51 protein-coding genes and 1 pseudogene (1 of these 52 running past the window's edge) are annotated in these 57,100 nt (G+C 64.1%); 20 read left to right on the top strand and 32 right to left on the bottom strand.

All coding sequences use genetic code 11. From position 1 onward, the window contains the following. The 3 genes in view from FJW10_RS11380 to FJW10_RS11370 are tightly spaced (at most 23 nt apart) and all read right to left on the bottom strand, a layout consistent with a single transcriptional unit that may run on beyond the window. Nucleotides 1-774 carry the 5' portion of a glycosyltransferase gene (locus FJW10_RS11380; protein WP_140900157.1) on the bottom strand. 165 nt of this gene lie to the left of the window's left edge, so only the first 774 of its 939 coding nucleotides appear in the window; it begins with the start codon at nt 772-774; its stop codon lies beyond the left edge, outside the window. Next, nucleotides 774-1,763 carry a glycosyltransferase family 2 protein gene (locus FJW10_RS11375; protein ID WP_140900238.1) on the bottom strand — a complete coding sequence of 330 codons (990 nt, stop codon included), beginning with the start codon at nt 1,761-1,763 and terminating at the stop codon, nt 774-776. Before FJW10_RS11375 ends, FJW10_RS11380 begins: the two co-directional genes overlap by 1 nt. Nucleotides 1,764-1,786: 23 nt before the next feature. Then, nucleotides 1,787-2,962 (bottom strand): glycosyltransferase family 4 protein, encoded by a 1,176-nt coding sequence (locus FJW10_RS11370; protein ID WP_140900156.1) that lies wholly within the window; start codon nt 2,960-2,962, stop codon nt 1,787-1,789. 196 nt (nt 2,963-3,158) lie between these two features. Between FJW10_RS11370 and FJW10_RS11365 the strand changes: the two genes are divergently transcribed. Together FJW10_RS11365 and FJW10_RS11360 are read left to right on the top strand one after the other, a co-directional pair. Then, the gene (locus FJW10_RS11365) at nt 3,159-4,655 is read left to right on the top strand and encodes a lipopolysaccharide biosynthesis protein (protein WP_140832222.1); all 1,497 of its coding nucleotides are present in this window, start codon (nt 3,159-3,161) and stop codon (nt 4,653-4,655) included. 46 nt (nt 4,656-4,701) lie between these two features. After that, nucleotides 4,702-5,724, top strand: coding sequence for a phosphoribosyltransferase (locus tag FJW10_RS11360; RefSeq protein ID WP_140832220.1), 1,023 nt, complete (start codon nt 4,702-4,704; stop codon nt 5,722-5,724). Nucleotides 5,725-5,728: 4 nt separating this feature from the next. Here the strand turns inward: FJW10_RS11360 and FJW10_RS11355 are convergent, their stop codons facing one another. From FJW10_RS11355 to FJW10_RS11315, 9 genes are all read right to left on the bottom strand, one after another. Then, a complete protein-coding gene (locus FJW10_RS11355) occupies nt 5,729-6,808 on the bottom strand; it encodes a glycosyltransferase (RefSeq protein WP_140900155.1) in 1,080 nt (359 codons plus the stop codon). A 44-nt stretch (nt 6,809-6,852) separates the two neighbouring features. Beyond that, entirely contained in the window at nt 6,853-8,073 is a 1,221-nt protein-coding gene (locus FJW10_RS11350) for a glycosyltransferase family A protein (protein ID WP_181177493.1), read from the bottom strand. 34 nt (nt 8,074-8,107) lie between these two features. Next, entirely contained in the window at nt 8,108-8,551 is a 444-nt protein-coding gene (locus tag FJW10_RS11345) for a hypothetical protein (protein ID WP_140900153.1), read from the bottom strand. An 11-nt stretch (nt 8,552-8,562) separates the two neighbouring features. After that, nucleotides 8,563-10,011, bottom strand: coding sequence for a GMC family oxidoreductase (locus FJW10_RS11340; protein ID WP_140900152.1), 1,449 nt, complete (start codon nt 10,009-10,011; stop codon nt 8,563-8,565). Nucleotides 10,012-10,101: 90 nt separating this feature from the next. After that, a complete protein-coding gene (locus FJW10_RS11335) occupies nt 10,102-11,433 on the bottom strand; it encodes a UDP-glucose/GDP-mannose dehydrogenase family protein (protein ID WP_140644808.1) in 1,332 nt (443 codons plus the stop codon). 133 nt (nt 11,434-11,566) lie between these two features. Beyond that, nucleotides 11,567-12,451 (bottom strand): glycoside hydrolase family 16 protein, encoded by an 885-nt coding sequence (locus FJW10_RS11330; RefSeq protein ID WP_140900151.1) that lies wholly within the window; start codon nt 12,449-12,451, stop codon nt 11,567-11,569. A gap of 130 nt (nt 12,452-12,581) precedes the next feature. Beyond that, on the bottom strand, nt 12,582-12,959 hold the full coding sequence (locus FJW10_RS11325; RefSeq protein ID WP_140832208.1) for a hypothetical protein: 378 nt from the start codon (nt 12,957-12,959) through the stop codon (nt 12,582-12,584). 124 nt (nt 12,960-13,083) lie between these two features. Further along, nucleotides 13,084-14,124 carry a glycosyltransferase family 2 protein gene (locus FJW10_RS11320; RefSeq protein WP_246674214.1) on the bottom strand — a complete coding sequence of 347 codons (1,041 nt, stop codon included), beginning with the start codon at nt 14,122-14,124 and terminating at the stop codon, nt 13,084-13,086. 4 nt (nt 14,125-14,128) lie between these two features. Beyond that, nucleotides 14,129-15,403, bottom strand: a complete 1,275-nt coding sequence (locus tag FJW10_RS11315) for a nucleotidyltransferase family protein (RefSeq protein WP_181177492.1) — start codon at nt 15,401-15,403, stop codon at nt 14,129-14,131. 500 nt (nt 15,404-15,903) lie between these two features. Here FJW10_RS11315 and FJW10_RS11310 point away from each other — a divergent pair, with 500 nt between their 5' ends. The 6 genes from FJW10_RS11310 (at nt 15,904) to FJW10_RS11285 (ending at nt 21,705) form a co-directional block, all read left to right on the top strand. Next, entirely contained in the window at nt 15,904-16,056 is a 153-nt protein-coding gene (locus FJW10_RS11310) for a lasso RiPP family leader peptide-containing protein (protein ID WP_095769314.1), read from the top strand. Nucleotides 16,057-16,210: 154 nt separating this feature from the next. Then, nucleotides 16,211-16,510, top strand: a complete 300-nt coding sequence (locus tag FJW10_RS11305) for a PqqD family protein (protein ID WP_140900150.1) — start codon at nt 16,211-16,213, stop codon at nt 16,508-16,510. A 25-nt stretch (nt 16,511-16,535) separates the two neighbouring features. After that, the gene (locus tag FJW10_RS11300) at nt 16,536-16,910 is read left to right on the top strand and encodes a lasso peptide biosynthesis B2 protein (RefSeq protein ID WP_140900149.1); all 375 of its coding nucleotides are present in this window, start codon (nt 16,536-16,538) and stop codon (nt 16,908-16,910) included. Between the two features lie 3 nt (nt 16,911-16,913). Then, a complete protein-coding gene (locus FJW10_RS11295) occupies nt 16,914-18,824 on the top strand; it encodes a lasso peptide isopeptide bond-forming cyclase (RefSeq protein WP_140900148.1) in 1,911 nt (636 codons plus the stop codon). Continuing rightward, nucleotides 18,821-19,801, top strand: coding sequence for a serine kinase (locus FJW10_RS11290; RefSeq protein ID WP_140900147.1), 981 nt, complete (start codon nt 18,821-18,823; stop codon nt 19,799-19,801). The genes FJW10_RS11295 and FJW10_RS11290 overlap by 4 nt, the downstream gene beginning before the upstream one ends. Nucleotides 19,802-19,809: 8 nt before the next feature. Further along, the gene (locus tag FJW10_RS11285; protein ID WP_140900146.1) at nt 19,810-21,705 is read left to right on the top strand and encodes an ABC transporter ATP-binding protein; all 1,896 of its coding nucleotides are present in this window, start codon (nt 19,810-19,812) and stop codon (nt 21,703-21,705) included. Here the strand turns inward: FJW10_RS11285 and FJW10_RS11280 are convergent. Beyond that, on the bottom strand, nt 21,679-21,951 hold the full coding sequence (locus FJW10_RS11280) for an exopolysaccharide production repressor exox (protein ID WP_140832196.1): 273 nt from the start codon (nt 21,949-21,951) through the stop codon (nt 21,679-21,681). The two genes, FJW10_RS11285 and FJW10_RS11280, sit on opposite strands and share 27 nt — an antisense overlap. A 607-nt stretch (nt 21,952-22,558) precedes the next feature. Here FJW10_RS11280 and FJW10_RS11275 point away from each other — a divergent pair. The 4 genes from FJW10_RS11275 to FJW10_RS11260 all read left to right on the top strand — a co-directional run bounded on the left by FJW10_RS11275 (nt 22,559) and on the right by FJW10_RS11260 (nt 27,124). Continuing rightward, nucleotides 22,559-23,236 (top strand): sugar transferase, encoded by a 678-nt coding sequence (locus FJW10_RS11275; RefSeq protein ID WP_140900145.1) that lies wholly within the window; start codon nt 22,559-22,561, stop codon nt 23,234-23,236. A gap of 129 nt (nt 23,237-23,365) precedes the next feature. Continuing rightward, a complete protein-coding gene (locus tag FJW10_RS11270) occupies nt 23,366-24,604 on the top strand; it encodes a polysaccharide biosynthesis/export family protein (RefSeq protein WP_140900144.1) in 1,239 nt (412 codons plus the stop codon). 120 nt (nt 24,605-24,724) lie between these two features. Continuing rightward, nucleotides 24,725-25,816 (top strand): acyltransferase, encoded by a 1,092-nt coding sequence (locus FJW10_RS11265; RefSeq protein WP_140900143.1) that lies wholly within the window; start codon nt 24,725-24,727, stop codon nt 25,814-25,816. A 24-nt stretch (nt 25,817-25,840) separates the two neighbouring features. Next, nucleotides 25,841-27,124, top strand: a complete 1,284-nt coding sequence (locus FJW10_RS11260; RefSeq protein WP_140900142.1) for an O-antigen ligase — start codon at nt 25,841-25,843, stop codon at nt 27,122-27,124. Here FJW10_RS11260 and FJW10_RS11255 read toward each other — a convergent pair whose 3' ends face one another. The 3 genes from FJW10_RS11255 to FJW10_RS11245 all read right to left on the bottom strand — a co-directional run bounded on the left by FJW10_RS11255 (nt 27,125) and on the right by FJW10_RS11245 (nt 31,293). Continuing rightward, on the bottom strand, nt 27,125-29,221 hold the full coding sequence (locus tag FJW10_RS11255) for an ABC transporter permease subunit (protein ID WP_140900141.1): 2,097 nt from the start codon (nt 29,219-29,221) through the stop codon (nt 27,125-27,127). After that, nucleotides 29,218-30,279 carry a betaine/proline/choline family ABC transporter ATP-binding protein gene (locus FJW10_RS11250; RefSeq protein WP_140900140.1) on the bottom strand — a complete coding sequence of 354 codons (1,062 nt, stop codon included), beginning with the start codon at nt 30,277-30,279 and terminating at the stop codon, nt 29,218-29,220. Before FJW10_RS11250 ends, FJW10_RS11255 begins: the two co-directional genes overlap by 4 nt. 93 nt (nt 30,280-30,372) lie before the next feature. Next, a complete protein-coding gene (locus FJW10_RS11245; protein ID WP_246674212.1) occupies nt 30,373-31,293 on the bottom strand; it encodes an ABC transporter substrate-binding protein in 921 nt (306 codons plus the stop codon). 130 nt (nt 31,294-31,423) lie between these two features. On the opposite strand from FJW10_RS11245, the gene FJW10_RS11240 reads away from it, so the two are divergent. The 7 genes and pseudogenes from FJW10_RS11240 to FJW10_RS11210 all read left to right on the top strand — a co-directional run bounded on the left by FJW10_RS11240 (nt 31,424) and on the right by FJW10_RS11210 (nt 38,448). Continuing rightward, on the top strand, nt 31,424-32,467 hold the full coding sequence (locus FJW10_RS11240) for a GlxA family transcriptional regulator (RefSeq protein WP_246674211.1): 1,044 nt from the start codon (nt 31,424-31,426) through the stop codon (nt 32,465-32,467). A gap of 93 nt (nt 32,468-32,560) precedes the next feature. Then, nucleotides 32,561-33,700, top strand: a complete 1,140-nt coding sequence (locus FJW10_RS11235) for a ring-hydroxylating oxygenase subunit alpha (protein ID WP_140900138.1) — start codon at nt 32,561-32,563, stop codon at nt 33,698-33,700. A gap of 50 nt (nt 33,701-33,750) precedes the next feature. Continuing rightward, on the top strand, nt 33,751-34,551 hold the full coding sequence (locus tag FJW10_RS11230) for an SDR family oxidoreductase (protein ID WP_246674210.1): 801 nt from the start codon (nt 33,751-33,753) through the stop codon (nt 34,549-34,551). A 2-nt stretch (nt 34,552-34,553) separates the two neighbouring features. Further along, nucleotides 34,554-35,483, top strand: coding sequence for a 3-keto-5-aminohexanoate cleavage protein (locus FJW10_RS11225; RefSeq protein WP_140900137.1), 930 nt, complete (start codon nt 34,554-34,556; stop codon nt 35,481-35,483). A 54-nt stretch (nt 35,484-35,537) separates the two neighbouring features. Beyond that, nucleotides 35,538-36,266 (top strand): SDR family oxidoreductase, encoded by a 729-nt coding sequence (locus tag FJW10_RS11220; protein WP_246674209.1) that lies wholly within the window; start codon nt 35,538-35,540, stop codon nt 36,264-36,266. Further along, nucleotides 36,267-37,202: a 3-hydroxyacyl-CoA dehydrogenase NAD-binding domain-containing protein gene (locus FJW10_RS11215; RefSeq protein WP_140900135.1), complete on the top strand. Its 936-nt coding sequence runs from the start codon at nt 36,267-36,269 to the stop codon at nt 37,200-37,202. Between the two features lie 15 nt (nt 37,203-37,217). After that, nucleotides 37,218-38,448 (top strand): annotated as a pseudogene (locus tag FJW10_RS11210) (FAD-dependent oxidoreductase). Between the two features lie 128 nt (nt 38,449-38,576). Here the strand turns inward: FJW10_RS11210 and FJW10_RS11205 are convergent. From FJW10_RS11205 to FJW10_RS11180, 6 genes are all read right to left on the bottom strand, one after another. Continuing rightward, nucleotides 38,577-39,515: an ABC transporter substrate-binding protein gene (locus tag FJW10_RS11205; protein WP_140900134.1), complete on the bottom strand. Its 939-nt coding sequence runs from the start codon at nt 39,513-39,515 to the stop codon at nt 38,577-38,579. A gap of 82 nt (nt 39,516-39,597) precedes the next feature. Further along, a complete protein-coding gene (locus tag FJW10_RS11200) occupies nt 39,598-40,425 on the bottom strand; it encodes an SDR family oxidoreductase (RefSeq protein WP_140832184.1) in 828 nt (275 codons plus the stop codon). Nucleotides 40,426-40,443: 18 nt separating this feature from the next. Further along, the gene (locus tag FJW10_RS11195; protein ID WP_140900133.1) at nt 40,444-41,214 is read right to left on the bottom strand and encodes a glucose 1-dehydrogenase; all 771 of its coding nucleotides are present in this window, start codon (nt 41,212-41,214) and stop codon (nt 40,444-40,446) included. 52 nt (nt 41,215-41,266) lie between these two features. Continuing rightward, a complete protein-coding gene (locus FJW10_RS11190) occupies nt 41,267-41,785 on the bottom strand; it encodes an acetone carboxylase subunit gamma (protein WP_140900132.1) in 519 nt (172 codons plus the stop codon). Nucleotides 41,786-41,790: 5 nt separating this feature from the next. After that, nucleotides 41,791-43,986, bottom strand: a complete 2,196-nt coding sequence (locus FJW10_RS11185; protein ID WP_140900131.1) for a hydantoinase B/oxoprolinase family protein — start codon at nt 43,984-43,986, stop codon at nt 41,791-41,793. A gap of 14 nt (nt 43,987-44,000) precedes the next feature. Continuing rightward, nucleotides 44,001-46,142: a hydantoinase/oxoprolinase family protein gene (locus FJW10_RS11180; RefSeq protein ID WP_140900130.1), complete on the bottom strand. Its 2,142-nt coding sequence runs from the start codon at nt 46,140-46,142 to the stop codon at nt 44,001-44,003. Nucleotides 46,143-46,252: 110 nt separating this feature from the next. Between FJW10_RS11180 and FJW10_RS11175 the strand changes: the two genes are divergently transcribed. Then, on the top strand, nt 46,253-47,032 hold the full coding sequence (locus tag FJW10_RS11175; RefSeq protein ID WP_140832176.1) for a helix-turn-helix transcriptional regulator: 780 nt from the start codon (nt 46,253-46,255) through the stop codon (nt 47,030-47,032). Nucleotides 47,033-47,039: 7 nt separating this feature from the next. On the opposite strand, the gene FJW10_RS11170 is transcribed toward FJW10_RS11175, so the two are convergent. From FJW10_RS11170 to FJW10_RS11125, 10 genes are all read right to left on the bottom strand, one after another. Further along, complete coding sequence (locus tag FJW10_RS11170) at nt 47,040-47,621, bottom strand: DUF1349 domain-containing protein (RefSeq protein WP_140900129.1); 582 nt, start codon at nt 47,619-47,621, stop codon at nt 47,040-47,042. Nucleotides 47,622-47,635: 14 nt separating this feature from the next. After that, nucleotides 47,636-49,075 (bottom strand): aldehyde dehydrogenase family protein, encoded by a 1,440-nt coding sequence (locus FJW10_RS11165; protein WP_140900128.1) that lies wholly within the window; start codon nt 49,073-49,075, stop codon nt 47,636-47,638. Between the two features lie 119 nt (nt 49,076-49,194). Continuing rightward, nucleotides 49,195-49,680 (bottom strand): hypothetical protein, encoded by a 486-nt coding sequence (locus tag FJW10_RS11160; protein ID WP_140900127.1) that lies wholly within the window; start codon nt 49,678-49,680, stop codon nt 49,195-49,197. A gap of 202 nt (nt 49,681-49,882) precedes the next feature. Continuing rightward, complete coding sequence (gene ugpC, locus FJW10_RS11155) at nt 49,883-50,950, bottom strand: sn-glycerol-3-phosphate ABC transporter ATP-binding protein UgpC (protein WP_140900126.1); 1,068 nt, start codon at nt 50,948-50,950, stop codon at nt 49,883-49,885. Between the two features lie 3 nt (nt 50,951-50,953). Next, nucleotides 50,954-51,802 carry a carbohydrate ABC transporter permease gene (locus FJW10_RS11150; RefSeq protein WP_140832168.1) on the bottom strand — a complete coding sequence of 283 codons (849 nt, stop codon included), beginning with the start codon at nt 51,800-51,802 and terminating at the stop codon, nt 50,954-50,956. Continuing rightward, the gene (locus FJW10_RS11145) at nt 51,802-52,725 is read right to left on the bottom strand and encodes a sugar ABC transporter permease (RefSeq protein ID WP_140832166.1); all 924 of its coding nucleotides are present in this window, start codon (nt 52,723-52,725) and stop codon (nt 51,802-51,804) included. The genes FJW10_RS11150 and FJW10_RS11145 overlap by 1 nt, the downstream gene beginning before the upstream one ends. 170 nt (nt 52,726-52,895) lie before the next feature. Continuing rightward, a complete protein-coding gene (locus FJW10_RS11140; RefSeq protein WP_140900125.1) occupies nt 52,896-54,173 on the bottom strand; it encodes a sugar ABC transporter substrate-binding protein in 1,278 nt (425 codons plus the stop codon). 28 nt (nt 54,174-54,201) lie between these two features. After that, nucleotides 54,202-55,404, bottom strand: coding sequence for a PLP-dependent transferase (locus tag FJW10_RS11135; protein ID WP_140832163.1), 1,203 nt, complete (start codon nt 55,402-55,404; stop codon nt 54,202-54,204). Then, nucleotides 55,401-56,177 (bottom strand): FadR/GntR family transcriptional regulator, encoded by a 777-nt coding sequence (locus tag FJW10_RS11130; RefSeq protein ID WP_140900124.1) that lies wholly within the window; start codon nt 56,175-56,177, stop codon nt 55,401-55,403. The genes FJW10_RS11135 and FJW10_RS11130 overlap by 4 nt, the downstream gene beginning before the upstream one ends. Nucleotides 56,178-56,336: 159 nt before the next feature. Next, entirely contained in the window at nt 56,337-56,996 is a 660-nt protein-coding gene (locus FJW10_RS11125) for a DUF2161 family putative PD-(D/E)XK-type phosphodiesterase (protein WP_140900123.1), read from the bottom strand. Between the last annotated feature and the right edge of the window lie 104 nt (nt 56,997-57,100).

Below are 57,100 nucleotides of genomic sequence, written 5' to 3'. Positions count from 1 at the left end.
GTAGACGGCCTTGGCCGAAGCCAGCCCGACCTGGCCGGCGCGGCGCACGCCGCCGGTGCCGCGCCCGATCAGGTGGCCATGCGTCTGGCCGAAGCGGAAGCGGCGGCGGCGCAGCCAGTCGAACGCGGCCCTGGCGCGCGGCACGACCTCGTCGACGAAAGCCTCGGGTGCAAAAGCGATGCGGCCGCCGGCCTTTACCATGGCATCGAAGAACTCGGTATCCTCGCCGCCGGTCTGGCCGCGCGCCATGCTGAAGCGCCGGCCACGCAGGCTCGCATCGGTCATTTTGAGCAGGACGTTGCAGGTGTAGCCGGTGCGGATCTCGCCGCGCACCCAGACCGGCAAGGTGGAATGGAAGTCGCCCTTTTGCATCCAGTCCGGCGCATCCTGGCGATAATGCGCCCGCACCGGTCCGAGCACCGCCGCGGCGCCCGTGGCGTCGGCCGCCGCCATCAATTCGGCCAGCCAGCCGGGCGACGCCGTCTCGTCGTCGTCGATAAAGGCGACGAAGTCCGACATGCTGGCGTCGAGGCAGGCGTTGCGGGCGATCGAGATGTTGCGCGCCGGCGCGTGGCGGTAGCGGACTGGCAATTTCAGTTCCTCGGCCAGTGCCTTCACCAGCTTCTGCGCGCTGGGCTCGTCGTCATTGTCGGCAATGACGACGCCGATCACCGCGCCCTCGGGCTTCTCCAGAGCGGCCACGGAGCGCAGCGTGTCGGCCAGCTCCGGCCGGCGGAAGGTGCAGATGCAGATGTCGATCGAGTGGCTGGCCATCACGCCACCTTGCGCTGCGAGCGCGACGCCAGAAGCTGCTGCCAGAAGCCGACGGACCAGCCGGAATGCATGACCATCGCCGAGACCCCGGCCAGTGCGATGCTGGCGTTGCGCTGGCGCAGCGCCGTCACCAGCCCGTAACCGAGGCACACGGTCATCCACAAAAGGAAAGGCACCGCCGCGATCCAGTGGACGAAGGAAAGCAGCGCGAGCAGCACCACGGGCGCAACCAGCAGCGGGATCATCTGACGAACCTTCGGCACCATGCGATGCTTCAGGACGTTCCTGGCGCGGCCGCGGCCATAGCCGAGATACTGGAAATAAAGGCTCTTCAGCGTCGAGCGCGGATAGTAGACCATCTGCGTCCGGCCGCTCATCCAGATGCGGTAGCCGGCTTGGCGCAGGCGGTAGTCGAGCTCGGCGTCCTCGTTGTGGCTGAAGCTCTCGTCGTAGCCGCCGACATGCCTGAAAGCGGCGATGCGCATCAGCGCGTGGTGGCCGTGGTCGACCCATTCGCCCTCGGACATGTGCCGGTGCTTCGAGCCGCCGGTGCCGAGCTTGGAGTTCTGCGCCGCCGCGACCGCCTTCTGCACGGCGCCGGTACCGGCGGTCAGCATCGAAACGACGACCGAATCGGCGCCGGTGGCAAGCGCTTCCTCGACCAGCCGCTCGCAGTAATCGTCCGGATAACCGCCATGCGCGTCGATGCGGATGAGGTAGTCGGCGCCTTCGCCGAGCGTCGCCACCGCGAGATTGATGGCGGCGCTCTGGAGGCGCTTCGGATTGGCGAGCAGGACGACCCGGGCATCCTTCGCCAGGATCTTTTCGACGATGGCTTGCGTGCCGTCGGTGCTGCCGCCGTCGACGACGACGATGCGGCCGCCGAGCCGCGCCGCAGCGGGCCGCAACTGGTCGAGCAGGCCGCCGATATGATCCGCCTCGTTGAGGCAGGGAATGACGATCAGGATCGATGTGGCGGCCTGCGTCATCGGTTCTTGTGCGTCTCCTGCCATCACGCCGCCGCCTCCGTCGCCGCAAAATTTGAAGGCATCGCGGCGAGGCCGCGCAGCTTGTCGACGAAAGCCGCGCAGTCGCTGCGGTCGTAGCTCCAGGTCCTGGGATTGCGCGCCAAGACCCGCGACTTCAGGCCGCGGTACCGGTCCTGATCCATCCGACTCAGCATCGCCTCGATGCCTTCGGGCGTCGCTTCGGGCAAAAGCACGCCGATATCCCGCTGCTTCAGAAACCTGCCGGTTTCGGTGTCCGCCATCGAGATCGGCACGGCGCCGAAGCGGCAGCCCTCGTAGAGGCGGTTGGGAAGCAGCCATTCGGAATTCTGGCCGGCTTCGAAGAAATCGATCGCCCAAGAGAAATGCACCTGCCCGTAGATTGCGGCCATGTCCTCCGGATTGCGGTAAGGCCCCTCGAACGAAAGCCACGGCTCGGCCTCGACGAAACCTTGAAAGTCCGGGAATTCGGACAGCGCCGGGCGGCCTCTCAGCACGACCTCGAAACGCCCGACCTGGCGGCGGGTGAAATCGGCCAGCAGTTCCAGCGAGCGACGGCAGCGCAGCACGCCGAACCAGCCGATGCGCCAAGGCGGCGTCGCCGGGCTGTCGTCCTCGAAAGAATGCGCGGCAACAACGGATGCCGCCTCGAAATATTTGTTCTCGATCAGCTCGACAGGTGCGACGATCTGCCCGAACGGCTCGAAATAATTGGCGATGAAGGCCGGCGAGCTCGTCACCAGAAGCTTCACGTCGCGAGCGAGATGACGTTCGGCGCCACGCAGCGTCCTGCCGACGAAATCGTCGCGCAGCACCAGACGGTGGATATCGAGGCATTCATAGACGATCGGCACGCTCGCTCCGAGCGCGCCATTGGCGCGGCGGGCCAGCGCCAGCATTTCGAGGTTGCGCGCGATAATGAGATCGGGCCTGGACACGGCGCCCAATTTCGCGCCGATCGACACGGCTGCCTTGGCGACCGCGCCGATGCGCTGCGCGAATCGGCCGTCGCGCGTCGCGCCAAGGTCGACCGGCTCGATACCCTCGATCTCGGTGACCGGGCTGGTGGTGCGGCGGAAGCCCGCCAGGGTGACCCTGGCGCCGCCTGCCTTGAGCATCTGAACCCTCCGGCGCACCGCCGGGTCGGATACGTCATGCACAAGGTACAAGACATGCAGCATGTAACTCGACCGCTGTTGGGCCCACCCATCGAGGATGCTAGTACAGCTTTTGCTGCATCGCAACAATTTTGGTGCGGCGTAGCAAATGCCCGCATATTTTTTGTTGCACTGCAAAAACGTATTGCGGTAGCTTATGCATGGCGGCGGGCGCCGGTCGCGACGATGTCGGACCGATGCAAGATCAGGGATCCTGAATTTGGAAACCAGCGCATTCGATCCGCCTGAGGGCTCTCTGCGCAAATCGGTCGGACGCGGCGCGGTCGTCACCGCGATGGCGCAAGGCGTGCGGGTGGCGACGCAGATCATCTCCGTCATCGTGCTGTCGCGCTTGTTGTCGCCGCAGGATTTCGGCGTCGTGGCGATGTGCGCGCCGGTGCTTGCCTTCATCGCGCTGTTCCAGGATTTCGGCCTGACCCAGGCGACGATCCAGAAGACCGGCATCCGCCACGAGGAAGTCAACTACCTGTTCTGGATCAACGTGGCGGTGAGCACGCTGCTTGCCTGCGTGCTTGCGGCTTCGGCGCCGCTGGTAGCCGCCTTCTATGGCGAGCCGCGCGTGACAGGCCTCGTCGCCGCCTTCGGCCTGCAGATCATAGCCTATGGCCTGGGAGCCCAGCATGTGGCGCTGCTTACGCGCCGCATGGAGTTCACGCGGCTGGCCATCATCGACATCGCCAGCGCCATCGTCGGTGTCGGCGTCTCGATCGCCTGGACCTTCATCGATCGCTCCTATTGGGCGCTTTTCGCCGGCACGCTGGCAAGCGCCGTGCTGCCGACGCTGTGCTACTGGTATTCCTCGCGCTGGCGCCCCGGCCTGCCGCGCAAGGTCGAAGGCATCGGCGCGCTGATCAATTTCGGCGCCGGCATCACCGGCTTCAACTTCGCCAATTTCTTTGCCCGCAACCTCGACAATGTGCTGATCGGCAAATACTGGGGCGAGGCGCAGCTCGGCCTCTACGACCGCGCCTACAAGCTCTTGCTCTTCCCGCTCAGCCAGATCACCAACCCGCTGTCGAAGGTGATGGTGCCGGCACTGTCGCGGCTGAAGGACGAGCCGGACCGCTACCGCAGTGCCTATCTGCGCGTCATGCCGCTTATCCTTCTGGTCGCGCTTCCGGGTGTCGCCTTCGCCACCGCCATGTCGGACACGCTCATCCCCTTCGTGCTCGGCGAGCAATGGCGGGGAAGCGCGCCGATCTTCCTGGCGCTGGGCTTTGCCGGATTGCTGCAGCCGCTCAACAACCCCGCGGGATGGCTGTTCGTAAGCCAGGGCCGCTCAGGCGACTTCATGCGCTGGGGCATCGTCACCGCCGTGACCTCGGTGCTGGCCTTCGTCATCGGCCTGCCTTACGGCGCGCTCGGCGTCGCAGTCGCCTACGCGATCAGCGAATATATGCGCACGCCCTTCCTATGGCTCTATGTCGGCAGGCGCGGACCGCTGAAGGCCAGCCATGTGCTTCATGCGGCATTGCCTTTCGTGCTTGGCGCGCATCTGGCGTTCGGCCTGGTCTGGCTCGCCAAACCGATGCTGCAGGCGCCGCCCGTCGTTGCGCTGGCCGCCGGCGCGGCGCTCTCCTATCTCACCACCATTCTTATCGCACTTGCCTTCAGCGCCGGCCGCGAAGCGCTTCGCGAGGCCTTGCGGCTGATCCCGGCACGAGGGGTCCTCGCAGCCCCGAGCGGGGCCAAATGAGCCCGGCCTGCTCGCGAAACGCTGACTTCAGGACAGGGATAACCGCATGAATTACCGATCGATTTCAGACATGAACGACGCGATCGTGCGCAACCTGCACCGGCTGCCGCGCGACATCGACCTGGTCGTCGGCGTGCCGAGGAGCGGCATCCTCGCCGGCACCATGGTCAGCCTGATCGCAAACATCCCAATGACCGATCTCGACAGTTTCCTGGCCGGCAGGATCTATACGTCCGGGATCACGAAACGCTGGGCGGGCCTAGACCGGCAGGCTTCCGAGATGCGCAAGATCCTGGTGATCGACGACAGCATCATCGGCGGCACCGCGATGCGCGATGCACGCGAAAAAGTCGCTGCCAGCGGCATCGAGGGCGATTTCATCTTCGCGGCCGTGTTCGGGCTGTCGCTGCGACACGAGGAGACCGACATGGTCTTCGAGGCCGTGCCGCATCCCAGGATGTTCCAGTGGAATTTCATGCACCATGTCTTCCTCGAGCAGTGCTGCGTCGACATTGACGGCGTGCTTTGCCTCGATCCGACCGAGGACGAAAACGACGACGGCCCGGCCTATGAGAAATTCCTGGCCGAGGCGCGGCCGCTGCTCGGGCCGACCCGCAAGATCGGCTGGCTGGTGACGAGCCGGCTGGAGAAATACCGCAAGCTGACCGAGGCATGGCTCGCCAGCCGCGACATCAAATACGATCATCTCATCATGCTCGACCTGCCCAACAAGGCCGAGCGGCAGCGGCTCGGCGCGCATGGCAGTTTCAAGGCCGAATTCTACCGCAAGTCGGACGCCATCCTGTTCATCGAGAGCGAGCACGAGCAGGCGCAGAGGATCGCGAAGCTCTCCGGCAAGCCGGTGCTGTGCGTCGAAACCAACATGGTGAGCTTGCCCGATCCGATGTCGCTGCCGGCGCTGCAGCAGGCGGCGCGCAACCTGCCGGCGCGGCTGAGACAAATCAATTCACTCGACGGGCGAAAGCAGGCCGTGAAGGCGACGGCGCGCGCGCTGCTCGGCGAGCGCGGCTACCAGGCGCTGAAGAACCGGGTGAAGCGCCCGGCATGAGAAACTAGGCGGCGCGGCGGACACCCTGCCGGGCCGCCCTTTCGAGAAGATCGAGAAACACGACCAATTGCCGCGCGGGGTCGAGCTCCGGGCGTTTGGAGAAGGCGATAGCCGCGGCCGAAAGCCGTTCGTATTCCGGGCGGTCGTTCCACAGGCGCCGGACCGCCGCGGCCCACTCGGCGACCGGAGCATCGTAGTCCAGCAACACGCCGCCGGGCCCGATGGCTTCGGGCAGACCGCCACGCTTCGATCCGACGACCGGGATGCCGCTGCAATGCGCCTCGGATGCGACGCGGCCCCAGGCTTCCTCCCATTTGCTCGGGGCAAGCAGGATCCTGGTGCGGCCATAGACCGTCTTCATGTCGTTGGTGCGGTTTTCGAGCGTAACGTTCGAGAGCGGCGCGATGGTCTTCTCGATGCGGGCGCGGTGGTCGTCGTCCAGCTTCCAGCTTTCCACGAACAGGAAGGGAATCTCCGGACAGGCGGCCGCAATCTTGACCGCCAGATCGAAACCCTTTTCCTCATAGGGGTTGATCATGGTGACGAATTCGCCGGTCGTGTGCGTGCAATAGAGCGCGTCGTTGATGGTCGGCGGAAGAACGATAGACTCGATGCCGAATTTTTCGTTGTAGGTGCGCGCCGTGAACTCCGAATTGGCAATGTATATAGCCGAACCGAGCTCGCGCGGATCGCCGGCGAGCTCGTGAAACTCGACATTGTGGAGGTAGACGACCAGCGGCACGCCTTCGGCCAGAAGCGCCTTTCCGAGCAGGACCGACTTGTGGCACTGCACGACGGCGACATCGGGTCTGGTTTTCCCGACGGCGAAGCCGGCCGCCTCCCAGGGGTACCAGGCGCGCATCACCGGATAGCCGGGGAAATTGTCGACAACCGCGGGCTGCCGCAACAGCTTCATCTTGGCGCGCGCCTTGAGGCCGAACATGCCGTCGCCGAACAGCGAGGCGAGGACCGATGCCTGGTGGCCGTGCTCGATCAGCTGTTCGACCAGATGGTGGGTGTTGGATTGCACGCCGCCGGTGAACTCGGGAATGTACCCGTTGCCGCTTGCAAAAAGCACTTTCATCATTCGACTCCTAATCCGGCCCGGCGGATGAGCATGCCCGCCGATCAGCCTGCGCTGCGCGCCAATGGAAGCTTCGAAGTCATTGCCTGACACAGGCGGCTGACCGAGGCGGAAAGCGACAGCGTCGAGTACTCCCGCAACAACTTCGATGCCGGGATTACCTTTCCCGCCTTCAAGTCCTGCGCCAGGTAGTGAGGAAACGAATGCATGTATTCCCTGACGATGTCGGCCTTCAGCGCTCCCGACTTCCATGCCTTCACCGCCGAGACGAATTCGTCGGCGGGGGCGGACGCCAGCCCCGTGTCATAGGCTTCGAAGGTGCGCCGCACGATGGCGCGTTCCTTGTCGCTGAGCGACGTCTTTCCGGCTCGCTCGGCAAGCTGGGCGTAGCGGCGGATGTCTTCGGCCGCGTGGTGCCATAGACCCTTCCTGGCCATGATGCTCGAACGCTGCAGCAATGCCTGCATCTCAAGATCGGCCGTCTTCGGCAAGGCCTGCTCCGAGCGGTCGAGATACTCGTGCAGATCGACCGACTTGTAGACCTCTTCCATGATCACCCGGTCGTACGAACCCCAGGCCTTGATCCGGTCGGTATAGGAAATCACCACCTTGGTGCTGCCGCGGACCATGTCGTGCTGGCGCTGGAAGAACATGAGGCCGTCGACCCTGACGCCCTTGAACCGGCGCGCAAGCCTCAGCATCATCTCGTAGTCCTGCGACCGGACAAGGGTTTCATTGAAGCCTCCAACCTCGTCGTAACATTTGCGGCGCACCAGCAGGCCCGGCTGGTGGACGTGGCAATATTCGAGGTGGGACGGAAAGAAATTGTCCTGGCTGACGTGGCCGAACGGGACGATCTCGTAATTCTGCTCTTGGATCTGAGCCGACTGCTGGAAACGCGCATATTCGCCGAAAGCGAAATCGGCCGCCGGCTCCTGCTCGAAGGCAGCGAGGAACCGCTCGAGCGCCGTCGGGTGCGCGACGTCGTCGTCGTCGAATATCCAGACGAAATCTCCCGTGCAGTGCTTCAGGGCGAAATTCAGCGCCGTGGACTTGCCGCCATTCTCCTTGCGGTAATACTCCACCGGGGCGGGGAAAGAGGCAGCCACCGCGCTGGTATTGTCGGTCGAGCCGTCGTCCACGATCAGAATCTGATCCGGAGCCACGGTCTGCTGGAGCAGGCTGTCGATGGCTTCGGGCAGGAACTTCTGCCGGTTGAAGGTGGGAACGATGACGGTGACCGTCGGTTTCCGCGATGCAGCCATTGGTGACCTCATACTGTCTTCTGTTCCGCCTGCCTTACACATTCTGCAGATCGAGATTAGCGAAGGGATTGGTGCATGGATGCCAGCCGGTGAAGCGGATCGGATCGTCGGGCGAGCTGCGCCAGGCATAATCGGTCAGCATGTGGAACTCGGCGATGACCCAGCGGTCGAAATGGCGGAGGTCGCGCCGCTTGTCCTGGGGCAGCAGCTCGCGCGCCTTGCCGAGTTTCACCGTTTCCGCCAGCGTCACCACATCGGCCACCTTGGCGCTCGGGAATACCCAGGGGTTGCGGTTCTGGAATTCGAGCACGAATTGCTGCAGGTGCTCGATGCGCATGTTGAGCGGCCCGAAATATCTTTCGAGCGTGACGCGAACCAGATCCTCGTCCGATAAGGACGAGATGGCAGCGGCCGCGATGCCGGTGGAGGCAATGCCACCGGCGACGATGGCCAGCGCGGTGCGGCGCGTGATCTTCATCGACCCCTCCCTCATGTCGCTAGCTTACCCGCCGCCCGCAAGGAGAGGGCAGCCGCGGTCAGGCTTGGATTGGCGCAGGAACAGCTCGGATAGGTGCTGGTGCCGACGACCACGAGGTTCCTGAGATGGTGGTGGATCATGTCGCGGTCGACCACGGAATCGGCCGGCCCCGTGCCCATGCGCAACGTGCCCTGCACATGCGATTCGGTCGGCCTTATGCCGCGATCGAAAATCTGTTCGACCGGCAGCGGCTTGAGCAGTTCCGGCAACCTTTCCAGCGCTTTCGCCATGCCCTTGGTGGCGTAGTCCGACGCGCCCTTGAAGGTCACGAAGGCGTTCTCGTCCTTGTCGAGCACGACGCGGTTTTCCGGGTCGAGCAGGTTCTCGGTGACGATGACCAGCGGCAGCACCTGCCGCAGCCTTCCCTTCTCGGCGCGCATGCCGTGCTGCCAGCGGTTCTCGAAATAGACGAGCGCCGCCGCATGCTCGGCCCGGTGCGGCCCGTCATAGAGGCCAAAATTCAGGCCGGTGGTGATGGTCGAGCCGTCGAAATTGTCGACGCCGCCGAGATAGGCTTCGTAATTCCAGCCATAGGATTCGTGCAGGCCCAAGCCGACGAACTCGCCGCCAAGACCGGAGCGCAGCATGATCGCGGGGCTCTGTATGGCATTGGCGCCGAGGATGAAGAGATCGCCGCCGATCGAATATTCCTTGCCCTTCTGAACGAAGGTGACGGAGCGGACAGCACCGCCGGCATGATCGAACCGGCGCACCTCGGCGCCAAGACAGACCGAGACGTCCGGATGCTGGAACACATGCATCAGTCCGTTGTTGACGGTGAACTTGGCGTCCGCCGGACACAGCCAGCATCTGAGATTGGCGCAGCACGAGGCGCGCTGCGAGGTCGCCACGCGCGCCCGGGCGGTCGGCATGACGAAGTGCTGATCCGGCTGCGCCGCCTTCATCATGCGGTCGGGCGTCGACATGCGATGCGGCGGCTGTGGGAACGGCCGCGAGCGCGGCAACATCCGCGCCATGTCGGGATCGCCGGAGATCGACATGACCTCCTCGGCATCGCCATAGAACGGTTCGAGGTCGTCATAGCTGATCGGCCAGTCATTGCCGACGCCGTAAGTGCTCTTCAGCTTGAAGTCGTTGGGATGGAAACGCGGCGTCTGCGCGAACCAGCAATTGGTGCCGCCGCCAAGACCGATCGTGTAGTTCCACGGCTTGTCGGGATTGTCGGTATCGTAGGTGGTTTCATCGTCTATGTCGGTGTTGGCGTTCCGGCTGAGCTGCCACTCATGCGTGTTGTGGCGGCCCCATTCCAGCACCAGGACGCGGGCTTTGCGCCGCTTCAGGAATTCGTGCAGGAAGAAGGACGAACCGAAGCCGGATCCGATGACGACGAGATCGAAATGCTCGCTGGCGATTTGTTCGGGCCGAACGTCGAGCACCATCAGATCGAACCCTCCTGCTTTGCGCGCATGGTCATTGTCGGCCCCGCTGTCGTTTCCGGCTGCAGTTCTTCTCGAGGCTTGCGACCATCGTCACGCCGCCATCCTGCCGATCGAGAAATATTCGATACCGTAGCGCGCGATCACCTTGGGATCATAGAGATTGCGGCCGTCGAAGATGACCGGCGTCGTCAGCGCATCCTTGAGCGCGTCGAATGACGGCGCGCGGAAGCTCTTCCATTCGGTGCAGATCAACAACGCGTCGGCGCCGCGCAGCGCGGCTTCCTTGGTGCCGCACAAGAGCAGGTCGTCGCGCAGGCCGTAGATTGCCTGGCACTCCTGCATCGCCTCGGGATCGTAGGCCTGGACCTTGGCGCCGGCCGCCCACAGCGCTTCCATCAGCGTGCGCGACGGCGCCTCGCGCATGTCGTCGGTGTTGGGCTTGAAGGCCAGCCCCCAGACGGCGAATGTCTTGCCCCTGAGCGCGCCCTTGAAATAGTGGTTGACCTTGTCGAACAGGACCGACTTTTGCGCATTGTTGCGCTCCTCGACGGCGCGCAGCAGCTTGGCGTCGAACTTGACGCCCTCGGCGGTCTTGATCAGCGCGCGCACGTCCTTCGGGAAGCACGAGCCGCCATAGCCCAAGCCGGGATAGATGAAGTGGTAGCCGATGCGCGGATCCGAGCCGATGCCCTTGCGCACCTCCTCGATGTCGGCGCCCAATTGCTCGGCCAGATTGGCCATCTCGTTCATGAAGCTGATCTTGGTCGCCAGCATGCAGTTGGCGGCGTATTTGGTGAATTCGGCGCTGCGCACGTCCATCACGATCATCTTCTCGTGGTTGCGGTTGAACGGCGCGTAGAGCTCGCGCATCACCATCTCGGTGTCTTCGCTGGAGGTGCCGACGATGATGCGGTCCGGCTTCATGCAGTCGGCGACCGCCGAGCCTTCCTTGAGGAATTCGGGGTTCGAGGCGACGTCGAAGCCGAGATCCTCGCGGCCGCGCTTCTTCAGCGTTTCGGCGATCCTGGCTTTCACCTTTTCGCAGGTGCCGACTGGCACGGTCGATTTGCCGACGACGATCTTGGCGCTGTCCATCTCACGACCGATGGTCTCGGCGACGGCGAGCACATATTTCAGATCGGCCGAGCCATCCTCGCCCGGCGGCGTGCCGACCGCGATCATCTGGATCTGGCCATGCCTGACCGCCGCTGCCGCGTCCGTGGTGAAGCGGATGCGGCCGGCCGCGTGGTTTTCCTTGACGAGGGCCTCCAGGCCCGGTTCGAAAATCGGGATCAGGCCCTGGTTGAGCCGCTCCACCTTCTTCTCGTCGATGTCGACGCACACCACCTCGTGACCGACCTCGGCAAGCACAGCGGCCTGGACGAGACCGACATAGCCAATCCCAAACACTGTCAAATTCATTTGGTTCTATTCCTGTCAAAGGCCGGGCCACAAAAGGTGGTCCGGCCGGTTCAGATGTCCCTCAGGCCCAACGGCCTAGTTGGTTCGGCATGATCTTAATCCGAAAACCAGTTCCCACTTTTCGGGATCATGCCTAGTTGGAATTGCTTATGCTGCATGCCAGCGATTCCGGAAACTGGCATGGCTGGCCCAAAGCGGTGAAAGCGACGCGCTTGACCTCCATGGTCATCTTGCTGCCGGGATCGACGAAGGCGCCCATCCAGTTGGTCAGCTTGTCGCTGCCCCAGAGGCTGAAGAAGATTTTCTGCGAATGCGTCGGCAACTCGTCGGGATTGGTCACTTCATGGACGAGCTTGCCGTTGACATACCAGCGCAGCCGGTCCTTCTCCCAGACGAAGCCGTAGTCGTTGAAGCCCTTGTCGGCGCCGCCTTCGACGTCGACCAGCTTGCCGTTCTTCGGCTTGCCCTGGATGTAGCTGTTGACCTGCACCTTCGACGGATCCTTGGTGAGGACCTCGAAGTCGATCTCGTCCCAGGGCTGCTTGTCCTGCGGGCCGATATAGGAGAAGAAGGCGGCGTTGAGGCCTGAGCCGGTGCCGGTCTTCATGCGCGCCTCGTAGACACCGTAGCCGTAGCGCTGCTTGGTCTGGATCTCGGCGCAAGCGAAATCGCGATCCTTCAGCTTGCGCTTTTCGAAGCCCAGCGACAGCACGCCATCGGAAAGCCGCACGAGATCCTTCGACCAGGTGCAATTCTGATGGGCGCCATTGGTCCATCCGTCCGAGACGAACCAGCGGGACCGGTCGAAATTCGAGAAATTGTCGACGAAGGACGGCGCGCTTTGCAGCTCCTGTTGCGTCCCTTGCGCGTGCGCCGGATGCAGGCTCGCCGCAACGGTCGCCGCGATGGCGAACAGGGCGCCAACCACGCCGAGCCGCAGGCTGTTTAGTCCATTCCCGGGCGTATGCGACTTATCGCACACCGCCATGAAGGAGGTGTTGCTGGGATCTGCGTTCATAACAAACTCACCTTGTGTTGTCCGCCCAACCCAAAGTCTTCCTTGGTCCGCGCGAGCGAGCCGCTTCCGATCCTCCGCCCTCTTGAACTCCTCTAATGTCTCGTGCCGATGACGACACCCGAGGGCGTCGTCAGCCTCTTGCCGCGGACTGAGGTGCAGACCGATCGGCACCATCCTCGACGATCGCGTCGAGCGAATGACGCAGTTCCTTCACCAGGCCTTTCTGGCGAACGAGCTCCGCAATGCGCCGCTCGCAGTTCAGGATCGAATTCGTCATCGCGCTGACATCCGAGCCCTTGCTGGTCGACGCCGAACCATTCTCCATCGCCTCGACCAGAAAGGCCGCGTTGGCGGCCGTGGACCTGTAGCGATTCTCCAGCCCGGTCTTCTCCGCCTCGATCTCGGCAGCGATCTGGTCGAACAGCTTCGCCAGCCGGTCGAGACGCTGGAGATCGGTCTGCCGGTCGCGAGCCGGATCCCGGGATCTGAAGCCAAAAATCGAAGCCATCCTGTCGGCCTTTCGAAATTGCTGCATTGCAGCATAGACTGCCACTACCGCGGCGACTAGGCAACATCATAGTTTTGCGAATGCGGATTTTTTGAGGGATGACGGCTTGCCGCGTGATGCGGGATCATTCGCTTGCGGCGCTCGTCGCCGCCATCAGGAAGCGCGTCGGCGGTATTTGTTGCTTTGCAGCAATCCCGGTGCGGCGGAACAGCGCGTCGAGTTTGTCGGTGGCGACGCCGCGCACGATCGGGATCAGATTCGACTGGCTGGCGAAGGCATAGGCCGCGGCCGACGCCAGCCCACGCTCGGCTTTGACGTCGAGGAAATTGCGCAACCGGTATTTGTCGCGGACATGGCGCTCATGGCGCCGCAACGCGGCCTTCGAGCGCTCCGGAAGGTTATCGAGCGCCAACAGCGCCAGGTCGGCATCGGCAAGACGCTTCAGATCCTGCGTTCGATGGCGACCGCTCAGCGAATCGGCGCGGACGATCGCGCCATAGCCGCAGGACTTGATGATCTTGAAGCGCGCCCCGCGGGCGACAGCGCGCGCATAGAGCTCGTAGTCTTCGCCAAGACGCAAGCTTTCATCGTAAGCCAGCCCATGTCGTTCGAGAAAAGCCCGGCTGATTACCGGCTTCAGGAAACCGAGCTCGCTGCGCAGGACGCGGCGGCGCGAGATGTTGCCGTCGATGAAGCGCTCGAAATCGAGAAATTCCGGATCGGCAGCGAAAGGCGGCGCGGCGACCTTGGCAAAGTCTGTCGCGGCATCGTCGCGGATCAGCATGATGTTGTCGGCCGCGAAATCCCAGTCGGCGCTGGCGAAAAGGCGGCGGAAGCGGCCTTCGAGGAAGAAATCGTCGGCGTCGAGAATGCTGATGAAAGGCGATTTGGAAGCCTGGATAGCGGCGTTGCGCGCGGCGGAAGGACCGCGATTGACGTCGAGGCGGACGACGGCAAGCCGGCCGCTGCCGTCGTCGGCGGCCAAAGCCACGTCGCGGGTGTCGTCGGTGGAAGCGTCGTCGACCACGACGACTTCGGCGACTTCCGCCTCGCGCAGCGCCGAAGCGATGGCGGCGGGGATCGTGCGCGCCGCATTGCGGGCGGCGATGATGACGCAGACCCCCAAGGTCGCCATCGGGCTCGTCACAGGCGTCGTCACGGACATGGGCTCACCTTTCGCTTGCATGCGTGGCCGCCCCGCCCACGATTTTGATCATTTCGCTCCGCGCCGGCTCAATCGTGGCCGGGCGCTCGAAGATGCGCCGGCTGAGGTCGGCGGAGGCAGCCCAGCCGGCTTCAGCCAGGTAACGGACCGGCTCGCGGCCGCAGAGCTCCCACAGCACATGGCGTCGCTGCGGCCAGCGCAGCGACGCCAGCCAGGGCGCGACCACCATGTGGAAGAGATCGGCGTTGTCGATGCGCGCCAGAATGCGGGCGGCGCGATCCGAAAGTAGCGTGCCGGCGGCGCCGAGCAGCACGTCGGCGGCACGCAACCCCAAGAGCAGCGTGTCCGCCAGGCCCTGCTCGGCGGCGTGGTCGAGAACCATTCGCTGCTCGGCTTCGCTCAGACGGCTGGCGCTGGCCCTGACGTCGCAGACATAGCCGGCGCAGGGTTCGCGGTTGAAAAAGGCCTTGGCGACGCTGATCGCGGACAAAAGCAAGGTGTCGGCCGCCGAGATGATCGGCATGGCGGCGCCGGCCACCGCGACTTCGCGCTTGCGGCGCAGGAAGCCGTCGATGTCGCGGGGGCTGGGCGACCCCGGCTGCTGGAGCCGGTGGTGGAGGTCTACGGTCGAGGCCCTCGTGCCGTCTTCGCGAACCATATGCTGCTCGCCGAGGAAGCGCACCCACCAGACCGAGCGCGACTTGCCGGCAACCTCATAGCCGATCGTGCGCAACGCATCGCGAGCCTTGGCGAAACCGGTCGGCGAAACCAGTATGTCAACGTCGCCCGATGGCTTCATGAAGTGGTCGCCATAGAGCAGATGCTGCTGGAGCGGCCCCTTGAGGAAGACGAAATCGACCTGGTTCTCGCGCAGCACGCGATCGATGGCCATCGAATCGCCGATGCAGGCGGCATTCATCGACATGGTGCGCCGGCGGTATGTGTCGAGCCAGGCAGGCAACTCCGCTGGCGCGGCATTCGCGGGCGTGCGCGCGAGCGCCTTGAGCAGGAAGACGGCGACCTTGTTCAGCCTGGCGATGTCGGCGACATTGGCTGCCGAAATTGTTGGGGCTGCCGAGATCGTTGGGGCTGCCGAGATCGTTGGGGTCGCTGAGCTTGCCGGGGCCGACGAGATTGTCGGCGCGGGCATGTCGGCCCGGCCGCCCGAGATGTCGACGCCTGGCGCGAAAAACAGCCTCAGGCAGGCCTGCACATAGGCGACTTCGTCAGCGCAGCCGGCGGCGCGCAGCCTTTCATAGGAGCCATCCTGCATCGCCATGCCCGATGTCGTTCTCCGCAAAATGCCGCCCGCGCGATTTATACCGCACCTGCGAAGAAAAGCATCGGGAAAATTGACGAGATCGCTCAAAACCGGGCAGAGGCCGGCTCGCGACTGCAACCGCAGCGTTTAAAACCGCTGCGCGCTCAATCACTTTTGAAGACAACCCGGGACATGCCGACGCGAGCCGGAACGTGGCGATTTCTTGCAGCAAATTCTTCGCATCTGCGAAATGAATTTCTCGCCTAGCAAGTTATCATAACCAAATCAGATACTTATTTAAACGGCAAAGACCTACGGTTGAATTCGTGGACCGCTGAGGTTTAGGATCACGGCGCCTACAGCTTGATCACCAGCGAAGGCGAGCGCAACCAAGAATTGATTAATGCCTGGTAAATCAGTCTTGACTCATGGATGGTGCCGTGCAGCAATCGCATTGCAGCATAGCGATATGCTGGCGGCATCCTGCAGCCGCTTCCAGTCCTTAATTGGAGAGTAAAATGGAACAGAATGTTGAAAAGCATGAGTACGAAACCCCCAGCCTGACGGTTCATGGTTCGATTGAAACGATCACGCAGGGAGGTGCTGGCACGACGGCGCTCGACGCGAGCTTTCCCGCGCACACGCCGGTCGGCGAGCTGACTTTCTCGTAAAGCTTACGGGCATCCGGGAGTCTAAGTTGGGGCTCCGGGTGTTCTCCAACAGGTGAGCCGGGGGGCTTTGTCCCCCGGCTTCCTGCCGGGGATCGTCGGCAACCGATCCACGGCAACGTCTGACGGAGCGGCGGGCCAGCAACGAGGTTTTAGGATGAACTGGAACCCTTCGGACCATGACCGCGTCATCGCGACCAACGAAGCGGTGGCTTGCGAATTCGGCGCCGGACTGGCGCTGCTCCACCTGAAATCCAATGTCTATTACAGCCTGAACGGCGTCGGCGCCTTCATCTGGGAGCAGATCCAGGAGCCGCGATCGGTCCTCGATATCCGCAGCGCAGTGCTTGCGCGCTACAATGTCGACGCCGAACGCTGCAAGGCCGATGTCGAGGGCTTGCTCAAGGGGCTGAGCGAAGCAGGGCTTGCGAGGCTCCACAGTGAGGAACTGGTCTAGACTCCGCTCGCTGAGCGGCCGGGAAATGCTGTTTCTGGCGCGCTGCCTGACGGTGGTGAGCGCGGTACGGTTCGCGTTGACGCTGTCTTCCTACAACCGTGTCCGCAGCCTGGTGATGCGGCTGGACGCCGGACGCGACGCCAGCATCGCCGACCTGCGGCGTGTCGCATGGGGCGTCGCGGCCGCGGCGCGGCTCGTGCCGGGCGCCAGCTGCCTCACCCAGGCGCTGGCTGGACAGTATCTGCTCGCCCGCCAGGGCAGCGCCTCGAGGATCAGCATCGGCATCGAGAAAGGAACGGGCAGCGAGCTCAAGGCGCATGCCTGGCTGATGAGCGGCAACCACATCGTGCTTGGCGGCTCGATCAAAGGATTTGCCCATCTGGTCGACCATGGGTCGTGAGCGATGAGCGGCGTCGCCGGAATCGTGCTCAGCGACAATGGCCGGCCTGCCGCGGCCGGCGATATCCAGCAGATGCTTTCGCGCATGCGCCACCGCGCCCGCGACGGCAACTCGTGGTGGACGAAGGGCAGCGTGGCGCTCGGCCACGCCTGGCTCGACACGACCGGCGAGGATGGTCCCGGCCCGTTGACAATGGCCGGCGGCAAGCTCGCCATCACCGCCGACTGCCGGCTGGACAATCGCGACGAGCTTCTGGCGCGGCTCGGCATGCGCGACCGGTCGATCGCCGACGCAACGCTCATCATGCGCGCCTACCTCAAATGGGGCGAGGCCTGCCCGACCTATCTGCAGGGCGATTTCGCCTTCGCCATATGGGACGGCGAGCGCCAGGCGCTGTTTTGCGCGCGCGACCATTTCGGCGTCAAACCTTTCTACTATCACTCGACCGGCAGGCGCTTCGCGTTCGCCTCGGAGATCGGGCCGATCCTTGCGCTGGACGGCATCGGCAGGCGCCTCAGCGAGCACCAGATTTCCGGCTTCCTCGCCGGCCTGCCGGACGATCCGCAGGCCACGCCCTACGCCGAGATCTTCCGCCTGCCGGCACGGCACGCCATGACGGTCGCAGGCCGCCAGGTGGTGCTGCGGCGCTACTGGCAGATCGAGCCGTCGCAACGGCCGCCGCGCTCGGACGCGGCCGAGGAATTCAGGCATCTCTTCGCGCAATCGGTGGAGAACCGGATGCGCGGCACGCCGGTCGTCGGCGCCATGCTGAGCGGCGGGCTCGACTCCTCCTCCATCGCCTGTCTCGCGGGTCTCAGGGCGGCGGCGAAGCGCGGCCCGAAGCTCAAGACATTCTCGCTGGTTTTCGACAAGGGCTCGTCGATGGACGAGAAGTCGTTCATCGATGCGGTTCTCGACGACAATCCGCTCGACGCCACATTGATTGCGGTGAGCAATTACGCCCCCTTCGCCGAGTTCGAGCGCATCCTGGAGGAGCAGGAGGGCACGTTCCTGGCCCCCGGCCTGTCCTTGACGCGCGACCTTTACCGGACCGCGGGCGCAAAGGGCGTCAAAGTGCTTCTCGACGGGCATGGCGGCGACGAGGTCGTCTCGCAGGGCCATGGACACCTTCACGAACTCGCCAATGCCGGCCGGTGGTTCGAGTTGTGGCGCGAACTGCACAGCGCTGCGAACACCTATGGCGAGGGCATGCTCTCCCTCTATTTCAAGTTCCTGACCATCTACGGACCGGCCTGGCGGATCGCCCGGATGCGATCGATGGCCCGGCGTCTTGTCGGCAAGGTGCGGCGGAGGCCGGCATCGGCGCCGCGCGCCTGGGCGGGCCTGGTCAATCCGGACCTTGCCAGGCGCACCGACCTTGCCGAGCGTTTTCATCGCTGCGGCTACATGCCCGCCGCCGTCAGCGCCAGCGAAGCGCTGACGCATCGCTGGCTTCTGTCCACCGGGCTGGTGCCGCATGCCTTCGAAGTGCTCGACAAGGCCGCCGCCAATTTCGGCGTCGAACCGCGCTATCCGTTCTGGGACAAGCCGCTCGTCGAATTCTGCCTGGCGCTGCCCGGCGAGGAAAAGCTCAAGGACGGTTTTGGCCGCCATGTGCTGCGACGGGCGATGCAAGGCGTTCTGCCGCCGGCGGTGCAATGGCGGCGCGACAAGATCGATTTCACCGCCAACCTGGTCAAGGGCATGCTGGGCAACCACCGCGAGCTTCTGGACAGCCTGCTGATATCGGACAGCGAGCGGATCGCGCCCTATGTCAACCTGCCTGAAGTGAACGCGGTCTATGAGCGCATGCTGCGCCAGCCCGAGCAGGCGACGCTGCCAGACGTCCAGCATGTCTGGCGCTCGGTTTCGCTGTCGCTGTGGCTGCGGCAAGTCCAAGGAAGCCCCGCATGAATCTTCCGATCGCTTCCCTTGCGCGGCCCGAGCCAGCCACCGAGACGCCGGCGCCGGGGAGACGCGTCCACCATTTCTACAAGGCCTACGGGTTGATCGTCAGCTCCGAAGTGGCCCTGCCGGAACTGGAACCGACGGCGCCGGCGACACCCGACCTCGAGATCGCCATCAGGCCGGTCGACTTTCCCGACGGCGCATCGCAGGGCGCCACGGCGTTCCGGTTCGAGGCGACGCGCCAATATCTTTCCTGGCAAGCGGTCGGCACTTTCATGATCAGCGACGCCAGCCGGATCGACGTCGATCCGGCGCCGGGGATCGACGACCCGCTGCTCGCCTTTCCGCTGCTCGGGCCGGTGATGGCGCTTGCCCTGCATCGGCGCGGGCTGCTCGTCCTGCATGCCAGCGCCATTGCCGTCGGCGGCAGGAGCGTAATCTTCATGGGCGACAAGGGCGCCGGCAAGTCGACGACGGCGGGCGCGATGATCCGCGCCGGCCACCGCCTGCTCACCGACGACGTCGTGGCGCTGGATTTGTCCGATCCTGACCGGCCGATGATCCTGCCCGGATTTCCGCAGCTCAAGCTCGCGGCGGACGCGGCCGGCGCCATTCGCCTCGAGCAGGTGGAGGTGCGTCCGCAGGTGCATCCGCAGATCGACAAGGCGCAGCATCGGCTGCATGACGGATTTGCCGCCGAGGCGGTGCCGGTATCGCGCATCTATGTGCTCGAGCGCGGCCGCCGGGCGGCGATCTCGCCATTGATCGGCGCCGCCGCGTTGCCGGCGATCATCAAATTCTCCTATGTCACGCGGTTCGGCCGGCAGGCGCTGCCCGGCGATCTTGCCGCCACGCATCTTAGCCAATGCGCGCAGGTCGCCGGACGGGTCGGCGTCAGCCGCCTCGAAGTGCCGGCCGGACTCGCCCGGATCGATGAAGCGGTCGCCGCGATCGAAGCCGACCTGACGTCCGGGACAAGGTAAGCCAAGGCATGGGCCGGTCCTCGAAGTTTCGCCTGTCGCTTTTCCGGGACATCGCCGGTTTCGGCGCCATGATGGCGCATATCGGTGGACGGCGCACGGCGACGGCGCTTGCCTTCCTGATCCTGGGCAGCCTCACCGAAGGCATCTCGATCCTGCTGCTCGTGCCGCTGCTGCGCCTGATCGGCAAGGCCGACCAGGATTACGCGGTGCGGGTGCCGGAGGCCTTGCATCGGCTGGCGCCCGGCGGAACGCTGTCGCTCGCGACCGTGCTCTGCCTGTTCGTCGCGCTGGTGGCGCTGCAAGCGACGTTCAACCGCTTCAAGTCGGTCTACATGGCGCGGCTGCTCTACGACTTCGTCAACCGCGTGCGCATGAACCTGTTCGAGAGCGTCGGCAAAGCGCGCTGGGGCGTTTTCACCCGCATCCGCGGCTCCGATCTGGACCATGCGTTGAACGGCGATGTCGACCGGGTGCAGGTGGCGGCTTTCTCGCTGCTGATGCTGACCCAGGCGACGCTGCTTCTCACCGGCTATCTCGTGGTCTCGCTGTTCATCTCGCCGGTGATGACGTCCTTCGCCATTTTCATCGGCCTGGTGCTGCTGGTTGCGCTGCAGCCGTTCAGGGCGCGCGCCAGCGCCTATGGCCGCACGCTGACCGGCAGTCGCCAGGATCAGTACCGCACGGTCTCCGAGTTCCTCGGCGGCATCAAGGTCGCCAAGAGCCTGAATGTCGAGGCAAGTTACTTTGCCGAGCTGGGCGCGACGCTGGACAAGATGAAGACCGACAACATCGCTTTCGTCCGCAACAGTTCGCTCGGCACCGCCCTGTTCCAGGTTACGAGCGTGGTTGGGCTCAGCCTCTTCATCTATGTCGCGCTGGTCCGTTTCCACCTGTCGCTGGCCGAGATCGTCGTGCTGCTCCTGGTCTTCATGCGGGTCGCGCCGCGCTTCATGGACATGCAGCTCCAGACCCAGCAGGTGCTGATCAACCTGCCGGCCTACGCTTCGATGAAAAGCCTCCAGGCCCGCTTCGATGCCGAGCGCGAGCCGGAAGAAAGCATGGCCGAACAAGGGGCAAAACTGTCGCTCGAGACCGGCCTCAACATCCGCGATGTGGCGTTCGCCTATGGCGAGGGCGACGGCAAGCCGGTGGTCAGCGACATCACCTTCGGCCTGCCGGCCGGCAAGGTGACGGCGCTGATCGGCCCTTCCGGTTCCGGCAAGAGCACGATCGCCGACATGCTGCTCGGCCTGCTCGAACCGACCGCGGGACGCATCCTGGCCGACGGCGTGGAGATCACGGCGCAAAATCGCAGAGCCTGGCGCGATCGGGTCGCCTATGTGCCGCAGGACGTGTTCCTGCTGCATGACACGATCGCCGCCAATCTGCGCCTTGCCGCGCCCGCGGCCAGCGACGAAGAACTATGGGCGGCCTTGCGCAACGCCCATGCGGCCGATTTCGTGGAGCGCCTGACATTGCGGCTGGAGACGGTGGTGGGCGACCGCGGCGTCCGGCTTTCCGGCGGCGAGCGGCAGCGCATCGCATTGGCGCGGGCGCTGCTGCGCAAGCCGTCGCTGCTCATCCTCGACGAGGCGACGAGCGCGCTCGACTGGCAGAATCAGTCGCTGATCGCCCAATCGATCGAGGCGCTGCGCGGCCAAATGACGATTTTGACCATCGCGCACCGGCCGTCGATGATTGCCTTCGCCGACTGGGTGGTGGCCATCGAGAATGGACGCATCGTCGAGGTCGGACAATATCGGCGGCTGAAGGCAAAGGCCGGCAGCCGCCTTGCCAGGATGCTGTCCGGCGAGCAGGCCGAGCGCGAAGGCGCGTCATCGGTCGAGACGGGACTGATCCCGGCGCCGGTCGAACGTTCAGTGGAGGCTGCGTCTGGCGCTTAGCTTTTCACCGTCGGCGACCTTGTTCAGGATCGTGCCGCGGTCGGCCGCGCGGGCCTTGTCGTCCGATGTCGGCGCGGTTCCGCCGATCATGGCAAAGACCAGAAGGAAATAGCCGACCTGGATGATGACGGCACAGACGACGGCGCGAAGGAGGATGGTGCCCGGCGATGCGCCATCGAAATAAGACCAGCCGATGACGATCGCCAGCGCGAAGATCATCCCGACGATGAATTTCGGCAGAGACATGTTCGCCAGCCTCTCAACCGAGACGAGCATGCAGAAGCTGCGACTTACCCACCCGCGTAACTCCCCGTTGCGCCAAAGAGCTTTTTCTGGCTGCCCTATCCGGCCGGTTGCTTCCGGCCTTCCTTGCCCATGCAGACTATGACAGGAACAATTTGCGACTCTATTAAGGCGGGTCGGCTGGAGCAAGGCCGTGCAGATATGGTTTCCAACGATTTTACGAGATCGACTCTGCCATGCTGCGCCGCACACTCTGGCTCCGGCAGCTATTCAAGTAGCCGTCTGCCGCTTTAGTAAAACTCGCCACTTTGATTAGTATTTTACCTGAATAACTTACTATGGCGAGTGCTTCCGACGTTGCGCAACCGCGTTTCTTCTGCAGCAAAGAATGCACTGTCCAAAAATGGCCCAAAAGGCGGATTGCATTTTCATGGTTTGCTCTCACCTTGTCATAAACGTGCCACAAAGGTGAAAATTTGGGCACGGCAGGTTTATTATTTAGTCAATTCATGACGTGAACATTTCAGTCCGATGGGAAATTGTGTGTTGCGCTGCAGCATTTTTTTGATATCTTGCCGTAAACCATCCGTTCAACGTATGGAGCTTCTGCATGAGGGACGTCGCCAAGTCGGCTAATGCGGGTTTTGCGCAGGTCGGCGTAGATTTTCCACCCCCCATCGGCGGTCTGCTCAAACGCAGTTTCGATATCGTCGGTTCCCTGGCCGGGCTGGTCCTGCTCAGCCCGCTTTTCCTAATGGTCGCGTTGCTGGTCAAGCTTTCGGACAATGGTCCGATCTTCTATGGCCACAAGCGCATCGGCCGTGGCGGCAGGATCTTTTCCTGCCTCAAATTCCGCACCATGGTGCCGGATGGCGAGCGCGTGCTCGCCGCCTATCTGGCGGCAAATCCGGAGGCCAACGCCGAATGGATCGCGACGCGCAAGCTGAAGAACGATCCGCGCGTCACCCGCGTCGGGCAGGTGCTTCGCAAGCTCAGCCTCGATGAACTGCCGCAGATCCTCAACATCCTGCAGGGCGACATGAGCCTTGTCGGCCCGCGCCCGGTCGTGCGCGACGAATTGGAGATCTACGGCAGCGCCGCGGTCTATTATTTGAAGTCGCGTCCGGGGCTGACCGGGCTGTGGCAGGTCAGCGGCCGCAACGACGTATCCTACGACACGCGGGTCGCCTTCGATCGCCACTATGTCGAGAACTGGTCTTTGTCCGAGGACATCCGCATCATCTTCAAGACCGTTCCTGCCGTGTGGATGTCACGCGGCAGCTATTGACCGACGGGCTTGCTCCGCCAGATTCGGGGCAGGCATCCGGCAGTGATCTCATCGGGCGGATGGGGCCAAAGCGAATCGGAAACGTATTTGACAAAAAACCCCTTCGGACTGTCTTACGCCTGCAGTCTCATGCCCAGGACAACCGCCCGCTTCGCGGGCGCGTTGCTTGTTGCGGCGTCGCTCGCCATGCCGCAGTTGGCCGCCGCCGGCGATTATCAGCTTGGCCCACAGGACAAGCTCAACATCCGCGTCGCCGAATGGCAGACGGTCGACGGCACGTTCCGCGACTGGTCGGCCCTCAATGGCGAATATTCGGTCGGCCCGAGCGGGACGCTCTCGGTGCCGTTCGTCGGCGACATGCAGGCCGCCGGCAAGACGACGGCGGAGGTCGCTTCGGCGATCGGGCTGGCGTTGCAGCGCAAGCTGGCGCTGCCCGACAAGCCGGAAGCCTCGGTCGAGATGGCGCAGTTCCGGCCGTTCTACATTTCCGGCGAAGTCCAGAACCCCGGCCAGTTTCCCTTCGTGCCCGATCTGACGGTGCTCAAGGCAGTCAGCATCGCCGGCGGCATAAGGCGCAACGCCGATTACGGCCCGCAGCTCGGCAAGGATCTGGTTACCGCCAAGGGCAGCTTCGATATCTATGACGACCAGCGCATCCGCCTGCTCGTCAAACGAGCCAGGATCGATGCCGACCTCGCAGGCAAGACGACTTTCGAGGTGCCCAAGGAAATCGAGGGGGGTGATCCGAAACTGGCCACCATCGTCGCCGACGAAACGGCGATCCTGGTCTCCGACCAGAAATCGCTGAAGCTGAAGCTCGATGCGCTCGACGATTTGAAGGGTGTTCTGCAGTCGGAAATCGAATCGCTGCAAAAGAAGATCGCCAACCAGCAGAAGCAGGTCGATCTGGCCGAGAAGCAGGCCGAAAGCATCGGTCCGCTGGCGCAGAAAGGCTTGGTTGCCAATGCGCGCCTGCTTTCCTCGCAGCAGTCGGTCACCGACCTGCAGGGCAAGATCCTGGACTATGAGACGGCCATCCTCACCGCCAAGCAGTCGATCAGCAAGGCTGAGCAGGACGCCATCGACGCCAGGAACTCGCTGAATTCCACCCTCACCGCAAACCGTCAGCAGGCCGAGGCCGACCTGAACGAGGCGACGTTGAAGGCCGGCATGCAGAAGGGTCTGATCGCGCAGGCGTCGGACCCCGCGACGGCGGCCTCCCTCACCAGCGACCAGGAACCGACCCTGCTTTATTCGCTGGTACGGGTCGCCGACGGCAAGACGAGCGAGGTCGAGGCCAAGGAAGACACGCCTGTCCTGCCGGGCGACGTGATCAAGGTGAAGCTGGCGCCGACGGCCAGCCAGTAGCGCCGCCGGACCGAGGCTTGCCCGAAGCGAGCCGCGAACCGGAGGCGGGAGGGACAAGCCAGGCTCGTTCGCGTTGCGGCGCGGGCGGGCGATCTGTTTTGGACCGCTTGAAGGCATAACATGCAGCCCGCAGCCCAGCGTCACGTCTATCTGAATCTCGACGCAATCCGCGGCGTGGCGGCGGTCAGCGTCATGCTCTACCACTTCTCGCCGTTCCTGGCCGACGGCAAGGTGCTGCCGTCGAGCTACCTCGCGGTCGATCTGTTCTTCCTGCTTAGCGGATTCGTCATCGCGCATGCCTATGACCGCAAGATCGAGAACGGCATGGGCTTCGGCTCCTTCGTGGCGATCCGCCTGATCCGGCTCTATCCGCTCTATCTCGCCGGCACGCTGCTCGGCTTCTTCTACCTGCTGGTCAAGAACAGCCTGATGCCGGCCGAATACATGCCGCTGTCAGAGATCGGTATGCAGCTGACGACCGGCATGCTCTTCATCCCGCTGGTCAGCGACGCCTATCACACGATCTTTCCGCTCAATCCCGCTTCGTGGTCGCTGTTCTTCGAACTCATCGTCAACATCGCCTATGTCGCGGTCTTCGCGCTCCTGTCGCGGCGGGTGCTGACGGGGATCGTCGGCGCCAGCCTCGTTCTGCTCGTCGTCGCCTCGATCTTCGCCGGCACGCTCGATTTCGGCATGACCGGCAAGACCATCCTCAGCGGCCTGCCGCGCGTAACCTTCTCGTTCTTCCTGGGCGTGCTGCTCTGCCGATCGATGGCGCGCTGGCAGGGCAGCCTCGGCCTCCTGCGGCGCGGCTTGTGGGTCGAAGGCGCGATCCTGCTCACGCTTGCCGTCTTCGTCATCGCTCCGGCCGGAGGCGCGCGCGTCGTCTACGACCTCGCCGCCATCGTCATCGTCTTTCCACTCATGGTGATGACCGGCGCGGTGGCGCCGACCGCGCCGCTCCTGTCGGGCTTCTATGGCTGGCTCGGGCGGATTTCCTACCCGATCTACATCATCCACACCCCGATGCTGATGATCATCGCCGGGGCCGGCAAGGCCTTCTCGATCGATCCGTTCGCGCATCATCCCTGGTTCGGCATCGTGATGGCGGCCTCGGTCGTCGTCATCGCCGACATCGCCACGCGGATCTATGACGAGCCGGTGCGGCGCTTCCTGCAGAGGCAGATGCAGCGCGCCCGGGCCGTGGCTTAAGAAGCTCAACGAACAAAATCCGGTATGAAGATTCCAAAATCCATTCTGATCGATCCCAACCGCAACGAGACCTACGGCACCTTCGCGGTCGCGGTTTCCATGCTCGCCTTCGCCTATTCACCCAATTTCGGCCAGATCCTGATCCTTGCCTACTACGCCGTCTGGCTGCCGTTGCTCTTCGTCGATTACCGGCGCTTCACCTGGAAGCTCTCCAGCGCCTGGCTGCCCATTCTGCTTGCGGCCTATGTCTGCTTCTCGGTGTTCTGGTCCCAGGCAGCGGGCATCAGCGCGCGCGCGGCGGTGCAATATTCCTCGCACATCGTCTGCGCCTATGTCGCGGCGCGCACCATCAACGTGCGCACGCTGGTTGTGGGCTCACTGATCGGCATCTTCTTCGTTCTGCTCTATTCCCTGAAAGTCGGCGCTTACGCGCTCGACACGATCGACGGCACGGTCAATTTCGTCGGCGCCTTCGGCTCCAAGAACCAGATCGGCTTCTTCTCGTCGCTCGGCATCTTCTTCTGCCTTGCGTTCCTGGCCTTCTACCGGCGCAACTGGCTGGGCTTCGTCTGGACCGCGCCGATCATGCTGTTGTCGGTCTACATGCTGGCCATCGCCCATTCGGCAACGTCGGTGGCCTCGCTGCCGGCGGTGATCGGCATCGTGGCGCTGCTCAGCATGACCAAGGTACTCTCGCTGCGCTATCGCCGCGTGCTGTTCATCGTCGGCGCCGGCGCGCTGGTGACGGGCGTCGCGGCGGCGCTCAACCTCGGCCTGCTGGATGTCGTGCTCGGCATCTTCGGCAAGGATTCGACGCTCACCGGCCGCACCTATCTGTGGGAGCAAGGCTGGGAGGCGGCGCAGCAGCATCCGCTGCTCGGCTATGGCTATGCCGCCTACTGGGTGCAGGGATTTGCCGATCCGGAACGGCTGTGGGCGGAATTCTACATCTCGACCCGCTCCGGCTTCCACTTCCACAACACCTATGTCGAGACGCTGGTCGAGATCGGCTTCATCGGCGTCACCTTGCTGGCGCTGGTCATCCTGCGTTCTTTCTACGGCCATGTCTCGAAAGTGGTGTTCGGCGACTGGAGCGCCGATTCGGTGGTGCTTGCCGGCGCGATCGGGCTGATGCTGATCCGCTCCTTCTTCGAGGTCGAGATGCTCGGCCCCTACTTCATGGCGTCGTTCATCGTCTATTACGGCCTGTTCACGCTGAGCCCATTGCCGGCTTTTCGACGCCGCAGGGCGGCCGTTCCCGCCGAGGACGAAAGGCCTGCCAGCGGCCGTATGCCGGCCCCGGTCTGATCAGCGTGATGCAGCCGCGGAGCGTGCGACAGCGGCCTGGATGAGCCGGTCGGCCAGGATCGCCAGGAAAGCGATCGACAGGCCGGCGATGAGGCCCATGCCGGCATCGGCCTTGCCGAGCGCGACATAGACCGCCTGGCCAAGATCGCGCGTGCCGACGAGGGCAGCGATGGCCAACATCGAGAGCGCCGCCATGATGGTCTGGTTGAGGCCGAGCATGACGACCGGCAGAGCGAGCGGCAGCTTGGCCTGCAGCAAGGTCTGCATCGGCGTCGCGCCCATCTGCTCAACCGCCTCGACGACATCGGCGCGAACATGCCGCAATCCATGCTCGACATAGCGGATCGGCGGCACGATGGCGTAGAGCATGATGGCGATCAGCGCTGTGAACTCGCCGACCTTGAAGAACATCAGCGCCGGGATGAGGAAGACGAATTGCGGCATGGTCTGCAGCGCGTCGCAGATCGGCTTCAGGATGCGCGAGACGCGGTCGCTGTGCGCCGCCCATGTGCCGAGGGCGCCACCGACCAGAAGGCAAAGCAGGACCGCCAGCGTGCAGAGATAGAGCGACTGCACCAACTGCGGCCACAGGCCGTTGACCAGGATCAGCCCGAAGCCGGCCAGCGCGAAAAAACCGAGGCGATAGCCCGCCACCTGACCGGCAAGCAAGGCGACGGCAAGGATGAAGGCGGGCCAGGGCAGATCGAGAAAGCCGGTGTAGAGAACAAGGCCGGCGGCGACCACGGCGACCGCTGCCCGCCAGCCGAAACGGTGCAGGGCCAATCCAGCCAAGGCCGCCACCAAAACCACATAGACGGCCAGCACCGGGGGTGGCAGGGTGAAGCCCCACAGTGCAGGCGTCGCCGCGCCCGAAATGCCGACGCGCATAGGCAAGAGCAGGCAATAGAGCACGGCATTGCGCACGTCGTTGAAGAACCAGGCATAGTCGCGCACGAGTCCCAGCAGCCACTGGTTGACGGCGCCCATCTGCATGCGCAGCCCGGTTTCCGGCAGAAGCGTCGCATTGGGCTCGGCGAGCCGGATGACCACGGCCAGAGCCAGCGCGACCGCCAGCAACAGAGCCAGCCGGCGCGGCGTCATCCAGCGCATGGCCCGCGTCGGCCCGGTCTCCGGCGCCTTGGCGAAGCCGATGGTGAGGCGGTCGATGAGGATGGCGAGCAGCGCGATCACCAGGCCGGAGAGGATGCTTTGGCCGAACTCGGCCTTGCGCATGGAGGACAGGACTTCCCAGCCGATATCCTCGAAGCCGCCGATGATGGCGGCGACGATGACCATCGACAGCGCCGCCATCGTCGTCTGGTTGAAGCCGACGAGAAGCTGCGGCAGCGCCGTCGGCACCTCGACCTGCCAGAATTGCTGGCGGCGCGTGCAGCCGCTCATCAGGCCGGCCTCGCTGATCGCCGCCGGCACGCGATCGAGGCCGAGCATGGTATTGCGGACCATCGGCGGCGTCGCGTAGATCGCCGAGGCGATCAGGCCCACCACCGGGCCGAAGCCGAACAGAAGCAAGAGCGGGATGAGATAGGCGAAAGCCGGCACCGTCTGCATCAGGTCGAGCGCGCCAAGCAGGGCCGGACGCCAGCGCGGGCGAGCGTAGCCGAGAACGCCAAGCAGGAAGCCGAGCACCGTCGAGATCGGTACCGCCAGCAGCACCAGCGCCAGCGTGTTCATGCTCTGCGGCCAGTAGCCGGCAAGCAGGATATAGGCGAGCGTGGCGAGCGCGAAGATCGCCAGCCGCTCGCCGCTCGACTTCAGAGCAAGGGCGACGACAGCCAGCATCACCGCTGGCCAGGGCAACCAGGCGAGCGCCAGCCGCGCGCCGCGCATCGGCGCGTCGAGCAAGGCGGAGAGCGCCCGGAACCCGGGCTGGATGACGGCGACGACAATGTCGGTCACGGCGTTGATATAAGTGGCCAGCGGCAGCGTCCATTCCTTGGGGAAACTGACCAGCCAGGGAAGCTCGGTTTTGAGAAGCAGGCAGAGCACCGTCAGCACGGCCAGGCCGCACCAGGGGACAAGGGCCGGCGCGATGGCGATCCTTTGCAGGGGTGGTGCTATCGCGGCCGGCGCCGTCATGAGCGCGTGCGTCTTGCCTGCTCGCGCTCCAGCACGGCAAGCACCGCGCCGGCGCTGAGCACCGCCGGCGGGCCGTCGCCGGCGCCGGGCACCGCGAAGGCCGCCACGCCGGAGGCGAGCTGCGGGATAAGCGCCTCGAGGCTGGTGTCGGCGGCGATGCTCCGTTCGGGCAGCGCGGCGCCATTGGCTGATGTGGCGATGTCGCCGGCCGTGATGACGCGCAGCAGCGGCATGTCCTCGGTGAACTGCGCGACATAATCGTCGGCCGGATTGAGCACGATGTCGGCCGGTCGGCCGATCTGCACGATCTTGCCTGCCCGCATGATCGCCAGCCGGTCGGCCAGGCGGAAGGCCTCGGCGATGTCGTGGGTGATGAAGATGATGGTCTTCTTCAGCATGCGCTGCAGCCGCAGAAACTCGTCCTGCATCTGCTTGCGGATCAGCGGATCGAGCGCCGAGAACGGCTCGTCGAGGAACCAGAGCTCGGGGCCCACGGCGAGCGAGCGGGCGATGCCGACACGCTGCTGCTGGCCGCCGGAGAGCTGATGCGGGAAGGACGCCTCGCGGCCTTCGAGCCCGACCAGCGCGATCATCTCGCGGGCGCGCGTCTCCCGTTCCTTCGCCGACTTGCCCTGGATCTTAAGCGGGAAGGCGACATTGCCCAACACGCTCAGATGCGGCAGCAGGCCGAAATTCTGGAACACCATGCCCATGGCGTGTCGGCGCAGCTCGATGAGTTGCTTGCCGCTGGCGGCGAGCAGGTTCCTGCCGTCGAGCAGGATCTCGCCGGCGCTCGGCTCGACCAGGCGCGACAGGCAGCGCACCAGGGTCGACTTGCCGGAGCCGGACAGGCCCATGATGACGAAGATCTCGCCGGTCGCGACCTCGAAGCTGGCATCGACCACGGCCGGCAGATGCGCCTCCGCACGCAGCCGCTCGGCCAGCGCGTCGGGATCAATGACATAGCCGCGCGAGTCGAAATAGTAGCCCGGGCGCCGGCCATAGACCTTCCAGACATTTCGACAGGCAAGCTTTACCGGACGCGCGGCAGTGTCCATTCCCATCAACCCATGCCGATTGTTCGCCCGGCTCCACGCAGTGCGGAAGCCGGGTCGTTGTTGCCCTCAGCCCTTGTCAGGCATATCGGCGAATTATCCCTTGGCGCCATCCAGCCAAGGTTTCCACACCGCCTCGTTCTTGTCGATCCATTCCTTGACGACGGCGTCGAGGTCCTTGCCCTGCTTGTCGATGGCCAGCATCAATTTCTGCTGCTCGGTCGCATCCATCTTGAAGGCCTTCAGGAAGGTATAGGCCGCGGGCCATTTGGCGCCGAAGCCCGACCAGACGATCTTGTCGACGTCGGGCGGCGTGATGCAGTGCTCGTTGGTCTGGTCCTTGCAGGGCGGCATCGTCACCCAACCCACATCGTTCTCGGCCAACGCGTAATGCGGACCCCAAAACATCATGATCAGCGGCGTCTTGGCCGCTTCGGCGGCTTCGAGCTCGGCGACCAGCGCGCCTTCGGAGCCCGACGGCACGGCGGTGTAAGGCATGCTGTTGTCGGCAAGGATGGTCGCCGCGCGCGAGCCCCAGTCGGACGGGTAGTCGAGGAAGCGGCCATTGGGCGCCGTCTCGGGCGTCGCCAGCGCCTGCACGCATTCGGGCTTGTTCAGCGCATTCCAATCCGGCAGGCCGGGACAGACCTTCTCCATGAATTTCGGATAGATCCAGCCTTCCTGCGTCTTCAGGTCGAGCTTGCCGATGTCCTCGATCTGCTTGGCCGCCAGCACCTTCGGATAGATGTCGCCGACATTGTTGAGCCAGATCTCGACCGAGGCGCTGAGCGAGCCGTCGGCGAGACCCGAAAATTGCGGGAAGTTGCCAGCGGTGACGTATTCGACGTGATAGCCGAGCTTCTGCAGAAGCTGGCCGGCGATGTGGGTGGAGACATGCGCGCCCGTCCATTCCAGCATCGCGAGCTTGATCGGCTCGTCCTTGGCGCCGAGTTCGGCGGCGGCGACAGGCGCGCTGGCGGCCAGAAAGGCGGCAAGCGCAATTGTCGTGGCATGCAAGATCGGCTTCCTCAGCATGATGTTCCCCTTTGTTTTTTGGTTGGTACCGCTGTTTGCCGCGATGGAAGTGTTGCACAAAGCCGACCGGCGACTTAACAAATCTGGACGTCAATTTTCGATCTTTGGACACGTGGCTGCGAGCGCCCAACCGATCCGTATCCTCATCGTGGTCACGCCGAACTTCAATCTGGCGGCGACGACGGCCTTCATCGATCCGTTCCGGGCGACGAACTATCTGGAGGGCCTGACCCGCTTTCGCTGGGTGATCGCCTCCGTCCATGGAGGGTCATGCCTGGCCAGCAACGGGATGATGGTCCAGACGGAGAAGCTTGCTTCCGTCGAAGAGCAGAATTTCGAAATCGTGCTGGTTTCGGCGAGTTGGACGCCGGAGACGGCCAGCACCCCGCATCTGCAGGCGCTACTGAGAAAATGGGCACGCAACGGCTCCATCGTCGGCGGGCTCGACACAGGGGCGTTCATCCTCGCCGATGCCGGGCTGCTCGACGGACGCCGCGCCACCGTGCATTACGAGCATATCGATGCGCTGAAGGAATTGCATTCCGACATCGACGTGTCGGAAGACATCTTCGTCCATGACGGCAAACGCTTCACCTGCAGCGGCGGGATCGCCTCGGCTGATGTCGCCTTGCATCTGATCCGGGCAAGCGCCAGCGATGCTTTGGCCAACGCGGCGGCGCGCTACATTTTTCATCCTACCTTGAGACCGGCGGGAACATCGCAGAATCCGGGCAATGCGGAACCGCTTGGCCGAACGGCACCGAAGACGGTCCGCCAAGTCATATCGATCATGGAGCAGCATCTTGAGCAGACGCTGACCATTCCCGAGCTTTGCCGCAAGGTGGATATCTCGCAGCGGCAACTCGACCGGCTGTTCAAGCAATATGTCGGCAAGCCGCCGGCGCTCTATTATCGCGATATAAGGCTGGACCGCGCGCGCGGACTGGTGACCCAGACCGATATGCTCATGTCGGAGATAGCGATTGCCTCAGGCTTTTCGAGCCAGGTCCATTTCAGCCGGGCCTATCGCGAACGCTTCGGCCTTTCGCCGCGATCGGATCGGGTCGAGGGCCGCATACCTTTCGAATTCAGGGCCTGGCCGATGCATCGGAAATCGCCGGATGACGAGGCCGAGGCCGTTGGCGGAAAACGATAAACCAGCGGCGAACTGCGCATAGATACTTCGCGTTTGCCGCAGCAAGATTCGGCATCGTGTCCTGTGACGGGCGCACGAAAGAGAGGTGCTCCGATGACGCTGCTTCCTTCGAAAGACGAGTTCGCCGCCATCAAGGAGGGATACTCGCCGAATCCCTCACGGTCCCTTTCGCTGAAGAGCGACGCCTATACCGACCCGCGCTGGTATCAGGTCGATCTTGCGGCAATCATTGCGAGGACCTGGCAGTGGGTCTGCCATGTCGAAAAAGTCCGCAATCCCGGCGACTATATCGCGGTCGAGATCGCGGGGCGTCCGGTCGCCGTCGTCCGCGATCGCGACGGCGTTCTGCGCGCCTTCTACAATGTGTGCAAACACCGCGCCCATGCTCTGCTTTCAGGCGAGGGCAATTCCAACAAGATCATGTGCCCCTACCATGCCTGGACCTACCGTCTCGATGGCCAGTTGGTGCGCGCGCCGCACACCGAAACGCTGGAAGACTTCCAGACCAAGGACATCTGTCTCGACCGGGTCCAAGTCGAGGAGTTTTGCGGCTTCGTCTATGTCAACCTCGACCCCTCGGTCCGGTCGCTCGCTTCCCAGACGGGCGACCTTGCAACCGAGATCAAGCATTGGGCGCCAGACATCGATCGGCTGACCTTCGCGCACCGGCTGACCTACGACATCAAGTCGAACTGGAAGAACGTCGTCGACAATTTTCTCGAGTGCTATCATTGCCCGACGGCGCACAAGGATTTCTGCACGCTGGTCGACATGAGCACCTACAAGGTGACGACGCACGGCATCTATTCCAGCCACATGGCCGACGCGGGCAAATCCGCCAACTCCGCCTATGACGTTTCCAACGCGACCGTGCGGACGCATGCGGTGTGGTGGCTATGGCCGAACACCTGCCTGATGCGCTACCCTGGCCGGTCCTCGATGATCGTTCTCAACATCATCCCGGCGGGGCCGGACCGGACCTTCGAGACCTACGACTTCTTCCTTGAAAGCAAGGAACCGGACGAGTCTGAATTGCAGTCGATCAAATATCTCGACGAGGTGCTGCAGGTCGAGGACATCGACATCGTCGAGAGCGTCCAGAAGGGCATGAGTACGCCGGCCTTCACGCAAGGGCGCATCGTCAACGACCCCGGCGGCTCCGGGCAATCGGAACACGCCGTGCATCATTTTCATGGCCTGGTCCTCGATGCCTATGGGCGCTGCGCCGCGTGATTGAATCAAATGATGCATTGGCTGGCGCCTGCGTTTCAAAAGGGGTCCCCGTGAGCGGAAAACTCAAGGACAAGGTGACGCTGGTCACCGGCGGGCGCGGCGGGATCGGCCGCGCGATCTGCGACAGGTTCCTCGCGGAGGGAGCCACGGTCTTCGCAGGGGACCTGAGCGATACGGGCAGCATGGGCGCCTCGCCGGATGGATCGGCAACATTCGTGCAATTGGACGTGACCTCGGAAGACCAGGTGAAGACCGCCATGGCCAAGGTCGAGGCGGCCGCAGGCAGGCTCGACGTGCTGGTCAACGCGGCCGGGATCGAGATCGAGAAGACGATCGAGCACACCACGCTCGAGGAATGGAACCGCTGTTTCGCGGTCAATGTCACCGGCATGTTCCTCACCTGCAAATACGCCCTGCCCCTGATGCGCAAGGCAACCGCCGGCGGCACCACCGCCTCGATCATCAATTTCGGCAGCTATGACGGCTTCATCGCCGATCCGGGCCTGGCGGCCTATTGCGCCAGCAAGGGCGCGGTGCACGCGCTGACGCGCGCCATGGCCTGCGACCATGGGCCTGAGGGCATCCGGGTCAACGCGGTCTGCCCCGGCTACGTCGATACGCCGATGCTGCAGGCCTTCTTTGCCGGTGCAGGATCGGGAGCCGGCGGCGGCACGATCGATACGCTCCGCGACGCAGTGCGCAACGTGCACCCGATCCGCAATTACGGCACGCCGGCCGACGTCGCCAACCTGGTCAACTGGCTGGCGAGCGACGAAGCACGCTACGCCAGCGGCCAGCTCTGGATCCTCGACGGCGGCCTGTCGGCCCAGGTTCAGCAAATGAGACTTTGACCATGAGCAAACCCGTCATCATCACTTGCGCGCCGACCGGCGGCATCCATACGCCGACCATGTCGGAGCATCTGCCGATCACGCCGACCGAGATCGCCAAGGCCAGCATCGACGCCGCTGAAGCGGGCGCCGCGATCATCCATCTGCATGCCCGCAATCCCGAGACGGGCAAGCCGGATCCGCGGCCGGACCTGTTCCAGGATTTCCTGCCGCGCATCAAGCAATCCTGCAACGCGGTCCTGAACATCACCACCGGCGGCGGTCTCGGCATGACGCGGGAGGAACGGCTTCGCGCGGCGAGCACGGTCAGCCCAGAAATGGCGTCGATGAACATGGGCTCGATGAATTTCGGCATCTTCCCGATGCTCGACAAATATTCGAACTGGAAGCATGACTGGGAACCGGAATTCCTTGCGATGACCCGGGACTTCATCTTCCGCAACACATTCGGCGACATCGAATATTCGCTGCGCGAGCTCGGCGACGCGCATGGAACGCGCTTCGAGTTCGAATGCTACGACCTCGGGCATCTCTACAACCTCGCCTGGGTGGTCGACCAGGGTTGGGCCAAGCCGCCTTTCTTCGTCCAGATGGTGTTCGGCATCCTTGGCGGGGTCGGCGCCGATCTCGACAATCTGGTGCACATGCACACCATCGCCGAAAAACTGTTCGGCGAAGACTATGAGTGGTCGGTGCTTGCGGCCGGCAGACATCAGATCCCGTTCACCACCCAGGCGGCATTGCTCGGCGGGAACCTGCGCGTCGGCATGGAGGACAGCCTCTATATCGGCCCGGGACAGAAGGCGATTTCGAGCGCCGAGCAGGTGAGGAAGATCCGCGCGATCGTCGAAAATCTCGGCCGCACCATCGCCACCCCGGACGAGGTGCGCACGCGTCTCGGCCTCAAGGGCACGGACAATGTCGCGTTTTGAGTGAGGGAAGAATTGGCCTCCCAAGGACAAAATCTGCTGGGAAAAACGGCGATCGTGACCGGCGGCGGCCGCGGGATCGGTCGCGCGATTGTCGACAGGCTGGTCGCCGATGGCACCCGCGTCCTGACCTGCGGTCGCGGCAAGCGGCCGGACGATCTCGCCGCCGAGGTCGCCTGGGTCCAGGCCGATGTCGGCATTTCCGCCGACGCCGAAACCATCGTGAAGGCCGCCCGCGACGTTTTCGGCGCGCCGACGATCCTCGTCAACAATGCAGGCATACAGATCACGAAAACTGTCGTCGAGACCACCAATGAGGATTGGGATCTCGTCGTCGGAGCGAACTGCCGAGGAGTGTTCAACATGTGCCGCGCGGTGCTGCCCTTCATGGCGGAGCATAGCGGCAGCATCGTCAACATCGGCTCGACCTCCGGCAACGCCGCCGATCCGAGAATGGCGATCTATAACGCGTCGAAAGCTTTCGTGCATGGCTTGACGCGCTCGATCGCGGTCGACCATGGTCCGAAGGTGCGATGCAACGCGATCTGCCCGGGATGGATCACGACGGGGATGGCGTCGGACGGCTTCGACCTTGCCCGTGACCCGGTCCGCGCAAAAGCCGATGCCATCGCCCGGCACCCTGCCGGCAGGCTTGGCACGCCGGCCGACATCGCCAACGCCGTCGCCTGGCTGGTCTCGGATCAGGCGACTTTCGCGACGGGCCAGTGTTTCGTTCTCGATGGCGGACTGACCGCCGCCTCTCCCCTGCAACCAGGATTGTTCTAGATGACCACCGTCAATCACACGGCGGTGCTCGGCGCGGGCGTTATCGGCGCAAGCTGGACTGCGTTGTTCCTCGCCTCCGGCCGCAGCGTTGCGGTGTTCGACGTTGCCGATACGGCCGAAGCCCAGGTCCGCAGCTATGTCGAGCAGGCATGGCCGGTGCTGAAAGACCTCGGCCTCACCGAGAATGGCAATCCCGACCGCGTCAGCTTCCATAAGGCGGCTGCCGCGGCCGTCGACGGCGCGCAATTCGTCCAGGAAAGCGTGCCGGAGCGGCTCAACATCAAGCACGAGCTGTTTGCCGCGATCGAGCCTGCACTGGCTTCGGATGCGGTCGTTGCCTCGTCGGCGTCGGGCCTGACGCTCAGCGAGATGCAGGCGGGATGGAAGAACCCGGCCCGCTTCGCGCTCGGCCATCCCTTCAATCCGCCTCACCTCATCCCGCTGGTCGAAATCATGGGAAACGGGCGCACGGCTGATGGCGTGGTGGAGGCGGCCGAACGCTTCTACGCCGGCCTCGGCAAGGTCACCATCCGCGTCAACCGCGAGGTGCCGGGTCACGTCGCCAACCGGTTGCAGGCGGCGGTGTGGCGCGAGGCGATCCATCTCGTGAAGACCGGCGTCGCCAGCGTGGAGGATGTCGACAAGGCGATGTGGGCCGGGCCGGGGCTGCGCTGGGCCGCGATGGGGCCGACCATGCTCTTCCACCTTGGCGCCGGCGAAGGCGGCCTGGCCGCATTCTGCGAACGCTACACCAGCAGCTTCAATCGCTGGTGGGACGACCTCGGCGTCCTCCATCTCGACCCGAAGACCTCGGCGACGCTGGTAGAGGGCGTGACGGAGGAAACGCAGGGCAAACCGGTATTGGATCTAGCGAGGCAGCGCGACGCCTTGATCACCGCGACGCTGAAGGCGATCACGCCGCTGCGGGCCCGCTAGGGCAGCGAGCCAGTCATGCAGAACGCTTCGGTAGAAAACGGCCCGGTCGTGATCGTCGGTGCCGGGCAGGCAGGCTTTTCCGTCGCCGCCAAATTGCGCGACCTTGGGCATGGCGGGCGGATCACCCTGGTCGGGGCGGAGTCGCACCCGCCCTACCAGCGCCCGCCGCTTTCGAAGCGCTATCTCCTTGGCGACCTCACGGAGGAGCGCCTGCATCTCAGGCCTCTGGCTTTCTACGACCAGAAAGCCATCGAGCTTCGGCTGGGGACGGAGGTCAAGGCAATCGACAGGGATCGGCGCGAAGCCAGGCTGAGCGACGGGACGGTCCTGCCCTATGGCCACCTTGTCCTTGCCACCGGGTCGCGGCCCCGACTCCTGCCGCCGAAACAGGGCGGCGACCTTGGCGGCGTCTATCGTCTGAGGTCGATCGCCGATATCCAGAAGCTGGCGCTGGAGTTCGCGTCGGGCCGGCGTGTCGTCATCGTCGGCGGCGGCTACATCGGACTCGAGGCCGCTGCCGTGTCGGCGAAATTGGGGCTGAAAGTGACGCTGATCGAGAGCGCCCCGCGGATCCTGCAACGTGTCGCGTCAGCCCACACCGCATCGTTTTTCCGTGACCTCCACCAAGGCCACGGCGTCGATATCCTAGAAGGTGTTGGATTGGCGCCTGGCTGGAGGCGCGGGTCGAGTGACCCATGCCGTCCTGGCCGACGGCCGAAGCTTGCCGGCCGATTTCGTGATCGTCGGCGTCGGCGTCCAACCGAATGTGGAACTCGCCGAGCTCGCGGCTCTCGATATCGAGAACGGCATTGCGGTAAACGCCCAATGCCGAACGGCGGATCCGACGATCCTTGCGGCCGGCGACTGCGCGTCGTTCCCCTGGAAAGGCCGGCGCATTCGTCTCGAAAGCGTCGGCAACGCCGTCGAGCAGGGCGAGGCGGTGGCGAAGACGATCATGAGCCAGCCGCATGAGTATCAGGCGGAGCCATGGTTCTGGTCGGATCAGTTCGACTGCAAGCTGCAGATCGCGGGCCTGGGCGGCGATCACGATTGTACTGTAACCCGACAGGCGTCCGAAACCTCGCTTTCGGTATGGTATTACCGGCGCGACGAATTGCTGGCGGTAGACGCGATCAACCAACCGGGCGCCTATATGGTAGGCAAACGCCTGATTGCCCAAGGAAAATCGCCGGACCGGGCAAAGGTCGGCGACGCCGGCTCCGAGCTCAAGTCGCTGCTTGGCTGACAGCCGGTCACAGCCCTGAAGATTCGCTGAACGCTGATCCCTTCGTCATCCCAGGGGTCTTCGCGACGGAGCTTCGCTCCTGCTTCGCCCTGGGATGACGACGTTGCGCGCGATGCAACCCTCAGCACCTATCCCTTGGCGCCATCCAGCCAAGGTTTCCACACCGCCTCGTTCTTGTCGATCCATTCCTTGACGACGGCGTCGAGGTCCTTGCCCTGCTTGTCGACGGCCAGCATCAATTTCTGCTGCTCGGTCGCATCCATCTTGAAGGCCTTCAGGAAGGTATAGGCCACGGGCCATTTGGCGCCGAAGCCCGACCAGACGATCTTGTCGACGTCGGGCGGCGTGATGCAGTGCTCGTTGGTCTGGTCCTTGCAGGGCGGCATCGTCACCCAGCCCACATCGTTCTCGGCCAGCGCGTAATGCGGACCCCAAAACATCATGATCAGCGGCGTCTTGGCCGCTTCGGCGGCTTCCAGCTCGGCGACCAGCGCGCCTTCGGAGCCCGACGGCACGGCGGTGTAAGGCATGCTGTTGTCGGCAAGGATGGTCGCCGCGCGCGAGCCCCAGTCGGACGGGTAGTCGAGGAAGCGGCCATTGGGCGCCGTCTCGGGCGTCGCCAGCGCCTGCACGCATTCGGGCTTGTTCAGCGCATTCCAGTCCGGCAGGCCGGGACAGACCTTCTCCATGAATTTCGGGTAGATCCAGCCTTCCTGCGTCTTCAGGTCGAGCTTGCCGATGTCCTCGATCTGCTTGGCCGCCAGCACCTTCGGATAGATGTCGCCGACATTGTTGAGCCAGATCTCGACCGAGGCGCTGAGCGAGCCGTCGGCGAGGCCTGAGAATTGCGGGAAGTTGCCAGCGGTGACGTATTCGACCTTATAGCCGAGCTTCTGCAGAAGCTGGCCGGCGATGTGGGTGGAGACATGCGCGCCCGTCCATTCCAGCATGGCGAGCTTGATCGGCTCGTCCTTGGCGCCGAGTTCGGCGCTTTGCCCCGCGCTCGGTCCAGCAAGCATCAGCGCGAGGCCAATTCCGGCTCTTTGCAAGACATTTCTTATCGTCATGTCAGTTCCCCTGTCTGTTGATGGTCCTTCTATTTACGCCGGCCTCCTCCCACGAGACCGGGATCCATCACCCCCACCGACGCTACCACAGGGCGCCGCCGGTGATCTGGATATTTTCCATGGTGATCCCCTTGGCCAGGTCTGAGCAGAGGAACACGGCGAGCGCCGCGATCTCCTCCGGCTGCATCATGCGCCCCTGGGGGTTGCCTTTCCTGAATTCGTCCATCAATTCCTCGGCGCTGCGGCCCTTGCCTTCGCGCTCGACGACCTGCGCCACGTTGCGGCGCATCAACTCGGTCTCGACCCAGGTCGGGCTGATCATGACGCAGGTGACGCCATGCGGCGCCCCTTCGAGCGCCACGCATCGCGTCAGGCCGAGCAAGCCGGCCTTGGAGGCGCAATAGGCGGGATTGTCCTTCCAGCCGACGGAAGCCGCCGTCGAGCCGATGTTGACGATGCGGCCCCAGCCGCGCTCGATCATGCCGGGCAGCACGGCGCGCGTCGCGCGGAAGGCGCCGGTGAGATTGGTGTCGACGATCTTGTCCCAAAGCGCGTCGGAATGGCCGCAGACCGGCTGCTCGGCCGTGGTGCCGGCGGCGTTGACCAGGATGTCTGCCTGGCCGACCGCCGCCTGGGCTTCGGCGAAGAAGAGGTTGGTGAGCGCGCTGTCGCGCACGTCGAGATGGGCGGCATGCACCTTGGTGCCGTGGGCGGCCAGCGCCGACTTCACGCGCTCGATCTCGTCGGCGCCGGGATAATAGGCGGCGTCCGCGCTGCCCACCTCCGGAAGCGCCACATAGGAGCCGACGGCGACATTGGCGCCTGCTTTCGCGAGCGCCGTGGCGATGGCAAGACCCATGCCCGAAAAGCCGCCGGTGACGATGGCGCCGCGGCCGGTGAGGTTGGTCATCGCAAGCGGTCTCCGCGTTCACACTGCAAGGTAGCCTCCGTCGACCACCATTTCGGAGCCGGTGACGAATTTGGATTCGCCCGAGGCGAGATAGAGGACCATGTAGGCGATGTCGTTCGGCTCGCCGAGGAAGCCGATCGGATGGCGGGACAGCGCCTTGGCCTTCTCCTGCTCGAGTTTTCCGAGATCGCGCAGATAGTTCTCGGTCTGCGGCGTCCAGATATAGCCCGGGTGGATGGAATTGCAGCGAATGCCGTAGCGCTGCTCGGCGCAATGCACGGCGACCGCCTTGGTCAGGGTGCGCACGCCACCCTTGGAGGCGCAGTAGGCGGCAAGATCCGCCTCACCGATGATGCCGTCGATGGAAGAGAGATTGATGATCGATCCGCCGCCTGATTTCTTCATCAGCTTGATGCCTGCCTGGCAGCCGAGGAAGACGCCGTCCAGGTTGATCGCCATGGTGCGCCGCCATTCGGCTAACGTCGTGTCCTCGATGTTCCGGGCAATGGCGATGCCGGCATTGTTGACCAGCACGTCGAGCTGGCCGAAGCGCTGCTCGATCGCCGCCATGACAGCTTGCCAGTCTTCGGGCTTCGACACGTCATGGCGCAACGCCAGCGCCTCGCCGCCAGCCTTGACGATCTCCGACGCCGTATCGCCCGCGAGCCTCTCGTCGATGTCGCTGACGACCAACTTCGCGCCTTCCGATGCCAGAAGGAGCGAAGACGCCCGCCCGAGGCCGAGACCGGCCCCGGTTACGAGCGCCACCTTGCCTGTGACGCGACCCATCTGCGGCATCAGCCTCCCACTCTGTTGACGCAATTCCGGACGGAAAACCGCTTCACACTTTTCCTGGAATTGCTCTCGTTGACGACTCCAGCGGCTTGCCCAGCCAATCGCGATAGAACCCTTCGAGGTCCGGCTCGAAATCGTGAACGATCGGATAGCCGGGCGCAGCCGCTTCCACCTCATGCAGCGTGCCGCATTCAGGGCAGATGAATTCGCGGATTTCCATCCAATCCGGATCCGGCAGGTCGCTGTTGGGGTAGATCTCGCGCAGCGATTCCTCTGTGTCGCGCACGATGATCGCGGCCTTGAGCTTCCAGTTCCTGCGGTAGTCGCCGAAGGAGTGGCCGCATTCGCATTTCGTCACCCGCTCGTCGCCGCTCTGGCAGATGAAGAGGTGGTCGCCGACCGGGAGCAGGATCGGGTCCTTCCAGCCGACGCGGTCCTGCAGCACCGCGACATATTTGAAGAAACGGTCGTCATCCTTGTAGGCGCTCATGATGCGGCGCGTCTGCGGCCAGGGCAGCGTGCCGGCAACCAGATCAGCGATGACTTCCTTGCTGTACGAGGTCATGGTCCTTACTCCACGCCGAAGGTCGATTTGGCATCGACATCCCAGAAGGTCGAAAAGTCCTTGGTGAAGCGCGGTGAGAGCTTGATGGCGCTGGCATACATCTTCTTCACCTCGGGCGCGAAACCGGCCGCCTTCACCCGCTCGCGCTCCTTGGCCATCCATTCCGAAACCGGCCTGGCGTGCGCCAGGCGCTTGGCCCGCATTTCGGCGCGATGGCGCTTGGTGGCTTCCAGATTGGCGACCGGGAAACCCTCCTCGTCCTCGTCGAGCACGATGCCGAAGATGCCTTCGGCCGCTTCCCTGGTGAGGAAGCCGTTCTCGACGTCCCAGGCGGTCTTGACGGGATCGCGCTCCAGCACGTCGCCGTAACCGCCGCCGCCATTATAGGAGTGGGTGAAGACGTCACCGGTCTTGTGCGGCGCAGTGATGTAGGGCCCCTCCAGCGTCACATGCTCGCCTTCCAGCCGGACTTCCAGCTCCGAGCGGTAGGGATTGGTGCCGGTGTGGTGCGCCAGCGGCGCGCCATTTTCGGCCAGCTCGAAGATGTTCGAGTCCCGCACGGCGCGATGCTTCTGGCAGGTCGGCGCCGGATAGCCACCGCACAGGCCGCCATTGTCGAAGACGCGCGAGGAATGCTCGGAGGTCACCAGCCTGAGATGATCGGTCTTGGAAACCAGCCAGGTCGACAGGAAGGAGCAGCCGCCGCGATATTTGCCGGCGCCGCCGGAATTGGGAACGATCGACCTGCCGATATAGAGCATCGGCATGTTCTGTTCCCAGATCTCGATGTTGCCCATGTCGGATTCCGGATTCCAGCCGACATAGGCTGTGTCCAGCCCGTCCTTGATGGCCAAGGCGCCCGAGCCGGCGGCGGCGCATTCGAAATGCGCCATGCCGAAGGGGGTGCCGTACTGGCTGGTGCCGCCCATCTCGATCATCGGGCTGTTGACCTGGCCGACAAAGGCTTCCTCGATGAAGCCGCGCGCGATGAAGGAGCGCGACAAGAGCCGCTGGAAGACACCATAGGCGGGCAGCAGCAGCGCCCAGGAGGTGGCGGTCGCCACCATCTCGTTGTCCGGGTTGGTCCAGGTGCCGTGCGGCAGCTTCAGCTCGGTCGCCATCCAGGCGCCGTCATTGACCAGGCCCTCGAAGTTCATGTGCTGCGTCAGCGTCACGAACATGCCGCCATCCATGCCGGCCGGCGTGCAGTTCATCGAATGATAGCCCCAGGGCTGCGTGCCCTCGAAGTCCATCTTGATCTTGCCGTCGCTGGTGATCTCCATCTCGATCGGGATGTTGTAGAGCCAGTCGGGATCGCCGAGCGGCTGGTAGCCGGGCTTGCCCTTGGTGACGTGGCCGTAAAAGGTGTGGCCGCGGTAAATGCCGGGCACCGTGAGCTGGCGCGTGCGGGCGAGCTGGGCGCGGCGGCCTTCCTCGATGAACTCCTTCGACACCTGCATCCAGTAGTCGAGGCCGATCTGGTCGATCAGCGCCTTGACGCTTTCGCGCATGTCGATGCAGGAGGCGACCTTGGCCTTCTCGTCGAGCACCCAGTAGATCGGCATTCTGAGATTGCGCTCACAGCGGATGACGTAGTCACGCCGCAGTTCGTCGTTCTGGCCGACCTTTTCGGCGCAGACGAACAGGCCTTCGGTAAAGCGCTCCTGCGCCAACGCCACGTCGCCGCCTGGCGTGATGCCGCCGGCTTCGAGCTCGTGGCAGACGGCGCCGGCCCAGCCGACGAGCTTGCCGGAATGGAAGATCGGCACGACGTCCATCACGTCCGGCACCTGCACGGTGCCGATGAAGGCGTCGTTGTTGGCGAAGATGTCGCCGTCGCGGATCTGCGGGTTTTCCTCGTAGCCGTTGCGGATCATCCATTTGATGAAGCGGCTCATCGTGTGCACATGCACCATGATGCCGTTGGAGAGCGCAATCGCGTCGCCTTCCGGCGTGTAGATGGCGACGACCATCTCGCCGACCTCGCGGACGCCCGGCGAGGCGGAGATGCGGCGCGCCATTTCGCGGGCCGAGACGCAGTAGGCGCGCAGCTTGGTGTGCAGCGTCTCGAATTTCAGCGGGTCCTGATTGCGCAGCTGAAGCTCGGTGATGCCGTCATAGCAGCCGGTCTCTTCCATCAGCCGTTCGGATTCGAGCAGCCGTTCGCGAATGCGGAGCGCGGAGGCGGGTTTGTCCAGCATGGCGTTCGCCCTTCTCAAGCGTGGGTGTAGTGCAGCAGCGTCCATTCATCGACATGGACGCGGTCCTGCGGGTGAACGACGAGCGTCGTCGCCGGGTGTTCGATGATGGCCGGGCCGGTAACCTCGTGGCCCGGCTGCAGCAGGTCCATCTCGTAGAGATTGGCCTTGTGCCAGCGGCCGCCGATATAGGCCTCGCGCACGCCCTTATGGGCAGACGCCGGATCGGATTTGCCGAGCGGGCGCTTGACCAAAGTCGGCTTCACCTTGTCGGCGGTGGCGATCAGCCCCAGCTCGGTGATTGAGAAGCCGGCCTCGCCATAGCGCGAGACGCGATGGTTGACCTTGGCGTAGACCGCCTCGAACTCGGCGATGATCCTGCGCATGTCGTCGGCGGAGTGAATCGCCGAGAGCGGCGCCATCACCTCGACGTCTTCCAACTGGCCGGTGTAACGCATCATCAGGAACGGCGCGGTCTTGATCTTGGGGAGCGCGTGGCCGTCGGCCACCATTTCGTCGACCGCGGCCTTGGTCAGGTCGTCCCAGACGGTGGTGACCTTCTTGCCGAAGGCGACCAGCTCGTCATCGCTGGCCCGCGCGCCGATGTCGATCTGCGTCGAGACCGAGTGGCGACGCATGAAGTCGGCTGTGGTGCAGCCGAAGGCCGAGAAGGCGGCGGCGAACTGGAACGTGATGATGTCCTTGAAGCCGATGCCCCTGGAGCAGCCGGCCAGATGCAACGGCCCCGAGCCACCGTAGGACAAAAGCGTGAATTCCGAAGGATGGATGCCCTGGCCGGAGATGACGCGGCGCAGCGCGTTGTTCGCGTCGGCCTCCAGCATGTCGATCATGCCTTCGGCCGCCTCCTCGACGCCGACGCCGAGCACGCGGGCGCATTTTTCCTCGAAGGCTTTCCTTGCCTTCTCCACCTGCAGCACGACCTTGCCGCCGAGGAAGTAATGCGGGTTCAGGCGGCCGAGGATGGCGTCGCAGTCGGCGATGGTCGGCTCGGTGCCGCCCTTGGCAAAGCAGATCGGCCCGGGATCGGAGCCGGCGCTTTCCGGCCCGAGCGAGACCTTCCTGGTCAGCGGATCGACCTTGAGGATCATGCCGGCGCCGGCGCCGATCGTGTCGAGATGCAACGTCGGCACGTTGAGCTTGAAGCGGTCCATCAGCGGTTCGTTCTCGATGCGTGTCTGGCCGCGCGTGATGACGCCCATGTCGAAGGACGTGCCGCCCATGTCCGAGCAGATCAGCGAGTCGTTGCCGATCAGCTTGCCGACATAGGCGGCGCCCAGGATGCCGCCGATTGGCCCGGAGATCATCGTTTCGTGCAGGCGCGGATGGTTGATCGAGGTCAGGCCGCCGAAGGACAGCAGCGTCTGCACGCCGTATTTGAAGCCGTATTTCTTCGAAACGTCCTCGATGCCCTTCAACTGCTTGCGGCCGCGCGAGGTGGCGTAGGCCTCGATCAGCACCGAGTTCAGCCGCGACTGCTCGCGGATCACCGGGCGCACCTCGTGGCTGGTGTAGACGAGGATGTCGGCGCCGGCGGCGGCGATCTCCTCGCGGCAGATTTCGGCGATGCGCTTCTCATGCGCCGGGTTAACGTGCGAGAAGACGGTCATGATGCAGATCGCCTCGACCTTGTCGGCGATGAGCTTCTTGGCGGCGGCATGCACCTCGTGCTCGTAGAGCGGCAGGATGACGTCGCCGAACTGGTCGATGCGCTCCGTCACGCCGTGCGTGCGGCGGCGCGGCACCAGCGGATCGGGATGATGGTGGGTGACCGCGTGCAGGCGGTCGGCATAGGAATAATCCGCCCAGGCCTGGAGGCCGCGGCCCATCAGGATCATGTCCTCAAGGCCCTTGGTGGTGATCAGCCCGAGCCTGCGGCCGGTGCGCGACAACAGCGTGTTGAGCATTCCGGTGCCGGAATAGAGCACCACGTTGACGCCGGAGAACAGATCCTGCAGCGAGATGCCCCAGGCGTCCGCCGCATCCTCGGCCGAAGCGAGGAAGCCTTCAGCCTCGTTCTTCGGCGTCGTCGCCGACTTGCCGATCTTGAAGTGGCCGTCCTGATCCACAAGGATCGTGTCGGTCATGGTGCCGCCGGCGTCGATGCCGATGACGATTGGATTGGTGGTGATCTGGTCCACGGGTCGCTTTCCCTTGCCGAGAATGACCACAGGCTAGATTCCCGGAGCCGGATCGCGCCATATGCCTAAAGACACAATGACCGCGCGGCGCGGTTCGCCGAGAAAAGGGCATGCGCATGGGCAATATCTGGGCGCCGCTGGCAAAGGCGATCGCCGCCACCGGCACCGACCGGCATGTCGACTGCCTGATCGACCTGATCGGCGCCGACATCGCGCACGACCTGGTGACGGTAACGCGCTATTCAGCCACCAGGACGCCGGAATTCGTCAAGCACCGGCGCTTCTCGGACGAGATGGTGCGGCGCTATCTCGACAATTACTACGTCTTCGATCCCTTCTATGCCTCCTGGCGGCGCGAGCGCCGGCTCGGCATCATGCCGCTCAAGGGACTGGCCGACGAGGAGGCCAAGCGCGGCCAATACATTGCCGGTTTCCTGGCGCAGTCGGAGATCTGCGACGAGGTCGGCATCCTGCTCACCGACGGCGGCGACTGGTGCCTGGGCATATTCCTCGACCGCTCGACCGTATCATTCAAGGACAGCGAGATCGCGCTGCTGACCGAGCGGCTGCCGGTGTTCGAGGCGCTGCATGCGCTCGACATCAAGGCGCGCGGCTCAGACTTTTCACGCACCTCGGCGCCGAGCGGTCCCGGCGCCTCGCCGCAGCAGAAGCCGAGCATTCCGGAAAACCTGTGGCCGGAGCTATCGCTGCGCGAGCGCGAGCTGGTGCAGCTGATCCTCGCCGGCCATCCGACCGCCAACATCGCCGAGCGGCTCGGCATCACCGTCGGCACGGTGAAGAACCATCGCCGCCGCATCTATGAGAAGCTGGACATCACCACGGAGCGCGAATTGTTCCTGCAATTCTTCCAGCACCGGATGAACGGGTAGCGCCGCGTCAGTCGTGCAATTCCCGCGAGATGGGCGCCCCGACGATGAAGTCCGAAAAGGTGACCTCAAAGCCCTCGCGCTGCGGCGAGCAGCACATCATGCCGACATCGACCGTTTTCGAGATCGGGAAATAGGCCAGCCGCACCGGCTTCCAGTGGCCATCCGAAGCGTCCAGATACTGGATGCGGATCGCCTCGGCGTGACGGGTCAGGCGGATCCTGACGCCGTCCTTGCCGGCGGCGATGGCGACCAGCGACCAGTCGGAGGTGTCGTTGGTGACGACGACGGAGAAGTAGGCCAGCCCGTCGGTGTATTCGATACCGGCCTTGATCCAGTGCGTTTCGCTCAGGCGCAGCATCAGCCCCGCCTGATCATAGAGCACCTTGTAATCGCCCTTGACGGTGACCTCTGCGCTGAAGTCTCCCTCGACCGGGCGGGAGAGGAAATGGCCGTTGTCGCGCCAGAAGCCATAAAAGGTCTCGCGCCAGAAGTCGGTCTCCTTGCCCGTCCGAACGGTGAGCGTGCCGCCGCCGACCGTATGGTGCGGCGGCGGGTTGAGCCATGTCATGTCGTCCAGGGCTGACGTCATCGATCCCTCTTCGATTAGCCGGCGAATGTATAGGCGGTCTTCACCGTGGTGTAGAACTCCATGGCATAGCGGCCCTGCTCGCGCGGGCCGTAGCTCGAACCCTTGCGGCCGCCGAACGGCACGTGGAAGTCGACGCCCGCCGTCGGCAGGTTGACCATCACCATGCCGGCTTCGGAGTTGCGCTTGAAATGGGTCGCGTGCTTCAGGCTGGTGGTGCAGATGCCGGAGGTGAGGCCGAACGGCGTGTCGTTGGCGACGGCCAGCGCCTCGTCATAATCCTTGACGCGGATGACGTTGGCGACCGGGCCGAAAATCTCCTCGCGCGAGATGCGCATTGCATTGGTCGAACCGGTAAACAGCGCCGGCTGCAGATAGAAACCCGGTGTCTTGCGATCGAGCCGCTCGCCACCGAAGGCAAGCGTTGCGCCTTCCCTCACACCGATGGCGATGTAGTCTTCATCCTGCTTCAGCTGGGTTGCGTCGACGACGGGACCGATCTGAGTCTGCGCGTCGAGCGCGTCGCCGATAACGAGCTTGTCCAGGCGCTCCTTCATGGCGTCGACGAAGCGATCGTGGATGGCCTCGGTGACGATCAGACGCGACGAGGCCGTGCAGCGTTGCCCGGTCGAGAAATAGGCGCCATTGACCGCGCAATCGACGGCCGTGCCAAGATCCGCGTCGTCGAGCACGACGAGCGGATTCTTGCCGCCCATTTCGAGCTGGAACTTGCGCATGTGCTCGACGCTTGCCGCTGCGACGCGCTTTCCCGTGCCGACCGAGCCTGTGAAAGAGATGGCGTTGACGTCGGGGCTGTCGAGCATCGTCTGGCCGACCACCGAGCCCTTGCCCATGACGAGGTTGAGCACGCCCTTGGGCAGGCCGGCACGATGCAGGATGTCGACGATGGTCCAGGCGCTTTCGGGAACGAGTTCGGCCGGTTTGAAGACGATTGTGTTGCCGTAGGCGAGCGCCGGCGCGATTTTCCAGGCGGGGATGGCGATGGGGAAATTCCACGGCGTGATGATGCCGACGACGCCGACGCCTTCGCGGGTCATCTCGACGCCGACACCGGGCCTGACGCTCGGCACCATCTCGCCCGACAGGCGCAGCGTCTCGCCGGCGAAGAAGTCGAAGAGCTGCGCCGCCCGGATCGTCTCGCCGACACCCTCGGCCAGCGTCTTGCCTTCCTCGCGGGCGAGCGAGCGGCCGATCTCGTCCTTGCGCGCCATGATCTCGTCGGAGGTTTTCTTCAGCACCGCATGGCGGGCCAGCGGGCCTGAGCGCGACCAGGCGGGAAAGGCCGCCTTGGCGGCCGCGATGGCCTGCGTGGCTTGCTCAGGCCCGGCTGAAGCATACTCGCCAAGGACATCGTTGGTGTTCGAGGGGTTGATGTTGCGCGAGCCGGCCTCGCCCAGCCACTCGCCGTCGATCAGGTTCTTACGCAGCACGGTCATATTGTTTTCCTTGGGTTTTGGTCGCAGCAGCCACCGGTCGGATCAATTGTCAGACAAATGATATAGTCATTGTCCGGAAGGAGGTCTACCGCCGATCTTAAACCTAGAGCCGGCTCGCGTCAGGTCGAGAACGACCAGAACAGGCATGCGAGCGTGACCGCGCCGAAGGCGACGAAGAACAGGCTTCTGAGCAGGAGGTTGCGGCGAAGCTCGTTCATGGTGAGATGCGCCGCCACGATCACTGCCACGAACAGGAAGCGCCAGTTGAACAGCGCCCAAAGCACCTCGTGCTGGCCGAAGGCCCATCTGGCAACCAGCGAGCCGACGATCGTCGCGAAGAGCATGATCGTCGCCCAGAAGATCGCGTCGGCCGCATGGGTCAGCACGACGCCGGCGGCGCGGATCGGCAGGATCATCATCAGCATGGCGCCGAAGAAGTAGACGGCGGCGATCGCCAGGAACGAGCCGGCGTCGGCGATGCCGTCGAGACGCTTCACGCCATAGGCGCCATAGGGGTAGCCGTGTCTCGCCACGGCCAATGACAGCGCCATCAGCAAAGCGCTCAAAACCGTGATCAGTGCGAATGTGCCGAGGGCCTTGCTCATGCCTTTTCCTGTCGAGACGAATCAGCGGGAGTCTAGCAATCAAAACCCGCAATTCACCTGTCGATATTCTCGAAGGCGCCGACCTTGAGCGATGAAATTGTCGCCATCACCAAGCGCAACGACCGTGCCCGAGTTGAACACCCACATCTGCCGCCGGTGAGTTGCTGGCGGAGCCATCCAATGACGCGTCGCTGTTGGCCAGCTAGCCGATCCGAACGCCGCTCTTTGGATCGAACAGATGCAGCGCCGCCGGATCGGCAGCGAGGCGGATGGTGTCGCCCGGCCTGACGTCGCTGCGTCCCATGACGAAGACGCAGATCTGCTGGTTGGCCAGCCGGACATAGAACTGCGTCGACAGGCCGAGCGGTTCGACCACCTCGACCTCGGCCTTGAGCGCTCCGTCATCGGCCAACCTGATGTGCTCGGGACGCAGACCGATGGTCAGCGCATCGCCGTCCTGCAGCGGCAGACCGTCCGGCAATCCGAGCTTCTGGCCGTCGGCGAGCACGGCATCGACCTTGCCGCCCCTGGCGACCTTCGCCGGCAAGAAATTCATGCCGGGGGAGCCGATGAAGCCGGCGACGAAAGTGTTGGCCGGCCGGTCGTAAAGCTCGAGCGGACGGCCTACCTGCTGAACATAGCCGTCATGCATGACGACGATGCGGTCGGCCATGGTCATGGCCTCGACCTGGTCGTGGGTGACGTAGACCGACGTGGTCTTGAGCTGCTGGTGCAGCGCCTTGATCTCGGCGCGCATGTGGACGCGCAGCTTGGCGTCGAGGTTGGACAGCGGCTCATCGAACAGAAAAACTTTCGGATCGCGCACGATGGCGCGGCCCATGGCGACGCGCTGACGCTGGCCGCCGGAGAGCTGGCGCGGCAGGCGGCCGAGGTAGGGGTCGAGACCCAGCCGCTTGGCGGCAGCACCCACCCTGCCGTCGATCGTCGTCTTTTCGGCCTTCTTCAGCAGCAGGCTGAAGCCCATGTTGGAGGAGACGTCCATATGCGGGTAAAGCGCGTAGGACTGGAACACCATGGCGATGTCGCGATCCTTCGGCGCTACGTCGTTGACCAGCCGCTCGCCGATATGGATCTCACCGCCGGTGACCTCTTCGAGGCCGGCGATCATGCGCAAGAGCGTGGACTTGCCGCAGCCGGACGGGCCGACCAGCACGACGAACTCGCCATCGGCGATCTCGAGATCGACGCCATGCAGGATGCGCAGCGCGCCGTAATCCTTCTCGACGTTTCGCAGCGTGACGGAAGCCATCTTTTATCCTTTGACAGCGCCGGCGGTGAGGCCGGTGACGAGATAGCGTTGCAGGAAGGCGAAGAAGACGCAGACCGGGATCAGCGCCAGGATGGAGGCCGCCATCATCTGCCCCCAGTCGACGGCGAATTTGCCGATGAAGGTGAGCAGGCCGACGGCGAAGGTCTTCTGCTCGTCGCTGGAGATCAGCATCAGCGCGAACAGAAGCTCGCTCCAGGCGGCCGTGAAGACGAAACCCAGCGTGGCGCCCATTCCCGGCAAGGTCAGCGGCACGATCACCCGGCGCATCGCCTGAGCACGGGTGCAGCCGTCGATCATCGCCGCCTCCTCAAGATCCCTTGGGATGCCGTCGAAGAAGGACTGCATGAGGAACGTCGCGAAGGCGGTGTTGAAGGCCGTGTAGATGATGATCAGTCCGATCAGGCTGTTGGTCAGGCCGAGATCGCCCATGATCCGGTAGATCGGCGGAATGACCATGACCAGCGGGAAGGTCTGGGTCAGCAATAGCAGGATGGCCAGCGTCGCCTTGCCGCGGAAGGTGAAGCGCGACATGGCGTAACCGGCGAGCGTGGCGATGACGGTGACAAAGGCGGCCGTCGACACCGAGACGATGACGCTGTTGAGGAAATAGCGTGGAAAGTCGGAGGCTTCGAGCACGGTGACGAAGTTCTGGAAGGTCGTCTGCGACGGCCAGAAGGTGATGCCTTCCGAATAGAGCAGGCGCTCCGGCGTCACCGAGATCTTCAGCGTCCAGAAGATCGGGAACAGCGCGAAGATCACGTAAGCCGCAACCGCGGCGTAGAGCCCGATGCCGCCGAAAATGCGCGAGGAAGTGGAGCGACCGGCGATCATCAGACGTGCCTCACCAGAGTGCGGCGGATAGCGATCAGCCCGATGGCGTAGACAATGAGCAGCACCAGAAGCAGCACCGCCACCGCCGATGCATAGCCCTTGTCGAGGGACTTGAAGGCACTGACATAGATGTAGACCGGCACCGTGCTGGTCGAGCCGGCCGGCCCGCCCTCGGTCATGACGAAGATCAGGTCGGCGAAAGTGGCGATCCAGATGGTGCGCAGCATGACCGTGATGACGATGGTCGGCGCCAGGAAAGGCAGCGTCACCTTGGTGAAGCGCTGCCATGGCGAGGCGCCGTCGATGGCTGCAGCCTCATGCAATTCGGAGGGGATCGACTTCAGCGCGGCAAGCAGCGTTATGGCGAAGAACGGGATGCCGAACCAGATGTTGGCGACGATCGGCCCCCACATGGCGGTGGCCGGATCCGATAGCACATTGGTCGGCTCGGCCTTGAGGCCAAGCGCGAAGAGCCAATGCGGCAGCGGCCCGATGATCGGGTTGAACAGCCAGGCCCAGGTGAGGCCGGAGAGGAAGGACGGCACGGCCCAGGGCAGGAAGACAACGGCCTGCACGACCTTGCGGCCGTAGAAGGGCTTGTCGAGCAGCAGCGCCAGGCCGAGGCCAAGAAAGAACTGGAAGAACAGGCTGGCGACCGTCCACCACAGCGTGTTGATCAGCGCCTGGCCGAGCACCTGGTCGGAGAGCATCGCCTGGTATTGGGCAAGGCCGACATATTGCGACTTGAAGGCCGAGAACTTGCGGAATGAGTAGGAAATGCCAATGATCAGAGGCACCAGCAGCACCAGGACCAGCAGAACGATAGAAGGCGAAAGATAAAGCCAGGGCTCGATCGCGGCCTTGCTCAGCCGCTTCCTGCGCGGCGGGGCGGCGGATCGGATTTCGGACACTGCGTAGGTCATGGCGGCTCAACAGTGATGGGGCGTCGGCGACAAGCGTCCTTCGCCCCGTTCACGGGGAGAAGATGCCGGTAGGCAGATGAGGGGCGGAGCCAGCCTTGCAGAACTCGGCGCTGCCCCTCATCCGGCCCTTCGGGCCACCTTCTCCCCGTAAACGGGGAGAAGGAAGAAGCCTACTTCTTGTTCTTGGCCAGCCAGTCCTGCTGTTCCTTGGTCAGGAACTTGGCCCATTCATCGGCCACGTCCTTGGCCGGCTTCTGGCCGAGCAGCACTTCCTGAAAATTCTTGATCGCCACCTGGTCGACGAAGTTGCCGAGGTTTTCGAGATGCGTCGGCGGCGTCACCATTTCATATTTGGAGCTGTCGCTGAGTTCGGTGAACCAGCCCTTGAACTGCTCGGTCTTGAAGTGGGGATCCTGGTCGGCGCCGTTGTGGATCGGCACGACGCCGACTTCCTTGGCCCATTCCAGATTGTCCTTCGGCGACAAAAGCGTCGCCATCAGCTTCCAGGCTTCGTCCTTGTGCTGGGAATTGGCGAACATCGCCCAGCCGGCATAGCCCAGCGTCGGATAGGATTTGCCGCTCGGGCCGACCGGCAACGGCGCAACCGCGAAGTCGTCGGCGCTCATCTTGTCGGCGATGCCGAGCAGCGCGTCCGGATCCTGGTTGAGCATGGCGCAGGTGCCGGAATAGAAGCCGGTCACCGTTTCGTTGAAGCCCCAGCTCACGGAATCTTTCGGCGCCAGGCCATTCTTGTACATGTCGGCCAGCATCTGCAGACCCTTGACCGAGCCTTCGTCGTTGATGGTCGAGACACCGTCGTCGGTGAAATAGCCGCCCTTGCCGTCGGCGATGTTCATGAACATGTGCATGCCGTTGAAGGCGCCGGGACCACCGCGCAGGCAGTAGCCATATTTGCCGGGGATGGCCGAGATCTTCTTGGAATCGGCTACGAACTCATCGAGCGTCGCCGGCGGGCCGTCGAGACCAGCTTCCTTGAACAGCTTCTTGTTCCAGAACAGCGCGTTCACATAGTAGCCGTAAGGGATCATGAACTGCGTGTTGTTGACGGTCGAGCCGAACTGCTTGGCGCGGTCGCCGAGCGTCTTGGCGTCGTCCCACTTGGCCATGTAAGGGCCGAGATCCTCGAGCTGGGCATTGTTGGCATAGAGGCCCATCCAGCGTTCCGGCATCTCGACGACGTCGGGCGTATCGCCGGCCTGCACCATGGTAAGGAACTTCTCGAAGGCTTGGCCCCAGGGCAGCGAGACCACTTCGACCTTGATGCCCGGATTGGCGGTCTCGAATTCGGCGATCTGCTTCTTCAGGAATTCGGTGCGCGGCGGGCTGGTGATGACTTCGATCAGCTTGATGGTGGTGTCGGCCAGCGCGCCGCTGGCGGAGAACGCCAGGCCGGCGACGGCGGCAAGCATGAAGGTCGGTCTTTTCATGTTCAGGACTCCCATTTTGAACGCTCGGTTATTTTTTTGCTTTGTCGAAGGCCTGGGCGATGTCGGCCCAGAGATCCTCGACGCTTTCCAATCCGACATTGAAGCGGATGGTTCGGGGGCTGACGCCGAAGCGCGCCATCGAATTGATGCCCGGCGTCTGTTCGAGCGAGGCCTTGGCCGGCACGACCAGGCTTTCGTGGCCGCCCCAGCTGACGCCGATGCGGAAGAACTTCAGCGCATCGACGAAAGCCGGGATGTCGACGTCCTCGGTGACCTCGAAGGAGAACAGCCCGGCATAGCCTGCAAGCGTCTTCTTGCCGGGGTGGTTCGAATAGGCAGGATGGTTGACGCGCTCGACCTTGCCATGCGCCTTCAGCCGCTCGGCAATCGTAAGTCCGCTCTTCATGTGATGCGGCAAGCGCAGCGGCAGCGTGCGCAGCCCGCGCAGCAAGAGCCAGCCTTCGAAGGGCGACAGCTTGCCGCCGAGCTGGGAATAGGTCTGCTCGTTGATATGCTTGATATGCGCGGCGGAGCCGGCCACCACGCCGGCGACGGTGTCGCTGTGGCCGCTCAGATATTTCGAGGCCGAATGCAGCACCAGGTCGACGCCATGCGAGATCGGCTTCTGGAAGACGGGCGTCGCCCAGGAATTGTCGATGGTGGTGACGATGCCCTGCTCCTTGGCCAGCCGCGTCAGATGCTCCAGGTCCTGCAGCTCGAACAGCATCGAGGTCGGGCTTTCGAGGTAGAGCAGCTTGGCGCCGGGAAGTGCCGCGGCAACCGCGTCGGGATCGGCGCCGTCGACATAGTCGACCTTGATTTGCAAGCGCGGGAACAGGCGCTCGAACAGCCGGTACGCGTCGCCATAGCAGTTGCGCACGGCAACGATGCGCTCGCCGGCGCCGACAAAGGCGAGCAGCGTGGCGCTGATGGCCGCCATGCCACTGGAAAAGCCGCGCGCGGCCTCGGCGCCTTCCAAGGCGGCGACACGCGCCTCGAACTCCATCACCGTCGGATTGTCGCCGCGCGAATAGATCGGCTGCTTTCTCCTGCCGGCGAAGGTGTCGGCCATGTCGGCGTAACTGGCGAAGGTAAACAGCGACGTCTGGTAGATGGGCGGCACCACCGCGCCGCCGGGGAACGGCTCGTCATGCGCCAGCAGCGTCGCCGCCTCGCCGAGATAGTCGCTGGCCATCGAGGCCGGATCGAAGGTGTTGGGCTGCTCGTTCATCTGCGGTCCGAAAGCTTGAGGTTGGCGGCACCGCGTTTCAGATCGTCCCCGACGGTGGCGATGAGCTTCAGCGCCTCGGCGCGGGCGCCCTCGGGATCATGCGCGGCGATGCGCTCGAAGATGGTGCGGTGATAGGGGAAGCTGGCATGGCCGAAGTCGCGCACGCCGAGCGGATGCTCCCAGAAGCGGTGGAACAGCTCGTGCATGGCACTGATGATCTGCTCGAAGAGCGGATTGCCCGAGGCGCGGTAGACAGCCTGGTGGAATTCCCAATCCTCTTCCGAGGACATGCCGGCGCGGGTGCGGAAAGCTTCTTCCATGATGTCGAGCTTGCGCTCGATCTCGGCGATCTCGGCCTTGCCGGCGCGAATGGCGCAAAGCGCCGCCGCCTCGGCCTCCAGCGCGCGGCGAATCTCCAGCGTGCGCATCAGGCCGGCGAAATCATTGCCGCCGGCCAATGTCAGCGGCATGTGCAGCATGTCGGGCGAGACGGCGGCCTTGAGATAAGTGCCCGAGCCTTGCCGCCGTTCGACGAGACCGAGGCCTTCCCAGCGCGTCAGCGCCTCGCGCACCGTGTTGCGGCTGACCTTGAGGCGTTCGGCCAGGATGCGCTCCGTCGGGAGTTTTTCACCGGGGCCAAGAGCCTCCTGCCGCACGAAGCCCACCAACGCCTTCAGAACCGCGTCGTCGCGGGCCATGGTCTGGATGGGAGGCAGGAAATCGGTCACGCCGGCTGAGCCTAAGTGGTTCAATGGTCCAACCAATTTCTGCATGATCGAAGCGGTGAGTCAACCGGGCAGTTGGGAATGCTTCCGAGGCCGCGGGATCGACGAGGGAAAGCGCGGGCGAAGGAGTGTCCCGACGCAACCCGGGCCAGGCACCGCGAGAACCGCGCTTAATGGTAAGCCGGCAAATCTTCGCCAAACGATAAGTTACAGGGCTGCCGCAACAGGCTGGATCGCGGCGAGGCCGGTTTCGGTCAGCGCGTAGACGCCGCGCTCTGCCCTGGCGAACCAGCCGTAGTAATTATGCTGAAGGATGGTCGCGGCGCGCGGCGAAAGGGTTTTGAGGTCGCGCGGCCGTTTCGGGCCGTCGGCCATGGCGGCGGCGCAGGCAAGCGCCTCCTGACGGTAAGCGGTCATGATGGGCTTCCTGCGCGTGCTGCCGCCGACGGACGGATCGCCCTTGCGGCGGTGATGTTCCTCGACCAGGCGCGAGCGCCGCGTGGGATCGCGGCGCGGCGGCAAGGCGGCGGGACTGAGCAGCAGCTCGACCTCGCCCTTCCTGCCGACGCCCAACAGACCGAAGCCGAGACGGCGGCAGAGCGCGCGGAAGCGGCGGTCATGCTCGCGGCCCTTGCCGCGCGCCGATATCAAAGCAGCCAGCCAGACCTCGTCACAAGCCGCCGCGCGGTCGACGGCTTGCAGGACGAGCTCGAGGTTGAACTGCAGCTTCAATTCGCAAATGACGACAACCGGCGGCTCGCCCGCGCGGACGCCGACCACGTCGCAGCCGCCGATCTCGCCCTTGACGGCGAAATCCATGCTCTCGAGAAACCGCTTCACCGGCTCGTAGAGGGACGTTTCCTGCATGCGACAGGCATAGCCGATTCGCGGCGGTCCGGTCGCGTGCCGCGAGCGTGCTCGTCGTGACGCCCGAAGACCGCATTGACCGATGACCGGACTATCTTGCGCTC

The sequence above is a fragment of the Mesorhizobium sp. B4-1-1 genome, assembly GCF_006439375.1.
In the GTDB taxonomy this organism is placed as follows: Bacteria; Pseudomonadota; Alphaproteobacteria; order Rhizobiales; family Rhizobiaceae; genus Mesorhizobium.
Note: the sequence above shows the minus strand (reverse complement) of the source record. Positions and strands in the feature narration are given on the sequence as shown.

Coding starts and splice junctions, on each gene's coding strand:
- FJW10_RS11320 (WP_246674214.1), bottom strand. CDS start 14,124: ATGTCCGTGACGACGCCTGTGACGAGCCCGATGGCGACCTTGGGGGTC.
- FJW10_RS11295 (WP_140900148.1), top strand. CDS start 16,914: ATGAGCGGCGTCGCCGGAATCGTGCTCAGCGACAATGGCCGGCCTGCC.
- FJW10_RS11235 (WP_140900138.1), top strand. CDS start 32,561: ATGACGCTGCTTCCTTCGAAAGACGAGTTCGCCGCCATCAAGGAGGGA.
- FJW10_RS11330 (WP_140900151.1), bottom strand. CDS start 12,451: ATGAACGCAGATCCCAGCAACACCTCCTTCATGGCGGTGTGCGATAAG.
- FJW10_RS11125 (WP_140900123.1), bottom strand. CDS start 56,996: ATGCAGGAAACGTCCCTCTACGAGCCGGTGAAGCGGTTTCTCGAGAGC.
- FJW10_RS11260 (WP_140900142.1), top strand. CDS start 25,841: ATGAAGATTCCAAAATCCATTCTGATCGATCCCAACCGCAACGAGACC.
- FJW10_RS11305 (WP_140900150.1), top strand. CDS start 16,211: ATGAACTGGAACCCTTCGGACCATGACCGCGTCATCGCGACCAACGAA.
- FJW10_RS11195 (WP_140900133.1), bottom strand. CDS start 41,214: ATGGGTCGCGTCACAGGCAAGGTGGCGCTCGTAACCGGGGCCGGTCTC.
- FJW10_RS11375 (WP_140900238.1), bottom strand. CDS start 1,763: ATGACGCAGGCCGCCACATCGATCCTGATCGTCATTCCCTGCCTCAAC.
- FJW10_RS11265 (WP_140900143.1), top strand. CDS start 24,725: ATGCAGCCCGCAGCCCAGCGTCACGTCTATCTGAATCTCGACGCAATC.
- FJW10_RS11175 (WP_140832176.1), top strand. CDS start 46,253: ATGCGCATGGGCAATATCTGGGCGCCGCTGGCAAAGGCGATCGCCGCC.
- FJW10_RS11350 (WP_181177493.1), bottom strand. CDS start 8,073: ATGGCTGCATCGCGGAAACCGACGGTCACCGTCATCGTTCCCACCTTC.
- FJW10_RS11325 (WP_140832208.1), bottom strand. CDS start 12,959: ATGGCTTCGATTTTTGGCTTCAGATCCCGGGATCCGGCTCGCGACCGG.
- FJW10_RS11275 (WP_140900145.1), top strand. CDS start 22,559: ATGAGGGACGTCGCCAAGTCGGCTAATGCGGGTTTTGCGCAGGTCGGC.
- FJW10_RS11370 (WP_140900156.1), bottom strand. CDS start 2,962: ATGCTGCATGTCTTGTACCTTGTGCATGACGTATCCGACCCGGCGGTG.
- FJW10_RS11200 (WP_140832184.1), bottom strand. CDS start 40,425: ATGACCAACCTCACCGGCCGCGGCGCCATCGTCACCGGCGGCTTTTCG.
- FJW10_RS11315 (WP_181177492.1), bottom strand. CDS start 15,403: ATGGCGATGCAGGATGGCTCCTATGAAAGGCTGCGCGCCGCCGGCTGC.
- FJW10_RS11205 (WP_140900134.1), bottom strand. CDS start 39,515: ATGACGATAAGAAATGTCTTGCAAAGAGCCGGAATTGGCCTCGCGCTG.
- FJW10_RS11250 (WP_140900140.1), bottom strand. CDS start 30,279: ATGGACACTGCCGCGCGTCCGGTAAAGCTTGCCTGTCGAAATGTCTGG.
- ugpC (WP_140900126.1), bottom strand. CDS start 50,950: ATGGCTTCCGTCACGCTGCGAAACGTCGAGAAGGATTACGGCGCGCTG.
- FJW10_RS11145 (WP_140832166.1), bottom strand. CDS start 52,725: ATGACCTACGCAGTGTCCGAAATCCGATCCGCCGCCCCGCCGCGCAGG.
- FJW10_RS11270 (WP_140900144.1), top strand. CDS start 23,366: ATGCCCAGGACAACCGCCCGCTTCGCGGGCGCGTTGCTTGTTGCGGCG.
- FJW10_RS11285 (WP_140900146.1), top strand. CDS start 19,810: ATGGGCCGGTCCTCGAAGTTTCGCCTGTCGCTTTTCCGGGACATCGCC.
- FJW10_RS11345 (WP_140900153.1), bottom strand. CDS start 8,551: ATGAAGATCACGCGCCGCACCGCGCTGGCCATCGTCGCCGGTGGCATT.
- FJW10_RS11255 (WP_140900141.1), bottom strand. CDS start 29,221: ATGACGGCGCCGGCCGCGATAGCACCACCCCTGCAAAGGATCGCCATC.
- FJW10_RS11170 (WP_140900129.1), bottom strand. CDS start 47,621: ATGACGTCAGCCCTGGACGACATGACATGGCTCAACCCGCCGCCGCAC.
- FJW10_RS11290 (WP_140900147.1), top strand. CDS start 18,821: ATGAATCTTCCGATCGCTTCCCTTGCGCGGCCCGAGCCAGCCACCGAG.
- FJW10_RS11300 (WP_140900149.1), top strand. CDS start 16,536: ATGCTGTTTCTGGCGCGCTGCCTGACGGTGGTGAGCGCGGTACGGTTC.
- FJW10_RS11310 (WP_095769314.1), top strand. CDS start 15,904: ATGGAACAGAATGTTGAAAAGCATGAGTACGAAACCCCCAGCCTGACG.
- FJW10_RS11280 (WP_140832196.1), bottom strand. CDS start 21,951: ATGTCTCTGCCGAAATTCATCGTCGGGATGATCTTCGCGCTGGCGATC.
- FJW10_RS11340 (WP_140900152.1), bottom strand. CDS start 10,011: ATGGTGCTCGACGTTCGGCCCGAACAAATCGCCAGCGAGCATTTCGAT.
- FJW10_RS11160 (WP_140900127.1), bottom strand. CDS start 49,680: ATGAGCAAGGCCCTCGGCACATTCGCACTGATCACGGTTTTGAGCGCT.
- FJW10_RS11190 (WP_140900132.1), bottom strand. CDS start 41,785: ATGACCTCGTACAGCAAGGAAGTCATCGCTGATCTGGTTGCCGGCACG.
- FJW10_RS11135 (WP_140832163.1), bottom strand. CDS start 55,404: ATGAACGAGCAGCCCAACACCTTCGATCCGGCCTCGATGGCCAGCGAC.
- FJW10_RS11130 (WP_140900124.1), bottom strand. CDS start 56,177: ATGCAGAAATTGGTTGGACCATTGAACCACTTAGGCTCAGCCGGCGTG.
- FJW10_RS11140 (WP_140900125.1), bottom strand. CDS start 54,173: ATGAAAAGACCGACCTTCATGCTTGCCGCCGTCGCCGGCCTGGCGTTC.
- FJW10_RS11150 (WP_140832168.1), bottom strand. CDS start 51,802: ATGATCGCCGGTCGCTCCACTTCCTCGCGCATTTTCGGCGGCATCGGG.
- FJW10_RS11225 (WP_140900137.1), top strand. CDS start 34,554: ATGAGCAAACCCGTCATCATCACTTGCGCGCCGACCGGCGGCATCCAT.
- FJW10_RS11355 (WP_140900155.1), bottom strand. CDS start 6,808: ATGAAAGTGCTTTTTGCAAGCGGCAACGGGTACATTCCCGAGTTCACC.
- FJW10_RS11185 (WP_140900131.1), bottom strand. CDS start 43,986: ATGCTGGACAAACCCGCCTCCGCGCTCCGCATTCGCGAACGGCTGCTC.
- FJW10_RS11335 (WP_140644808.1), bottom strand. CDS start 11,433: ATGAATTTGACAGTGTTTGGGATTGGCTATGTCGGTCTCGTCCAGGCC.
- FJW10_RS11165 (WP_140900128.1), bottom strand. CDS start 49,075: ATGACCGTGCTGCGTAAGAACCTGATCGACGGCGAGTGGCTGGGCGAG.
- FJW10_RS11215 (WP_140900135.1), top strand. CDS start 36,267: ATGACCACCGTCAATCACACGGCGGTGCTCGGCGCGGGCGTTATCGGC.
- FJW10_RS11360 (WP_140832220.1), top strand. CDS start 4,702: ATGAATTACCGATCGATTTCAGACATGAACGACGCGATCGTGCGCAAC.